This window comes from Arthrobacter sp. Leaf234 (assembly GCF_001422665.1).
Lineage (GTDB): Bacteria > Actinomycetota > Actinomycetes > Actinomycetales > Micrococcaceae > Arthrobacter_D.
The window spans coordinates 171,202-227,367 of sequence record NZ_LMLU01000001.1; the positions used below are offsets into that span (position 1 = coordinate 171,202).

General features: G+C 70.2%; 59 protein-coding genes and 3 tRNA genes (2 of these 62 cut by a window edge). 23 read left to right on the top strand and 39 right to left on the bottom strand.

From position 1 onward, the window contains the following. Nucleotides 1-550, bottom strand: the 5' portion of a protein-coding gene (locus tag ASF21_RS00725; protein ID WP_055765455.1) for a carbon-nitrogen hydrolase family protein. It extends 257 nt beyond the left edge of the window; the window shows 550 of its 807 coding nt (coding positions 1-550); its start codon is at nt 548-550; its stop codon lies off the left edge, out of view. A gap of 77 nt (nt 551-627) precedes the next feature. Between ASF21_RS00725 and ASF21_RS00730 the strand changes: the two genes are divergently transcribed. Both ASF21_RS00730 and ASF21_RS00735 read left to right on the top strand, forming a co-directional pair. After that, nucleotides 628-1,134, top strand: coding sequence for a DUF427 domain-containing protein (locus ASF21_RS00730; protein ID WP_235498556.1), 507 nt, complete (start codon nt 628-630; stop codon nt 1,132-1,134). A gap of 139 nt (nt 1,135-1,273) precedes the next feature. Further along, entirely contained in the window at nt 1,274-2,059 is a 786-nt protein-coding gene (locus ASF21_RS00735) for a SurA N-terminal domain-containing protein (RefSeq protein ID WP_055765459.1), read from the top strand. 82 nt (nt 2,060-2,141) lie between these two features. On the opposite strand, the gene ASF21_RS00740 is transcribed toward ASF21_RS00735, so the two are convergent. Continuing rightward, complete coding sequence (locus ASF21_RS00740; protein WP_055768844.1) at nt 2,142-3,431, bottom strand: adenylosuccinate synthase; 1,290 nt, start codon at nt 3,429-3,431, stop codon at nt 2,142-2,144. 226 nt (nt 3,432-3,657) lie between these two features. Here ASF21_RS00740 and ASF21_RS00745 point away from each other — a divergent pair, with 226 nt between their 5' ends. After that, the gene (locus tag ASF21_RS00745) at nt 3,658-4,260 is read left to right on the top strand and encodes a hypothetical protein (protein WP_055765462.1); all 603 of its coding nucleotides are present in this window, start codon (nt 3,658-3,660) and stop codon (nt 4,258-4,260) included. Between the two features lie 67 nt (nt 4,261-4,327). Here ASF21_RS00745 and ASF21_RS00750 read toward each other — a convergent pair whose 3' ends face one another. The 7 genes from ASF21_RS00750 to ASF21_RS00780 all read right to left on the bottom strand — a co-directional run bounded on the left by ASF21_RS00750 (nt 4,328) and on the right by ASF21_RS00780 (nt 8,735). Next, a complete protein-coding gene (locus tag ASF21_RS00750; RefSeq protein WP_055765464.1) occupies nt 4,328-5,191 on the bottom strand; it encodes an oxygenase MpaB family protein in 864 nt (287 codons plus the stop codon). Then, nucleotides 5,188-5,439, bottom strand: a complete 252-nt coding sequence (locus tag ASF21_RS00755; protein WP_055765468.1) for a helix-turn-helix domain-containing protein — start codon at nt 5,437-5,439, stop codon at nt 5,188-5,190. Before ASF21_RS00755 ends, ASF21_RS00750 begins: the two co-directional genes overlap by 4 nt. Beyond that, on the bottom strand, nt 5,439-5,936 hold the full coding sequence (locus ASF21_RS00760; protein WP_055765472.1) for a DUF2975 domain-containing protein: 498 nt from the start codon (nt 5,934-5,936) through the stop codon (nt 5,439-5,441). Before ASF21_RS00760 ends, ASF21_RS00755 begins: the two co-directional genes overlap by 1 nt. A 150-nt stretch (nt 5,937-6,086) precedes the next feature. Beyond that, the gene (locus ASF21_RS00765) at nt 6,087-6,290 is read right to left on the bottom strand and encodes a helix-turn-helix domain-containing protein (protein ID WP_055768847.1); all 204 of its coding nucleotides are present in this window, start codon (nt 6,288-6,290) and stop codon (nt 6,087-6,089) included. 241 nt (nt 6,291-6,531) lie between these two features. Further along, nucleotides 6,532-6,951, bottom strand: coding sequence for a DUF3151 domain-containing protein (locus tag ASF21_RS00770; RefSeq protein ID WP_055765474.1), 420 nt, complete (start codon nt 6,949-6,951; stop codon nt 6,532-6,534). Between the two features lie 3 nt (nt 6,952-6,954). Continuing rightward, nucleotides 6,955-7,974, bottom strand: a complete 1,020-nt coding sequence (fbaA, locus tag ASF21_RS00775; RefSeq protein ID WP_055765477.1) for a class II fructose-bisphosphate aldolase — start codon at nt 7,972-7,974, stop codon at nt 6,955-6,957. An 89-nt stretch (nt 7,975-8,063) separates the two neighbouring features. Further along, entirely contained in the window at nt 8,064-8,735 is a 672-nt protein-coding gene (locus ASF21_RS00780; RefSeq protein ID WP_055768849.1) for a TrmH family RNA methyltransferase, read from the bottom strand. A 79-nt stretch (nt 8,736-8,814) separates the two neighbouring features. Here ASF21_RS00780 and ASF21_RS00785 point away from each other — a divergent pair, with 79 nt between their 5' ends. Next, entirely contained in the window at nt 8,815-9,594 is a 780-nt protein-coding gene (locus tag ASF21_RS00785; RefSeq protein WP_055765482.1) for an HAD-IIA family hydrolase, read from the top strand. 26 nt (nt 9,595-9,620) lie between these two features. Here the strand turns inward: ASF21_RS00785 and ASF21_RS00790 are convergent, their stop codons facing one another. The 5 genes from ASF21_RS00790 to ASF21_RS00810 form a co-directional block, all read right to left on the bottom strand. Beyond that, complete coding sequence (locus ASF21_RS00790) at nt 9,621-10,616, bottom strand: alpha/beta fold hydrolase (protein WP_055765484.1); 996 nt, start codon at nt 10,614-10,616, stop codon at nt 9,621-9,623. Between the two features lie 38 nt (nt 10,617-10,654). Beyond that, nucleotides 10,655-11,230 (bottom strand): orotate phosphoribosyltransferase, encoded by a 576-nt coding sequence (pyrE, locus tag ASF21_RS00795; RefSeq protein WP_055765488.1) that lies wholly within the window; start codon nt 11,228-11,230, stop codon nt 10,655-10,657. A gap of 60 nt (nt 11,231-11,290) precedes the next feature. After that, nucleotides 11,291-12,499, bottom strand: a complete 1,209-nt coding sequence (locus ASF21_RS00800; protein ID WP_055765490.1) for an ROK family transcriptional regulator — start codon at nt 12,497-12,499, stop codon at nt 11,291-11,293. Nucleotides 12,500-12,584: 85 nt separating this feature from the next. Next, complete coding sequence (locus tag ASF21_RS00805; protein WP_055765493.1) at nt 12,585-13,670, bottom strand: ABC transporter permease; 1,086 nt, start codon at nt 13,668-13,670, stop codon at nt 12,585-12,587. Next, on the bottom strand, nt 13,667-15,187 hold the full coding sequence (locus tag ASF21_RS00810; RefSeq protein WP_157365691.1) for a sugar ABC transporter ATP-binding protein: 1,521 nt from the start codon (nt 15,185-15,187) through the stop codon (nt 13,667-13,669). Before ASF21_RS00810 ends, ASF21_RS00805 begins: the two co-directional genes overlap by 4 nt. 149 nt (nt 15,188-15,336) lie before the next feature. On the opposite strand from ASF21_RS00810, the gene ASF21_RS00815 reads away from it, so the two are divergent. The 6 genes from ASF21_RS00815 (at nt 15,337) to ASF21_RS00840 (ending at nt 21,344) form a co-directional block, all read left to right on the top strand. Beyond that, on the top strand, nt 15,337-16,380 hold the full coding sequence (locus ASF21_RS00815; protein ID WP_055765497.1) for a substrate-binding domain-containing protein: 1,044 nt from the start codon (nt 15,337-15,339) through the stop codon (nt 16,378-16,380). Between the two features lie 93 nt (nt 16,381-16,473). Continuing rightward, nucleotides 16,474-17,646 carry a Gfo/Idh/MocA family protein gene (locus ASF21_RS00820; RefSeq protein WP_200914761.1) on the top strand — a complete coding sequence of 391 codons (1,173 nt, stop codon included), beginning with the start codon at nt 16,474-16,476 and terminating at the stop codon, nt 17,644-17,646. Between the two features lie 38 nt (nt 17,647-17,684). Beyond that, nucleotides 17,685-18,683: a sugar phosphate isomerase/epimerase family protein gene (locus tag ASF21_RS00825; protein ID WP_055765501.1), complete on the top strand. Its 999-nt coding sequence runs from the start codon at nt 17,685-17,687 to the stop codon at nt 18,681-18,683. A gap of 155 nt (nt 18,684-18,838) precedes the next feature. Further along, nucleotides 18,839-19,663: an ammonia-dependent NAD(+) synthetase gene (gene nadE / locus ASF21_RS00830; protein WP_055765504.1), complete on the top strand. Its 825-nt coding sequence runs from the start codon at nt 18,839-18,841 to the stop codon at nt 19,661-19,663. 26 nt (nt 19,664-19,689) lie between these two features. After that, a complete protein-coding gene (locus tag ASF21_RS00835) occupies nt 19,690-20,499 on the top strand; it encodes an exodeoxyribonuclease III (protein WP_055765507.1) in 810 nt (269 codons plus the stop codon). Next, nucleotides 20,496-21,344: a hypothetical protein gene (locus tag ASF21_RS00840; RefSeq protein WP_055765510.1), complete on the top strand. Its 849-nt coding sequence runs from the start codon at nt 20,496-20,498 to the stop codon at nt 21,342-21,344. Before ASF21_RS00835 ends, ASF21_RS00840 begins: the two co-directional genes overlap by 4 nt. Before the next feature lie 109 nt (nt 21,345-21,453). Here ASF21_RS00840 and ASF21_RS00845 read toward each other — a convergent pair whose 3' ends face one another. From ASF21_RS00845 to ASF21_RS00910, 14 genes are all read right to left on the bottom strand, one after another. Next, nucleotides 21,454-22,464 (bottom strand): LacI family DNA-binding transcriptional regulator, encoded by a 1,011-nt coding sequence (locus tag ASF21_RS00845; RefSeq protein ID WP_055765513.1) that lies wholly within the window; start codon nt 22,462-22,464, stop codon nt 21,454-21,456. Nucleotides 22,465-22,466: 2 nt separating this feature from the next. After that, nucleotides 22,467-23,354 carry a carbohydrate ABC transporter permease gene (locus ASF21_RS00850; protein WP_055768859.1) on the bottom strand — a complete coding sequence of 296 codons (888 nt, stop codon included), beginning with the start codon at nt 23,352-23,354 and terminating at the stop codon, nt 22,467-22,469. 74 nt (nt 23,355-23,428) lie between these two features. Beyond that, entirely contained in the window at nt 23,429-24,394 is a 966-nt protein-coding gene (locus ASF21_RS00855) for a carbohydrate ABC transporter permease (RefSeq protein ID WP_055765516.1), read from the bottom strand. 137 nt (nt 24,395-24,531) lie between these two features. Beyond that, entirely contained in the window at nt 24,532-25,878 is a 1,347-nt protein-coding gene (locus ASF21_RS00860; RefSeq protein WP_055765520.1) for an ABC transporter substrate-binding protein, read from the bottom strand. Between the two features lie 246 nt (nt 25,879-26,124). Beyond that, entirely contained in the window at nt 26,125-26,775 is a 651-nt protein-coding gene (locus ASF21_RS00865; protein WP_055765523.1) for a hypothetical protein, read from the bottom strand. After that, on the bottom strand, nt 26,772-27,374 hold the full coding sequence (locus ASF21_RS00870; RefSeq protein WP_235498566.1) for a DUF6286 domain-containing protein: 603 nt from the start codon (nt 27,372-27,374) through the stop codon (nt 26,772-26,774). Before ASF21_RS00870 ends, ASF21_RS00865 begins: the two co-directional genes overlap by 4 nt. Beyond that, a complete protein-coding gene (locus ASF21_RS00875) occupies nt 27,371-27,763 on the bottom strand; it encodes a hypothetical protein (protein ID WP_055768868.1) in 393 nt (130 codons plus the stop codon). Before ASF21_RS00875 ends, ASF21_RS00870 begins: the two co-directional genes overlap by 4 nt. A gap of 59 nt (nt 27,764-27,822) precedes the next feature. Beyond that, nucleotides 27,823-28,014: a DUF2273 domain-containing protein gene (locus ASF21_RS00880; RefSeq protein WP_055768871.1), complete on the bottom strand. Its 192-nt coding sequence runs from the start codon at nt 28,012-28,014 to the stop codon at nt 27,823-27,825. 7 nt (nt 28,015-28,021) lie between these two features. Next, nucleotides 28,022-28,573, bottom strand: a complete 552-nt coding sequence (locus ASF21_RS00885; protein ID WP_082471141.1) for an Asp23/Gls24 family envelope stress response protein — start codon at nt 28,571-28,573, stop codon at nt 28,022-28,024. Between the two features lie 127 nt (nt 28,574-28,700). Continuing rightward, nucleotides 28,701-29,183: a hypothetical protein gene (locus ASF21_RS00890; RefSeq protein WP_055765526.1), complete on the bottom strand. Its 483-nt coding sequence runs from the start codon at nt 29,181-29,183 to the stop codon at nt 28,701-28,703. A 249-nt stretch (nt 29,184-29,432) separates the two neighbouring features. Next, nucleotides 29,433-31,442, bottom strand: a complete 2,010-nt coding sequence (locus ASF21_RS00895; RefSeq protein WP_055765529.1) for an alpha/beta hydrolase-fold protein — start codon at nt 31,440-31,442, stop codon at nt 29,433-29,435. A gap of 223 nt (nt 31,443-31,665) precedes the next feature. Further along, a tRNA-Phe gene (locus ASF21_RS00900) sits at nt 31,666-31,738 on the bottom strand. Between the two features lie 71 nt (nt 31,739-31,809). Beyond that, a tRNA-Asp gene (locus tag ASF21_RS00905) sits at nt 31,810-31,883 on the bottom strand. 87 nt (nt 31,884-31,970) lie between these two features. Next, a tRNA-Glu gene (locus ASF21_RS00910) sits at nt 31,971-32,043 on the bottom strand. 177 nt (nt 32,044-32,220) lie between these two features. On the opposite strand from ASF21_RS00910, the gene ASF21_RS00915 reads away from it, so the two are divergent. Both ASF21_RS00915 and ASF21_RS17430 read left to right on the top strand, forming a co-directional pair. Then, nucleotides 32,221-32,592 carry a metallopeptidase family protein gene (locus ASF21_RS00915; RefSeq protein ID WP_055765532.1) on the top strand — a complete coding sequence of 124 codons (372 nt, stop codon included), beginning with the start codon at nt 32,221-32,223 and terminating at the stop codon, nt 32,590-32,592. Between the two features lie 128 nt (nt 32,593-32,720). After that, nucleotides 32,721-34,346 carry an NlpC/P60 family protein gene (locus ASF21_RS17430; protein WP_268753666.1) on the top strand — a complete coding sequence of 542 codons (1,626 nt, stop codon included), beginning with the start codon at nt 32,721-32,723 and terminating at the stop codon, nt 34,344-34,346. Nucleotides 34,347-34,539: 193 nt separating this feature from the next. Here ASF21_RS17430 and ASF21_RS00925 read toward each other — a convergent pair whose 3' ends face one another. Then, the gene (locus tag ASF21_RS00925) at nt 34,540-35,559 is read right to left on the bottom strand and encodes a universal stress protein (protein WP_235498574.1); all 1,020 of its coding nucleotides are present in this window, start codon (nt 35,557-35,559) and stop codon (nt 34,540-34,542) included. Nucleotides 35,560-35,814: 255 nt separating this feature from the next. Between ASF21_RS00925 and ASF21_RS00930 the strand changes: the two genes are divergently transcribed. Continuing rightward, entirely contained in the window at nt 35,815-36,468 is a 654-nt protein-coding gene (locus tag ASF21_RS00930; RefSeq protein ID WP_235498580.1) for an FAD-dependent monooxygenase, read from the top strand. A 30-nt stretch (nt 36,469-36,498) separates the two neighbouring features. Here the strand turns inward: ASF21_RS00930 and ASF21_RS00935 are convergent, their stop codons facing one another. Further along, a complete protein-coding gene (locus ASF21_RS00935) occupies nt 36,499-37,125 on the bottom strand; it encodes a copper resistance protein CopC (protein ID WP_082471143.1) in 627 nt (208 codons plus the stop codon). Between the two features lie 141 nt (nt 37,126-37,266). Here ASF21_RS00935 and ASF21_RS00940 point away from each other — a divergent pair, with 141 nt between their 5' ends. Continuing rightward, entirely contained in the window at nt 37,267-38,718 is a 1,452-nt protein-coding gene (locus ASF21_RS00940) for an NCS2 family permease (protein ID WP_055765540.1), read from the top strand. 72 nt (nt 38,719-38,790) lie between these two features. On the opposite strand, the gene ASF21_RS00945 is transcribed toward ASF21_RS00940, so the two are convergent. Continuing rightward, nucleotides 38,791-39,582 (bottom strand): 3-hydroxybutyrate dehydrogenase, encoded by a 792-nt coding sequence (locus ASF21_RS00945; protein ID WP_055765542.1) that lies wholly within the window; start codon nt 39,580-39,582, stop codon nt 38,791-38,793. Nucleotides 39,583-39,693: 111 nt separating this feature from the next. On the opposite strand from ASF21_RS00945, the gene ASF21_RS00950 reads away from it, so the two are divergent. Further along, nucleotides 39,694-40,608 (top strand): LysR family transcriptional regulator, encoded by a 915-nt coding sequence (locus ASF21_RS00950; RefSeq protein WP_157365692.1) that lies wholly within the window; start codon nt 39,694-39,696, stop codon nt 40,606-40,608. 16 nt (nt 40,609-40,624) lie between these two features. On the opposite strand, the gene ASF21_RS00955 is transcribed toward ASF21_RS00950, so the two are convergent. The 5 genes from ASF21_RS00955 to ASF21_RS00975 form a co-directional block, all read right to left on the bottom strand. Next, the gene (locus tag ASF21_RS00955; RefSeq protein ID WP_055765548.1) at nt 40,625-42,358 is read right to left on the bottom strand and encodes a cation:proton antiporter; all 1,734 of its coding nucleotides are present in this window, start codon (nt 42,356-42,358) and stop codon (nt 40,625-40,627) included. A gap of 99 nt (nt 42,359-42,457) precedes the next feature. Continuing rightward, nucleotides 42,458-43,270, bottom strand: a complete 813-nt coding sequence (locus ASF21_RS00960; protein WP_055765550.1) for a spermidine synthase — start codon at nt 43,268-43,270, stop codon at nt 42,458-42,460. 84 nt (nt 43,271-43,354) lie between these two features. Next, on the bottom strand, nt 43,355-43,915 hold the full coding sequence (locus ASF21_RS00965; protein WP_235498591.1) for a GNAT family N-acetyltransferase: 561 nt from the start codon (nt 43,913-43,915) through the stop codon (nt 43,355-43,357). A gap of 52 nt (nt 43,916-43,967) precedes the next feature. After that, on the bottom strand, nt 43,968-44,309 hold the full coding sequence (locus ASF21_RS00970) for an MTH1187 family thiamine-binding protein (RefSeq protein ID WP_055765553.1): 342 nt from the start codon (nt 44,307-44,309) through the stop codon (nt 43,968-43,970). 33 nt (nt 44,310-44,342) lie between these two features. After that, nucleotides 44,343-45,617, bottom strand: a complete 1,275-nt coding sequence (locus ASF21_RS00975) for an Nramp family divalent metal transporter (RefSeq protein ID WP_321166875.1) — start codon at nt 45,615-45,617, stop codon at nt 44,343-44,345. A gap of 183 nt (nt 45,618-45,800) precedes the next feature. Here ASF21_RS00975 and ASF21_RS00980 point away from each other — a divergent pair, with 183 nt between their 5' ends. The 7 genes from ASF21_RS00980 to ASF21_RS01010 all read left to right on the top strand — a co-directional run bounded on the left by ASF21_RS00980 (nt 45,801) and on the right by ASF21_RS01010 (nt 53,280). Continuing rightward, the gene (locus ASF21_RS00980) at nt 45,801-46,721 is read left to right on the top strand and encodes an AEC family transporter (protein ID WP_055765556.1); all 921 of its coding nucleotides are present in this window, start codon (nt 45,801-45,803) and stop codon (nt 46,719-46,721) included. Between the two features lie 162 nt (nt 46,722-46,883). Beyond that, on the top strand, nt 46,884-47,240 hold the full coding sequence (locus ASF21_RS00985) for a hypothetical protein (protein ID WP_055765558.1): 357 nt from the start codon (nt 46,884-46,886) through the stop codon (nt 47,238-47,240). Nucleotides 47,241-47,539: 299 nt separating this feature from the next. Continuing rightward, nucleotides 47,540-48,742 (top strand): MFS transporter, encoded by a 1,203-nt coding sequence (locus ASF21_RS00990; RefSeq protein WP_162237499.1) that lies wholly within the window; start codon nt 47,540-47,542, stop codon nt 48,740-48,742. 329 nt (nt 48,743-49,071) lie between these two features. Continuing rightward, the gene (locus ASF21_RS00995) at nt 49,072-50,697 is read left to right on the top strand and encodes a BCCT family transporter (protein ID WP_055765566.1); all 1,626 of its coding nucleotides are present in this window, start codon (nt 49,072-49,074) and stop codon (nt 50,695-50,697) included. A gap of 70 nt (nt 50,698-50,767) precedes the next feature. Beyond that, on the top strand, nt 50,768-51,811 hold the full coding sequence (locus tag ASF21_RS01000; protein ID WP_055765569.1) for an alcohol dehydrogenase catalytic domain-containing protein: 1,044 nt from the start codon (nt 50,768-50,770) through the stop codon (nt 51,809-51,811). 46 nt (nt 51,812-51,857) lie between these two features. Beyond that, complete coding sequence (locus ASF21_RS01005) at nt 51,858-52,241, top strand: DUF1801 domain-containing protein (RefSeq protein ID WP_055765571.1); 384 nt, start codon at nt 51,858-51,860, stop codon at nt 52,239-52,241. A gap of 10 nt (nt 52,242-52,251) precedes the next feature. Beyond that, nucleotides 52,252-53,280, top strand: coding sequence for an acyl-CoA thioesterase (locus ASF21_RS01010; RefSeq protein WP_235498593.1), 1,029 nt, complete (start codon nt 52,252-52,254; stop codon nt 53,278-53,280). A gap of 13 nt (nt 53,281-53,293) precedes the next feature. Here ASF21_RS01010 and ASF21_RS01015 read toward each other — a convergent pair whose 3' ends face one another. From ASF21_RS01015 to ASF21_RS01025, 3 genes are read right to left on the bottom strand one after another with little or no spacing between them, the layout of a single operon-like run. After that, nucleotides 53,294-53,602: an MmcQ/YjbR family DNA-binding protein gene (locus ASF21_RS01015; protein WP_055765573.1), complete on the bottom strand. Its 309-nt coding sequence runs from the start codon at nt 53,600-53,602 to the stop codon at nt 53,294-53,296. A gap of 47 nt (nt 53,603-53,649) precedes the next feature. After that, nucleotides 53,650-54,903, bottom strand: coding sequence for an amidohydrolase (locus ASF21_RS01020; RefSeq protein WP_055765576.1), 1,254 nt, complete (start codon nt 54,901-54,903; stop codon nt 53,650-53,652). 33 nt (nt 54,904-54,936) lie between these two features. Then, complete coding sequence (locus ASF21_RS01025) at nt 54,937-55,686, bottom strand: SDR family oxidoreductase (protein WP_055765579.1); 750 nt, start codon at nt 55,684-55,686, stop codon at nt 54,937-54,939. A 131-nt stretch (nt 55,687-55,817) separates the two neighbouring features. Here ASF21_RS01025 and ASF21_RS01030 point away from each other — a divergent pair, with 131 nt between their 5' ends. After that, a protein-coding gene (locus ASF21_RS01030) for a helix-turn-helix transcriptional regulator (protein WP_055765582.1) crosses the window boundary here: on the top strand, nt 55,818-56,166 show its beginning. It continues 488 nt past the right edge of the window; only the first 349 of its 837 coding nucleotides appear in the window; it begins with the start codon at nt 55,818-55,820; its stop codon lies off the right edge, out of view.

Genomic DNA, 56,166 nt, shown 5'->3' on the forward strand with positions numbered 1-56,166 from the left:
AGTGGTCGATCTTGTGCTCGCCCTTGAACCAGGCCGCCGGCACGCAGATGAGGTCCGCGCCGGCGTCGGCCAGGGCTCTCGCCTGCTCCGGGAAGCGGACGTCGTAGCAGGTCATCAGTCCCACCCGCACGCCCCCGAGCTCCGCGACCTTGATGCCGCCGTCGCCCGGCTTGATGCGCGTGGACTCCTGGTAGCTGAAGGCGTCGTAGAGGTGCAGCTTGCGGTAGGTGTCCACGATCCGCCCCGTGGCGTCGATGAGGACGAGCGTGTTGAACGGCCGCTCCTCGCCGCTGGACTCGTACCCGCCCGCGACCACCGCGATGGACTGCTCCGCCGCGAGGAAGGACAGCTGCTGGACGAAGGACGTCCAGTTCTCCTCCACCGCCTGCTGGAGCGAACCCTCGACCCTGCCGATCGAGAACATCGACTCCTCGGGGAAGACGATCAGTTCCGCGCCCTCGGATGTGGCCTCGGCGGCCAGCTCCCGCATGACCGCGAGGTTCGCCGTCGCCTCCCCGCCGGGTCTGAACTGGCCAACGCTGACTTTCATGCTGAACCTCACGTGTAGGCGGTATGGTGCGTCCAGCGTACAGACTCACGCCCAGCCTCCCGGAGTAGCCTCGTGGCATGAGGAACCCGATGAAGAACAAGCGCGTCACGCCCGGACCCGGCCAGGAGTCCGTCTGGGACTACCCGCGGCCCCCGCGCGTCGAGGCCTCGCCCGCCACCATCGAGGTCCGCTTCGGCGGGCAGGTGATCGTCCGGACCACCCGGGCGGTTCGGGTCCTCGAGACCAGCCACCCGCCCGTGTATTACCTGCCCCTGGACGACTTCGCACCCGGTGTGCTGGTCCCGGTCGAGGGCACCACGCACTGCGAGTTCAAGGGCGCGGCGAGCTACTTCGACGTGGTCGCCGGCAGTGCCCGGAACACCCGCGGCGCGTGGACCTACCCCGCCCCCGTTCCCGGGTACGGGGAGCTGTCCACCCGCGCCGCCATCTATCCGTCGCAGATGGACTCCTGCACGGTCGACGGAGAGACGGTGCAGGCGCAGGAGGGCGACTTCTACGGTGGCTGGATCACGGGGTCGATCGTCGGGCCGTTCAAGGGTGGCGCCGGCACCTGGGGCTGGTGATGCGGGAGCAGCGGCCCCAGGGACCCCCGCTCCGCCGCAGCCCTGCAACCAGCGGACCGCCGGCGCTCACGCCGCCGCCTGTCACCCGCGGTTGCTACAGTGGCACGCTGACCCGGACCACGAGGTGAGGACAAGGACCATGGCCTTCGGAGCCACAGCACGGAAGAGGCAGCTGCTCGCTGCCGTGTTCATCGGGGCGGCGGCAGTACTGACCGCCTGCAGCGGCGATGGCGGGACCGCGGACAGCGCCCCCGCGTCGAGCGCCGCGAGCGACCCGGCGACGGGCACCGCGGAATCGGCCCCTGCCCTGCCGGAGCCGGACCTCGAGGGCCTGCCCGACGTCGTCGCCGTGGTCAACGGGACCGAGATCAGCCGCGACACCTTCACCACCACGTACACGAGCCAGTTCCAGCAGGCCGCCGCCTCGGCCCAGGCCGGCGGGCAGGAACTCGATCAGGACCTGCTGAAGACCACCGTTGCGGACAACCTCGTGAGCACCGAGCTGCTCCGGCAGGAGGCGGACGCCCGGGGCATCGAGGCCACCGACGAGGCCCGCGCCGCGGCGATCAGCGACCTCCTGGAGACCAGCGGTCTGGGGTCCGAGGAGGAACTGCGCGCAGCCTTCGCGGAGCAGGGCCTCGACGAGGGCGCCTTCGACCAGCAGCTCTCGGACCAGGTGAAGCTGGACGCGCTGCTCGCCGAGGAGGCCGGCGACACCGCCCCCAGCGACCAGGAGATCCAGGACACCTACGATTCCGCCGTTGCGCAGCAGGAGGCCAGCGGCGAGACGAGCACGCCGATCCCCCCGCTGGAGGACGTGCGTGAGCAGATCGAGGAGCAGCTCTCCGGCGAGAAGCTGTCCACGGCGACGCAGACCCTGATCGCGCAGCTGCGCGAGGATGCGGACATCACCGTCAACCTGTGATCCATGCGCGATCGGAACGGCGACGGCACCCCGCAGCGCGGGGTGCCGTCCGTGTCTGCGGCCGGGTTCGGGCCGGCCGGGCTCAGTCGCCGATGAGGTCGTTGATCACGATGGTCTGGTCCCGGTCCGGCCCCACGCCGATCGCGGAGAACCGCGTGCCGGACAGCTTCTCGAGGGCCCGCACGTAGGTCTGCGCGTTGTCCGGCAGGTCCTCGATGGTCCGCGCTCCCGTGATGTCCTCGGTCCAGCCGTCGAAGTACTCGAAGATCGGCTTCGCGTGGTGGAAGTCGGTCTGCGTCATGGGCATCTCGTCGTGGCGCACACCGTCGACGTCGTACGCCACGCACACGGGGATGGTCTCGATGCCCGTGAGGACGTCGAGCTTCGTGACGAAGTAGTCGGTGAAGCCGTTGACCCGCGAGGCGTGGCGCGCCAGCACGGCGTCGTACCAGCCGCAACGGCGTGGACGCCCGGTGTTGACGCCGAACTCACCGCCGGTCTTCTGCAGGTACAGGCCCATCTCGTCGAAGAGTTCGGTCGGGAAGGGACCGGCGCCCACGCGCGTGGTGTACGCCTTGATGATGCCGATCGAGCGGGAGATGCGCGTGGGACCGATCCCGGATCCGACGGACGCGCCGCCCGCGGTGGGGTTCGACGACGTCACGAACGGGTAGGTGCCGTGGTCGACGTCGAGGAAGGTGGCCTGGCCGCCCTCCATGAGGACCACCTTGCCGGCGTCGAGCGCCTCGTTGAGCACGAAGGTGGAGTCGATGACGAGGGGCTTGAGCCGCTCGGCGAAGGACAGGAAGTACTCGACGACCTCCTCGACCTCGACGTCGCGGCGGTTGTAGACCTTCACCAGCAGCTCGTTCTTCTGCTTGAGGGAGCCCTCGACCTTCTGGCGGAGGATCGACTCGTCGAAGACGTCCTGCACCCGCAGGCCGAGCCGGGCCACCTTGTCCATGTAGGCCGGACCGATCCCGCGGCCCGTGGTGCCGATGGCGCGCTTGCCGAGGAAACGCTCGGTGACCTTGTCGAGCACCTGGTGGTACGGCGCCACGAGGTGGGCGTTGGCGGAGATGCGCAGCTTCGACGTGTCCGCCCCGCGGGCCTGGAGTCCGTCGATCTCGTCGAAGAGTGCCTCGAGGTTGATGACGCAGCCGTTGCCGATGATCGGGACGGCATTGGGGCTGAGGATGCCCGCGGGAAGGAGCTTCAGCTCGTACTTCTCGCCATTGACGACGACGGTGTGCCCGGCGTTGTTGCCGCCGTTCGGCTTCACGACGTAGTCGACCCGGCCGCCCAGCAGGTCAGTGGCCTTGCCCTTACCCTCGTCGCCCCACTGGGCGCCGACGATGACGATTGCTGGCATGGGATCCTCCCCCATTCGGTACGGGTCCTCCCCGCGCGACCGCGGTGGAGTTCGCCGTGCATCAGAACGCCCCAACCGGCCGCACGGAGCGCGGCCACTGGGGCTCTTACCGTCCGAGTTTAGCCGAGGCGCTCACGGGCCGTCGAAAGGCGTCGGGGATGACGGGGGCGGGACCGGCCGGTGTGACACCGGCGTCCACCCGCGCCGGGGCGTGGAGAATGGGCCCATGGACCGCTTCGAAGGACACATCGCCGGGATCGGCACCGCCTCGGGTACGCGACTGGTGATCGGGAGGTGGGACGCGTCTCCGTTCGGCGCCTTCACCGACGTCATGATGGAGGACTCGGCCGGCGTGCGCACCCTGCTCGCGCCGAGCCGGGAGATCGCTGACTACGTGGGGGCGACCTACACCTTCGACGACGTCGTCCTCCTCGAGATCGTCTCGTCGCTGGATTCGTCCCGCCTCCTCGTCGATGCCGGGGACCTGCAGGTCCAGGCCGAGGTCGGTCCGGTGACGCTGCTCGGGCGGCTGCTCGGCGTCCTCCCCTCGCGCCTGGCCACCCATCCCCGCTGGCTGGCACTGATCAACCCCGTGGCATCGCTCCTGGTCAAGGGGGTCGCGACGGCGGGCTCCGCGGGCAACGGCCGGACCGAGTACTACGGCGTGACATCCGCCCGCTCCCTCACGGGGGCGACGGCGTCCTGGCGCGGTTCGGACCTCGGCACGCTGGCCCCCGTCAGCCCGCCCGTCCGCTTCGGGTTCAGTTCGGCGCCACCGCGCCCCCAGCTGGTCACCGTGACGACGACGATCAGGCGCCCCGGGGCGTGACCTGCCAGGCCCGGCCCATCCGTCCGCGCCGCGCCGGGTCGCGGGGCGCCGCCACGGCCTCCCCCTGCTACCGGCCCATCCGATCGCGCGCCACCCGGTAGTGCGGCCAGTGGCGGAGCCGGTCCGGGAGCAGGGGCACGACGACGCGCGCGGCGCGCCGGATGACGGCGAACGCCAGCCGTTCCCGGCGTCGCCAGGGCAACCCGTAGGCCTGCCGCAGGGTCTCGGGGAGGACTCCCGCAGCCAGGACGGACGGGACGGGGCGCAGCGGCCGGGCGACGATCGGCGGTTCCGGCGCGAGGATCTGCCCGGCGATCAGCCGGGCGGTGGGGCCGACGTCGAGCACGTCGCGTACCTGCTCGTCGACGTAACGCTCGAGGCCCGGGTAGTCCTCGGGCAGGAGCGCCTCGGGAACCCCGAAGACCCGGCCCAGTTGCTTCATGTCGCGGTAGTAGTCCGTCCGCTCCCCGGGCCCGAGCGGGCGCAGGAACCCGTCCGTCACCTCGATCGCCGTCCAGACGAGAGTCGAGAAGACCCAGAGGGCCAGACCCGGATCGAAGGCACTGTAGGCGGTACCGGCGGGCATGGACGCGGCGTCGTCGGGCAGTGTGCCATGGACGGGACGGTGCTTCCCCGCGACCTCCCGTGCCGCGTCCCTGACCTGGCCGTGGTCCCCGAACGTGACGGTCAGGACGGCGTCGAGCGTCCCGCGCAGTCGTTGCAGCGGATCGGAGGCGAAGCCGCTGTGGGCGCGCACGCCCTCGGCGACGAGCGGGTGGGCCACCTGCAGCAGGAGGGCTGCCGGGCCGCCCGCCACGATCAGCCGCTCGCGGGCCACCCGCCAGGCCGTGGAGTCGGGACCGAAGAGGCCCGCATCGCCGGGCAGGCCGGGCGCCGGGGCCCCGGGGAAGAACCGGGCCAGGCCCTTCATGCAGGATCCTCGTCCGAGGGGACGCCGCCGGACGGGGAGTCGTCCTCGTCGGTCCACTCCAGCAGGTCGCCGGGCTGGCAGTCGAGCACCCTGCACATCGCTTCGAGCGTGCTGAAGCGGACGGCCTTCGCGCGGCCGTTCTTCAGCACGGCGACATTGGCGGGCGTGAGGCCGATGCGCTCGGCGAACTCCCCGACGCTCATCTTCCGGCGCGCGAGTTCGACGTCGATCCGCACGATGATCGCCATCAGATGACCTCGTCGAGTTCGGTGCGCAGCTGGCGTGCCTCGAGGTCGGTGCGGACGGCCTGCACGAGCAGCGCCCGCAGCACGAGGACGATCAGCGCCACCGCACCGATCATCACCGCCACGCCGCCGATGAGCAGGACGACGCCGGGGGCCACCGCCTCCCCGGGGGCGAGGGCCACGCCGAGTCCGAAGGCCAGCAGGCTCGCGGCGGTGAAGGCCCCGATCACGATGTCCACCAGGCGGAAGGCATCCGTCGAGAAGACCGTGCCGCGCCGCACCATGGTCAGCAGCCCCCACACGCAGACGACGGCGACCTGCAGGGCGAGGATGCCGAGCACCGTGAGGACGACCAGCGGTGTCCTGATGAGGGCCACGTCGGGGTCGGCGGTCGAGACGTCGAGGGTCAGCAACGAGAGCATCACGACCTGGATGACGACCGAACCGGCGAAGATGAGGCCCAGCACGATGCGCAGGGCCATGACGGTGATGTGGTGCATGACAGCTCCTTCTGCTGATGGTCAGCACAAAGCTATCGTTCATCGATCGATATCACAAGCCTAACGACAGACGGATCGTGCCCGGCACCCTTCGTGCCACCGCAGTCCATCAGGTCCTCTCCGGGGACGGGCCGGAGTGGGCCTCCACCCTCAGATCGAGTAGTCGGACCCGCGGTTCGTGGAGTCGATGTAGTCGCGCACCGCGCTCTGCGGCACCCGGTAGGACCTGCCGAACCTGATGCTCTGGATGGTCCCCGATTGCACCAGCCGGTAGACGGTCATCTTCGAGACCCGCATCATCGCCGCTACTTCCGCGACCGTGTACAACTGTCCCGTGGTCACACCTGTCGACATATCCAGCACCGCTCCCGATTCGCCTCACCACGCTCTGTGGAGCCTTTAACTCTGGCCGCACGCGTAACAGCTGCACAAGGAAATGCACTACTCGTTAATGGTTCCGGGCATCACGATTCGGAGTGTGTTAGGACCTGCTTGGCCCAGGACGCCGAGGACGCCGAGGACGCCCAGGGCGCCCGGACAGCAGGACGGGCGGGGGCTCGCGCCGCTCCGCCCGTCCTGAGATCCGTGGTCGCCGTCAGTTCGCGAGCTGGGCGCTCGCTTCCGGATCCGATTCCCTGAGGAACACCGCGATCCGCTCGGCCTCCTCGATCTCGCCGATCGACGCCGCGGCACGTCCCAGCGCGTACAGGGCCCGCAGGAAGCCACGGTTCGGTTCGTGCGAGTACGGGACGGGACCAGTACCCCGCCAGCCGTTGCGCCGCAGCGCGTCCAGCCCGCGGTGGTAGCCGGTGCGGGCGTAGGCGTAGGACTCGATGGTGCGCCCCTCGCCGTAGGCCTCGTCGGCGAGGATCGCCCAGACCAGCGACGACGTCGGGTGCCTGGCCGCGAGATCCACGGCCTCGTCACCTGCGGCGAGGCGCTCGACGACGTCGGTCTCCTCGGGCAGCAGCGTCGGCTCCGGACCCAGCAGGTTCCTGCGGAACTCGTCCGACACGGGTCAGAGCTTCTTTCCGGCGGACCCGAGCGACGTCGCGGCGGCCACGACGCGGGCCGCGAGGCCGGCCTCGGCCGAGGCGCCCCAGACGCGGGGGTCGTACGTCTTCTTGTTGCCGACCTCGCCGTCGACCTTGAGGACGCCGTCGTAGTTGCGCAGCATGTGGTCCGCGACAGGACGCGTGAAGGCGTACTGGGTGTCCGTGTCGATGTTCATCTTGATGACACCGTAGGAGACGGCGTCCGCGATCTCCTGGTCGGAGGAACCGGATCCGCCGTGGAAGACGAGGTCGAACGGCTTGTCCTTGCCGAGCTTCTGCCCCACCTGGTCCTGGATCTCCTTGAGGATCTCCGGCCGCAGCTTCACGCCGCCCGGCTTGTACACGCCGTGCACGTTGCCGAAGGTCAGCGCCGTGATGTAGCGGCCGTGCTCGCCTGCGCCGAGGGCATCGATGGTCGCGAGGGCGTCCTCGACCGTGGTGTAAAGCTTGTCGTTGATGGCGTGCTCGACGCCGTCCTCCTCGCCTCCCACGGTGCCGATCTCGACCTCGAGGATGATCTTCGCGGCGGCGGCACGGGGCAGGATCTCCCGGGCGATGCGCAGGTTCTCCTCGAGCGTCTCCGCGGAGCCGTCCCACATGTGCGAGTTGAAGATGGGGTCACGGCCGTTCTTCACGGCCTCCTCGGACGCGGCGAGCAGCGGCAGCACGAAGTCGTCCAGCTTGTCCTTGGGGCAGTGGTCGGTGTGCAGGGCGATGTTGACGTCGTACTTCCTGGCCACCTCCTTCGCGAAGGCGGCGAAGCCCAGCGAACCGGCGACCATGTCCTTGACGCTCGCGCCGGACCAGTAGGCGGCGCCGCCCGTCGAGACCTGCACGATGCCGTCCGAGCCGGCCTCGGCGAACCCGCGCATCGCGGCGTTCAGGGTCTGCGAGGAGGTCACGTTCACTGCCGGGAATGCGAACCCGCCCGCCTTCGCGCGGTCGATCATCTCGGCGTAAACATCAGGGGTTGCTATAGGCATGCTGAGGACTCCTTCGTGGTGGTGAGTGCTTGCCTCATCCTAGCGAGCGGGTCTTCCGGGCGCAGAAGAAGTCGGCCCGGACGGCCCGTTCAGGCGTGCTGGCCGAAGACATGGCGCCGCACCCAGCCGTGCATCGCGATGGCGGCCGCGGCGGAGGCGTTGATGGAGCGGGTCGAGCCGAACTGGGCGATCGACAGCGTCGCCTCCGCCGCCTCGTGCACCTCGGGCGTCAGGCCCGGGCCCTCCTGGCCGAAGACGAGGACGCAGCGCTCGGGCAGGTCGTACGTCTCGAGCGGCACCGAGTCGGGGAAGTTGTCGATCCCGATCACCGCGAGGCCCTCCCCTGCCGCCCAGGCGGTGAAGTCCGCGACCGTCGGGTGGTGCCGTACGTGCTGGTAGCGGTCCGTCACCATCGCCCCACGCCGGTTCCACCGTCGTCGTCCGATGATGTGCACCTCCTGCGCGAGGAAGGCATTGGCCGTGCGCACCACCGAGCCGATGTTGAGATCGTGCTGCCAGTTCTCGATGGCGACGTGGAAGCCGTGCCTGCGTCCGTCGAGGTCCGCGACGATGGCCTCGTGGGTCCAGTAGCGGTACCTGTCCACGACGTTCCGGGTGTCCCCCGCCGCCAGCAGCTCGCGGTCCCAGTGGTCGCCGTCGGGCCACGCGCCCGCCCAGGGACCGACCCCGACCGGAGGCGCACCGGGCGCGCCGTCCCGAGCCGCCGCCGGGTCGTCGTCGGTGCATCCGGGCTCAGGCAGGGTTTCTTCCACCGTCCCAGCGTAGACGGCGGCAAAGGTGGAAGACTGGCAGCGGACGGCCCACCCCGGAAGGACGAACATGCGCGAGAACGAACACATCGAGTGCTGGCTCACCGACATGGACGGGGTCCTGGTGCACGAGAACCACGCCATTCCCGGCGCGGCCGAACTGATCGACCGATGGGTCGCCACGTCCAAGCGGTTCCTGGTGCTGACGAACAACTCGATCTACACGCCTCGCGACCTCGCGGCCCGCCTGAAGGCATCGGGCCTCGAGATCCCCGAGGAGAACCTCTGGACGTCCGCGCTCGCCACCGCGCAGTTCCTGCGGGACCAGCTGCCGGGCGGCCGCGCCTACGTGATCGGTGAGGCCGGACTGACGACGGCGCTGCACGAGGCAGGCTTCGTCCTCACAGACACGAACCCGGACTACGTGGTGCTCGGCGAGACGCGCACGTACTCGTTCGAGGCGATCACCAAGGCCGTGCGCCTCATCCTCGACGGTGCACGGTTCATCGCGACCAATCCGGACGTCACCGGTCCGTCCAAGGAGGGCCCGCTCCCCGCGACGGGCGCGATCGCCGCGATGATCACGGCGGCGACGAGCCGCGACCCCTACATCGTCGGCAAGCCGAACCCCATGATGTTCCGCTCGGCGATGAACCAGATCGACGCGCACTCCGAGACCACGGCGATGATCGGCGACCGGATGGACACCGACATCATCGCGGGCATGGAGGCCGGGCTGCACACCGTCCTCGTCCTGAGCGGGATCACGCAACCGGCCGACATCGAGGCCTACCCCTTCCGCCCGGCGCAGATCGTCGACTCCGTCGCGGACCTCATCGACCAGGTCTGACCCGAGCGGACACGGTCGGACACGCCTCAGAAGTAGCGCTTCCACCCGCCGCCGCCGGGAGCCGGGACGTACGCGTCCTGCACCGCGGTGACGATCGACTGGTAGATACCGGGGTTCCACTGGGGGCTGGCGTGGGCCGGAAGCGCACCCCCGGTGACATAGTCCGTCGCCACCACGTTGTCGGGCAGTGCCCGCGCCCAGCCCGCCCGTGCCGTCGCGTAGTCGACGACGCCGTCGTCCGGGTTGCCGGCGAACACCACCTTCGTGTCCCCGAGGGACAGGCTGAAGCGCGAGACGTCGAAGTGGTAGATGTACGAGGACTCGGACTGGATGAGTTCGCTGCTGGGAGCCAGGGGCGAGACCTGCTCGAGGGTCTGGTCGACGATCTGGCTCCAGGTCCGCTCGTTCTTGTGGACGATCCGCTCGCCGAGCTCGTACGTGCCGCGCAGGCTGATCGGCACGCGGACACCGGCTTCGTACAGCAGCACCACGCCGTCGAACATGCGCTGGTCCCGCACGTCGAACCGGCTGGACGGGGAGGAATCGAGGAGGACCAGTTCCACGGGGATGCCGCGGTCCCGCAGGCGGGCGGCCACCTCGACCGCCACCATCCCGCCGAAGCTGTGGCCGTAGAAGTACAGCTTCTCGAGCCGGAAGTTGTCGACGTAGCGGTTCATGGTGGCGACCACGTTGTTGATGTCCAGGCCCCTGTTCGAGTACCCCATGACGGCCATCTGTGCACGCCGTGCCAGGGCCGGCCGGAGGGAGTTGAGGATCCAGAGCCCCTCCTCCCAGCTGGTCTTGTACCCGGGGAACAGCACCCAGCGGTCGTTCGGGAAGCGGGCGCGCGCCGCGTCGTCGTCGAGCGGCAGGATCCGCGTCTGCTCACGCTGGGACTGGATGACCCGCGTGAACGCGAGGTCGGTGCCGACCACAGCGGCGAGCGCCGAGCCGATGAGGAAGGACCGGCGGGAGGACTGGCGGAAGTCGCGGGCACGCTGCAGCGAGAGCGCGTCGTCCACCCGCCGCTCGACTCCGTCCGCGCTGCCGGAGGTGCCCGTCAGGCGAGGCCCAGCTCTTCCTTGCCGAAGGCGAAGAGGTAGGGCACCCCGGCCTCGGACTCGATCCGCTCCTTGGACCCCGTGGTCCTGTCCACGATCACGGCGACCGCCCGGACGTCACCGCCGGCACGGCGCACGCCCTCGACCGCGGTCAGGGCGGAACCGCCCGTGGTGGAGGTGTCCTCGAGGACGACGACGGGACGGCCGGACACGTCCGGCCCCTCGACCTGGCGGCCCATCCCGTGCGTCTTCTGGGTCTTGCGGACCACGAAGGCGTCGATGGGCCGGCCGGCCTGCGCGGCGGCGTGCATGACGGCGTTACCCACCGGATCGGCGCCCATGGTCAGACCGCCGGCAGCCTCGAACGCGATGCCGGCGTCGTCGAGCAGCGCGAGCATGACCCGGCCCACGAGCACCGACGCCTCGTGGTGGAGGGTGATCCGCCGGAGGTCGATGTAGTAGTCCGCCTCGACGCCGCTGGAGAGCGTCACGCGCTCGTGCACCACGGCGAGGTCCTTGATCAGCTCCAGGAGCCGGGAGCGGTCGGAGGTCTGCACGGAGGTCTCGGCGGTCATGCGGCCAGTCTATCGAGAGCGCGTGTCACGCTGCGCACGGGCCAGCGGCGATCGCTGGTCTCAGCCCGGGATCGTCTCCCCGAGGCCGAGGACCATGTCGTCGATCCGCTGGGGGGACATCGCGTCATGGATGGCCAGCATGCTCGCGCCCAGGACGCCCGCATCGATCCCGGAGGACGACTGCACGATCTGCAGGTGCTGCGTGGCGAGGGGGACCGTGCGCGAGTAGACGACCTCACGGATACCGGCGATGAAATGCTCGCCCGTGAGCGCCATCGACCCGCCGATGACGATGACCGACGGATTCATCAGGCTCACGCACGCCGAGAGGACCTCTCCCACATCACGACCGGCCTGGCGCACTGCATGGACCGCGTCCTTGTTCCCGCTTCCCACGAGACGGACGACATCCTCGGCAGTACGGGCGTCCAGCCCGAGCGCACGGAGCTTCGCGGCGACGGCCGGGCCGGAGGCGACGGCCTCGAGGCAGTCCAGGTTTCCGCAGTGGCAGGGGACGCCCGTGCCGTCGTGCACGCGGATGTGCCCGATATCGCCGGCGACACCGTCCGCCCCACGCTGCAGCATGCCGTTGGAGACGATGCCCGAGCCGATGCCCGTGGCGACCTTCACGTAGATCAGCTCACCGGTGTCCGGCCACGCCGCGTTCCGCTCCCCGACGGCCATGACGTTGACATCGTTGTCCACGAGGACCGGGACGTGGAAGTGGTCCTGCAGGTAGCCCGGGACGTCGAAGCGGTTCCAGCCGGGCATGATCGGCGGGTTGATGGGCATGCCCGTCCTGTGCTCCACGGGCCCCGGCACACCGACCCCGATCGCCAGCAGATCCGCGAGGTCGCGGTCCGAGTCCGCCAGCAGTTCGGAGGCCATCTCCACCACCGCATCGAGGACCGCGGTCGGGCCGATGGCCACCTCAATCGAACGAGCGGCTTCACGCAGCTGGTGACCCGTGAGGTCGGTCAGTGCCACGCGCAGGTGCGACGCCCCGATGTCCACACCCAGGACCACCTTGCTCCCCGCCTTGAGGGCGATCCGCGAGGACGGCCGCCCGCCCGTGGAGACGGCATCGTCGACGAAACCGACCAGGCCCAGCTCCATCAGGGATTCGATGCGCAGCGTCACCGTGGAGCGCGCGAGTCCCATCTGGGCGGCGAGCTCGGATCGGGTGCGGGGCCGTCCGTCGCGCAGGATCTGGAAGAGCTCGCTGGCTCCGGAGGAGCCGAGGCCGTTGAAGCTACTTACGTCACGCATCGACTCATTACAGCATGGAAACCGACGGAACAAGGGTCGCCTGGGACGGTGCGTGATCCACCCCTGGTACGCCGCTCCACGGTGATCAGTTCGCCGCCGCCGCGTCCGTGCGGACCGCGTTCTTCAGGCGTCTGCGCGGCCCCTGCGCGGCGAATCGCTGCTGCAGGAGGACGGCCCCCACGAGGATGAGGGCCCGGGCCAGCGCCTGGATGGAGGTGTCGAGGTTGTTCTGGGTGAAGACGTTGATGAGGGTACTGAAGATCAGCACCCCGAGCACGGTGCCCATGATCGTGCCCCGGCCCCCGACGAGCAGGGTCCCGCCGACGACGACGGCGGCGATGACGTCGAGTTCGACGAGCAGCCCGTGCGTGGAGGTACCGGCCGTGGTGCGGCCGAGGTACATGATGCCGCCGATACCCGCCGTGAACCCCGCGAGGACGTAGAGGTACACCAGGTGGCGCCTCACCTTGATGCCGGCCAGCCGAGATGCCTCGAGGTTCCCGCCGATGGCGATGGTGCGCCGACCGAAGGTGGTGCGGTTCAGGAGGAACCAGCCGCCCGCGGCGACCACGGCGAAGATCCAGACCAGGATGGGGACGCCGAGCAGGTCGGCGCGCAGGACCTCGAGGAAGTCACGGTTGCTGACCACCTGCGTCCTTCGGCCCGAGATGAGCTCCGCGAGGCCACGTGCACCGATGAGCATCGCCAGGGTGGCGATGAAGGCCACCACTTTGCCGTACGCGATCAGGACGCCGTTGACGAGCCCGGCAGCGGCACCGACGGCGAGGGCGACGATCACCATGAGGAGCCATGAGGACTGCGCGGCCGCCATCTGCACGCTGGTGAGGCTCGCCACGACCGTCGTCAGGCCGATCACCGACCCGACGGACAGGTCGATCCCGCCGGCGGTGATGACGAAGGTCACGCCGATGCTCACCACACCGATGATCGATGCGTACCGGAGGATCGTGAGCATGTTCTCGAGGTTCAGGAAGCGGTCCCCACTGGTGATCGCTCCCACGACGAGGAGCAGGGCGAGCGCGATGACCAGTCCGAGGTTGCGCCCTGCCGAACCCCGCAGGAAGGCGTGCAGCGGATTGGCCCGGCCGGGCCGTCCGTGCTCCGTCGCATCGGGGTTCGGCTCGGCCACCTTCGTGTTCTGCTCGCTCACGCGGCACTTCCCTTCATGATGAGGTCGAGCACGCCGTGCTCGTCCAGGTCGCTGGCATTCGTCTGGGTGAGGACCCTGCCGTCGTCGATGACGAGCACCGTGTCCGCGAGCCCCAGGACTTCTTCGATCTCACTCGAGATGACGATGATGGCGGTGCCGGCGACGGCGAGCGCACGGATGAGCTCGTAGATCTCGGCCCTCGCTCCGACGTCGACGCCGCGCGTCGGTTCGTCGAGCAGGAGCACCGAGGTGCCGTGCACGAGCCACCGGCCCAGCAGGATCTTCTGCTGATTGCCGCCGGAGAGAGTCCGGGCCGGGCGGTCGGGATCGGCGGGTCGCAGTTCCAGCGCCGCGATCTGCTCGCGTGCCGCCTGCCGCTCGGCCGCCTCGTCCAGATACCCGGCTCGGGCGAACCGCCCGAAGGTGGACAGCGTGACGTTCTTGAAGACGGGTTCGTCCAGGATGAGTCCCTGGCTCTTGCGCTCCTCCGGGGACAGACCGATACCGGCATCGACGGCCGCGGTGACGGAGCCCGGGCGAAGGACCTTCCCGTGGACGGTGACCGTCCCCGAGGACGCCTTGCGCGCTCCGTAGATGGTCTCGATGATCTCCGAGCGCTTCGAGCCCACCAGTCCGGCGAGCCCCAGGACCTCACCGGCGCTCAGGGTGAAGCTCAGCCTGTCGAAGTGGCCGTCGAGCTCGAGGTCCTCCACCGTCAGCACGACCGGCGCGTCAGCAGCCGGGGGCCGCCGCTCGGGGAACACGTTCTCGATGTCCCGGCCGGTCATGAGGCGGATCAGCTCGGCTCGCGGGGTGTCCCGGACGTCGAGGCCCGTCGCGGTGCTCCGACCGTCCTTGATGACGGAGATGCGATCACCGATCTGCCTGATCTCCTCCAGCCTGTGGGAGATGTAGACCACGGCGATCCCCTGCGTGGTGAGCTCACGCACCACCCGGAACAGATTGGCGACCTCGCCCGAGTCGAGGATGGCGCTCGGCTCGTCCATGATGATGAGCTTCGTGTCCCGCGACAGCGCGCGAGCCAGGCTGACGATCTGCTTGTTGGCCGCCGACAGCGCCCCGACTTCCGTCGACGGCGACAGCCGACCATGACCGAGACGGTCGAGCAGTGCCCGCGTCAGCGCGTGGGCCTTCCGGACGCGGAGCACTCCCCCGCTGGACACCTCGTGCCCGAGGAAGATGTTCTCGGCGATCGACAGTCCGTCGACCACATCGAGCTCCTGGTACATCGTGGCGATCCCGAGGGCGAGCGCCGCGGTCGGACCGGGCAGGGAGATCGCCTCGCCCTCCCAGTAGATCTGCCCGCCGTCGGGCTGATGGACACCGGACAGCGTCTTGATGAGCGTCGACTTGCCGGCACCGTTCTGGCCCATGACGCAGTGCACCTCCCCCCGGCGCACCTGCAGGTCCACCCCCTTGAGGGCCTGGACCCCGGCGAAGTGCTTGGTGATCCCGCGGACTTCCAGCAGGGGCAGGGACTGATCGTCATCGAACATGTGACGAAGATAACACGTTATGTCGATTATCGGTGGAAAGCCGTCGATTCCTTCCATGCTTCTGTTACTGTGAGGCAAGTCACGCTGAGTTGCCCCACTCGGGCGAGGATCGCGGCTCTGCCAAGTTCATTACTCAAAGAGGAGAAACCATGCTTGCAGTTCCTGTGAACCGGAGAGTGCTCGTCACGACCGGGGCCTTCATCTCCATCGGCGCCCTCCTGACCGGATGCACACCGGGTGACGACGCGACGAACACCCAGCCGACCAACGCCTCCGCCGAAGGGAACCAGGCCGAGGGGGACACCGTGGTGATCGGCTTCTCGGGGCCGGCGGCGGACCACGGATGGCTCGGTGCCATCAACGCGGCGGCGCTCGCCACGGCCGAGGAGTTCCCCGACATCGACCTGCGCGTGGCGGAGGGGACCAACGACGCCAATCTGCAGATCAGCCAGGTGGAACAGTTCATCAACGACGGCGTCGACGCCATCGTGCTGCTTCCGACCGACGGCGCGGCGCTGACACCCGTCGCCACCCAGGCCATGGAGGCGGGCATCCCCGTCATCAACGTCGACCGCGAGTTCTCCAGCTCCTTCGCAGCACGTGCCACGGTCCTGGGCGACAACTACGGGATGGGCGTCAGCGCCGGGACCTACATCTGCGAGAAGCTCGGCGGGAACGAGGACGCGGTCGTCGCGGAGATCGCGGGCATCGACTCCCTGCCGCTGACGCAGGACCGTAGTCAGGGTTTCGCCGATGCGCTCGAGTCCTGCGGACTCGACGTGGACAACCGGGTCGCCGCCGACTTCACGGTCCAGGGCGGCGAGGCAACGACGTCGCAGCTCCTCTCCGCGGCACCGAAGATCGACGCCATCTGGAACCACGACGACGATCAGGGGATCGGCGTCCTCGCCGCCATCGACAACGCCGGGCGGGACGACTTCTTCATGGTCGGCGGAGCCGGCTCAGCCAACGCCATGCGCGAGATCCAGTCCGGCGAGAGCGTGCTCGAAGCAACGGTGATCTACCCGTCCACCCAGGCAGCCGACGGCATCCGCATGGCACGCCTGATCGCCCAGGACAAGGCCATGAGCGACCTCGTGGAAGTCGAGGTGCCCAAGCGCGTCGTCCTGAACGCCCCGGTGGTGACGAGCGACAACGTCGACCGCTACCTGCCCACCGCCTTCGAATCCTAGGCCCCGGGGATCGAGGGGGCATCCCGGTCTTCACGGACCGGGGTGCCCCGACCCCGCGCCGACCCACTGCGTCCGCCATGAGATAGAGGAACTATGCCCCACGACGTCGCGCCCCTGAAGATCGCCCTGATCGGGCACGGTTTCATGGGAGCCGCACACTCCCAGGGATGGCGGGTCGCACCGCGGTTCCACGACCTGCCCGTCCGGCCCGAGATGACGCTGCTCGTGGGGCGGAACGCCGGGGCGGTGGATGCAGCAGCCGGGAAATGGGGCTGGCAGGAGACCGCCACGGATTGGCGGGAGGCCGTCGACCGTGACGACATCGACGTCATCGACATCGTCACGCCGGGTGGCTCCCACGCCGAGATCGCCATCGCGGCGCTCGCGGCAGGGAAACATGTCCTGTGCGAGAAGCCCCTGGCCAACACCCTGGCGGAAGCCGAGGCGATGGCGGATGCGGCCGACCGCGCCGGCACCGACGTCTTCGCGATGGTCGGCTTCACCTACCGGCGGGTCCCCGCAGCGGCCTTCGCACGGGATCTCGTCCTCTCCGGCGCCATCGGCGACGTGCGTCAGGTCCGGGCCAGTTACCTGCAGGACTGGCTGGTCGATCCGGAGGCACCGCTCACCTGGCGCCTCACGAAGGATCAGGCAGGATCAGGCGCACTCGGAGACCTGGGAGCGCACGCGGTCGACCTGGCACAGTTCATCACCGGCCAGAAGGTGACCGGGGTGAGCGGCCTGCTCACCACGTTCGTGCACGAGCGTCCGATCCCCCTCGACGCAGTCGGGCTCGGAGGCACGCCCGGCCTGGACCGCGGGCAGGTCACCGTCGACGACCTCGCGCTGTTCACCGGCCGGTTCGACGGCGGAGCGGTCGGTTCGTTCGAGGCGACGCGGATGTCCACCGGGCGGAAGAACGCGCTGCGCCTGGAGGTGGCAGGCACCACGGGAGCGATCTCCTTCGACCTGGAGAGCATGAATTCGCTGGGATTCTACGACGCGACGGCGCCGCAGACGCGGCAGGGATTCACCGAGATCATGGTGACGGAACCGGATCATCCCTACCTCTCCGCGTGGTGGCCTGCGGGCCACGCCCTCGGATACGAGCACGGCTTCGTCCACCAGGCGAAGGACTTCATCGAGGCCGTCGCGGAGAAGCGCCAGCCGGCCCCCTCCTTCGCCGACGGACTCCAGGTCCAGAGGGTCCTCGCCGGCGTGGAGCGCAGCGCGGTCAGCGACAGCATCTGGACCAGCATCATCTAGCGGCACCGCCCCCGACCACACTCTTCCAAGGAGCCCGAATGTCCCGCAAATTCACCCTGTTCACCGGCCAGTGGGCCGATCTCCCCTTCGAGAAGGTCGCCCAACTGGCCGGCCAGTGGGGCTACGACGGACTCGAGATCGCCGTCTCGGGCGACCACCTCGACGCCTGGCGCTGGGACGACGACGCCTACATCCAGGACCGCCTCGACATCCTCGAGCGCAACGGCCTCAAGGTGTGGACCATCTCGAACCACCTGAAGGGCCAGTCCGTCTGCGACGACCCGATCGACTTCCGCCACCAGGCGATCGTCGGCCCGAGGGTGTGGGGCGACGGCGACCCGGAGGGCGTCCGGCAGCGCGCCGCCGAGGAGATGAAGCTGACCGCGAGGCTCGCGAAGAAGCTCGGCGTGGACACCGTGGTGGGCTTCACCGGCTCCTCCATCTGGCAGTACGTCGCGATGTTCCCACCGGTTCCGGCGTCCACGATCGAGGCCGGATACCAGGACTTCGCCGACCGCTGGAACCCCATCCTCGACGTCTTCGACGAGTGCGGTGTCCGCTTCGCCCACGAGGTCCACCCCTCGGAGATCGCCTACGACTACTGGTCCACCCAGCGCACCCTCGAGGCCATCGGCCACCGCCCCGCGTTCGGCCTCAACTGGGACCCGAGCCACTTCATGTGGCAGCAGATCGACCCGGTGGCGTTCATCTCCGACTTCAAGGACCGGATCTACCACGTGGACTGTAAGGACACGAAGATGCGCATGGGCGGTGGGCGCAACGGCATCATGTCCTCGCACCTGCCCTGGGGGGACCCGCGTCGCGGGTGGGACTTCGTCTCGACGGGCCGCGGCGACGTGCCCTGGGAGGACAGCTTCAGGGCGCTCACCGCGATCGGCTACACCGGCCCCATCTCGGTGGAGTGGGAGGACGCCGGCATGGACCGGCTGCAGGGCGCTCCCGAGGCGCTCGCCTTCCTGAAGCGCTTCGACTTCTCGCCGTCGGACACCTCCTTCGACGCGGCGTTCAGCCAGTAGCCCGGGGCGGAGCACGCCGGGTGCACACCCGACCGGCGTGCTGGACCCGCAGGAGTGCCCGCGGGTCCGGCAGCCCGGCGCGGTCCGCCGACCCCGCTCCGACATTCCCCCGATTTCGTAACCTTGTAGAAATGGAACGGGAGTAGCCTTGGGGCATGCGTGAAATCCAGGCTCAGATCATCGCGGAGATGGGCGTCGAGCCCACCATCGACCCGGCGGCGGAGGTGCGCCGCCGGGTCGGATTCCTGAAGGAGTACGTCCGGTCCACGGGCACCCGGGGCTTCGTCCTCGGTATCAGCGGTGGGCTCGACTCGACGCTCGCCGGCAGGCTCGCCCAGCTCGCCGTGGACGAACTGCGCTCCGAGGGAGCGGACGCCGACTTCATCGCCCTGCGCCTGCCCTACAACGTGCAGAAGGACGAGGAGGACGCGCAGGCCGCGCTCGCCTTCATCGAACCCCGCACCGCGAAGGTCTTCAACGTGGCCCCCGCCGTGGACGGCATCCAGCAGGAGTACGCGGACGCCCTCGGCGAGCGGGTCACCGACTTCACCAAGGGCAACACCAAGGCCCGTGCCCGGATGGTGGCCCAGTACGCGATCGCGGGCCAGCACAACCTGCTGGTGATCGGCACGGACCACGGTGCGGAATCCGTGACGGGCTTCTTCACCAAGTTCGGTGACGGCGGGGCGGACATCCTGCCGCTGTTCGGCCTGAACAAGCGCCAGAACCGGGCACTGCTGCAGGAGCTCGGCGCACCCGCCGCCCTGTACAACAAGATCCCGACGGCGGACCTGCTCGACGACCTGCCGGGCCAGGCCGACGAGCACGAGCTCGGCCTGACGTACGAGCAGATCGACGACTACCTCGAGGGTCGCGACGTGGACCCCGACGCAGCGAAGGCCATCGAGCACCGCTACTCCATCACGCGGCACAAGCGCACCGTACCCGTGACCATCTTCGACTCCTGGTGGCGGGAGTAAACAGCGCCGTTGGTAACGTAGGGACCGTGAAGATCGCCACCTGGAACGTCAACTCCCTCCGTGCCCGCGCCGACCGCGTCGAAGCCTGGCTCAACCGGTCCGACGTCGACGTCGTCGCGCTGCAGGAGACGAAGTGCAAGGACGACAACTTCCCCTGGGACCTGTTCGAGAACAGCGGATTCGAGGTGGCGCACTTCGGCCTGAGCCAGTGGAACGGCGTCGCGATCGCCTCCCGCGTGGGCCTCGACGACGTCGAGCGCACCTTCCCCGACCAGCCCACCTTCGGCAAGCCGGGCACCGAAGCCGTGCAGGAGGCCCGCGCCATCGCGGCGACCTGTGGCGGGGTCCGCGTGTGGAGCCTGTACGTCCCGAACGGGCGTGCCCTCGATGATCCGCACATGCCCTACAAGATCGACTGGCTGGATACCCTCCGCGGCCACGCCGCCCAGTGGATCACCGAGGACCCGGAGGCGCAGATCGCGCTCATGGGTGACTGGAACATCGCCCCGCAGGACGAGGACGTATGGGACATCGATCTCTTCGTCGACGGCGGCTACACCCACGTGAGCCCTGCCGAGCGCGCCGCCTTCCAGGCCTTCCTGGACACGGGCTTCGCCGATCTCGCCCGGCCGTTCACCCCCGGCCCGGGCCTCTACACCTACTGGGACTACAAGCAGCTGCGGTTCCCCAAGAAGGAGGGCATGCGCATCGACTTCGTGCTCGGCTCCCCCGCCCTGGCGGAACGCGCCACCCATGCCTTCGTGGACCGTGAGGAACGCAAGGGCAAGGGCGCCTCGGACCACGCCCCCGTCATCGTGGAACTCAGCGGCCCGTGAGCCGCGGGGGCGCTCACGCCCGGCCCTTCCCGTACGTCTCCTACCTCCGCGTCTACGAGCCCCTCGACGCCTTCTCCGACGCGCAGCAGCTCGTGATCCTGGAGCAGCGCTCCCGTGGGCGCGGACTGACGGAGTCGATGGAGCAGGAGCAGTCGCTGCGCCGGGTGATGCGCCCGGTCTCCGATCCGTTCCCCCACCACGAGCCCGAGCTCGTCAGGGTGACGCACTTCCCCGGCCTGAACGGCGCGACGGCGCCCTACTACTGCCCCAACCAGCTGGCCGTCCGCACCACCCTGGCCGCCGAATCGCTCGACCAGAGCCTGCGCGGTCCCTTGATCGACGTCCTCGTCCCCGAGGTGGCACGCGAGGCCCATCAGGCCCGGCTCGATCCCGACACGTTCGCGGACTCCGTGGCCAAGCTGCACACGCGGTCGGCGACGTGGGGAGTGCCGTTCGCCTGGTTCGCCCTGATCCACGAGGACGACCTCACGGAGGTCGTCGAGGACGACGGCCGCGTCACCACCGTCCGCGTCACGGCGAGGATCGGCGACTGCATCGACCGCGGACGCCGTTCGGTCGCCCAGCTCGCCATCGGCGCCCCGGAGATGGACCTCCTCGACGAACTCACGGAGATCGTCGAGTGGCTCGAGGTGTTCCGCCGTGATGCGGTGGTCGAGGTGGACTACGGTCCCGTCGCCGATCGCGTCTTCCCCGACGACTCGCCGATGGACGTGCGCCTCGGCATCGAGAGCCTCGCCGAGGCGGACATGATGGGCGCCGCGGCGTCCTACCGACGGCTCGCCTCACGCTGGATCCCCATCCGGCAGCTCGCCCGCTCCTCCTGAGCACGCGGCCGCCGGCCCGCACCGCCGGAAGCCGCCGGAAGCCGCCCGAGGTCCGCACCGCGGGAACGGGCGCGCGGTGCCGCTCCCCGCCCGGCACGACGACGGCGGATCAGGGCCTGACCGGCCCCGTCGTCCAGCGCTCGACGAGGGTGTGCGGTCGCGACGGCGGGTAGTCTGCCGGCTGGTTGCGCAGCAGCTCGCCGAGCAGGAGGTCCGCGGCGAAGGCGCCCTGGTCCTCGGGGTCCTGGCGGATGGTGGTCAGGCCCATCGGCTCCGCGAACTCGTGGTCGTCGATGCCGATGACGGACAGCTCCCCCGGTACGTCGATGCCCAGTTCCGCCGCGGCCTTCAGCACACCGAACGCCATCTCGTCGGACGAGCAGAACACCGCCGTCGGCCGGTCCTCCGGGTCCTCGAGGAGCGTGAGGGCCGAAGCCCGCGACGTCGCGAACCGGAAGTCGCCGAAGGCGGACCAGTCCTCCCGCACACCCAGACCGTGCGCGGCCATCGTGTCCTGGAACGCCTGCTCGCGGATGCGCGGCACCTCGAAGTCGATGTCGAAGGACCCCCCGCCGCGCATGTGGGCGATCCTCGTGTGGCCGAGGCCGATGAGGTGCTCGACGGCGTCGCGTGCCGCCGCGGCGTCGTCGATGCCCACGTGCCGCACCCCCTCCACGGCCCCGCCGACCACGATGCTGGGGTACTCCAGCTGCTGCACGGCCTTCCGCTCCTCCTCCGTCAGGTGCATGCACATGACCAGTAGGGCATCGATGCGCTTGCGGAGGATGGAGCGGTGGAACACCCGGTCACGGTTCACGCCGGCCCCGCCGAGGCTGAAGACGATCAGGTCGTAGCCGGCGGCGCGCAGCTGCCGGTCCACGCCCTCGAGGACGGCGGAGAAGTACCAGCGATCGATCACCGGGACCAGGACGCCCAGGGCCATGGTGCGCCCGGAGGCGAGCCCGGAGGCGGCCGACGACGGCACGTACCCGAGCTCCTTCGCCGTCGCGGTGACCCGCGCGCGGGTCTCCTCCGCCACCCCGGGGAGACCCCGCAGTGCCCGGGAGACGGTGGCCGTGGACACCCCGAGGGACGCCGCGACGTCGTCGATGCTCGTCACGATCAGCCCTTCAGGCCGCCTGCCAGCAGCCCTCGGACGAAGTACCGCTGCAGTCCGAAGAAGACGGCGAGGGGCACGATGATCGAGACGAAGGCACCGGCGGTGAGGCGCTGCCACTCGCCGCCGCGCGAGCCCTGGAGTTCCGCGAGCCGCTGGGTGATCGGGGCGACGTCGGCCCCGCCGCCCGAGAAGACGAGGGCCACCAGGAGGTCGTTCCACAGCCACAGGAACTGGAAGATGCCGAACGAGGCGAGCGCCGGCGTCGCCAGCGGGACGATGATGCGCCAGAAGATGGTGCTGTGTCCGGCGCCGTCCACCCGCGCCGCCTCGATGACCTCACCGGGGATCTCGGCGATGAAGTTGTGCAGCAGGAAGATCGCCAAGGGCAGCCCGAAGATGGTGTGGGCCACCCAGAGCTGGGCGTAGGTGCCGCTCGGCAGAAGCTGGAAGTCACCGAACTTGAGAACCTGCGTGAACAGCTGCAGCAGCGGGATCAGGGCCATCTGGAGGGGGACGATCTGCAGGGCGAAGACGAAGATGAACAGGCTGTCCTTTCCCTTGAAGCGCCCCCACGCGAACATGTAGGCCGCCATGGCCCCGAGGACCAGCGTGAAGATGGTCCCGGGGACCACGATCGCGAGCGAGTTCACGAAGTAGGACAGCAGGTTCGGGGACTGGCTGCCGCCGGGGCTGAGGACGTCCGCGTAGTTCTCGAGGGTGAACTGGCGGTCGGTAATGACGTTCCACCAGCCGTTGCCCTTGATGTTGTCCTCCGGGCGGAAGGACGAGATCAGCAGGCCGAAGGTCGGGATGGTCCAGATGACGGCGATGATCACCGCAGCAGCCGTGGCGGTCCGCGAGGTGAGTCGCTGCTTCACCCGGCGCTGCATGGTGGGGCGGCCCTGCGTGGCGTCGTCGGCGACGTCCGGCAGGAGGTTCTTCTTGTTCTCCAGGGGAACGGTGCTCATCGGATTTCCTTCTGCTTGCGGAGCAGCCGGGCGTTGTAGACGACCACGGGCAGCACCATCAGGAACAGGACCAGGGCGAGTGCGGCACCCCGTCCGGGTTCACCCGCCCTGAACGCCTGGGTGTACATCTCATTGGCCACGACGGAGGTCTCGTACTGGCCGGCGGTCATCGTCCTGACGATGTCGAAGACCTTCAGCGTGCCGATCGTGATGGTGGTGACCACGACGATGAGCGAGCCGCGGATCGTCGGGATGGTGACGTTCCGGAACTGCTGCCATGCACTGGCGCCGTCGAGTCTCGCCGCCTCGACGATCTCGGTCGGGATGCCCTTGATGGCCGCGGAGAGCACCACCATGGCGAATCCCGTCTGGATCCAGATCATGACGGCGATGAGGAAGAGGGTGTTCTCGGGGGCGTCGAGCAGGAACTGTTTCGGTTCCTGGCCGAACCACACGAGGATCTGGTTGAACAGCCCGATCTGGTCCTGCTCCGGGCCCTTGTAGGCGTAGACGAAGCGCCAGATGACGCCGGCGCCGACGAAGGAGATGGCCATCGGCATGAACACCAGTGCCTTCAGGGCCTTCTCTCCGCGGGCCCGGTCGATGAACACCGCGTAGGCCAGACCGATCGACGATGCCAGCAGCGGCACGAGGACCACCCAGATGACGGTGTTCCTGAGGGTGACGAGCGCCTCCGGCTGGGTGAACATCCAGACGAAGTTGTCCAGTCCCACGAACTCACCGTTGCGGTCCGTCAGGGAGAGGTACGAGGTCTGGAGGGCCGGGTACACGAGGCCCACCGCCAGCAGGACGAGTGCCGGCGCCAGGAATCCGGCGATCTGCACCTTCTCGCGGCCCGACTTGGGGGCGCGATCCACGAGCAGCATGATCAATCCGATGATGGCTGCGAAGACGGCGAGCCCCACCACCACCTGTAGCCCTTTTTCTGCAATATCTTCCACAGCACAGCCTCCTTGGTGCGCATGACGTGATGGGGGGAGGGTCGGCAGCACCGGGTACACCGCGGCGAGCGTGGTGTACCCGGTGCCGTCGACGACGCCCGGTGCCGACCTGCGGGCCGGCACCGGGCGTCAGCGCATCAGGAGCTGGGCCAGCTGTCCTCGACGGACTGCGTGACTTCCTCGGTGGAGGAGCCGTTGATCCAGTTGACGATGCCGCTCCAGAAGGAGTTGGCGCCCACGGCGCCGGGCATCAGGTCGGAACCGTCGAAGCGGAAGACCGTCTCGGGGTCCTGCAGCAGCTCGATCGACTGGCGGTCGAGGTCCGACTGCGCGACCTCCGGGTCGAGTCCCTTGTTCGCGCTGATCGCACCGCCCTGGGAGACGCGGGCGTTGGCGAACTCGGCGCTCGCGAGGTACGTCTGCAGCGCCTGCACCTCGGGCCGGTCGGCGTAGGCGCCGATGAGCTCGCCTCCACCGGTGATCGCAGTGCCCTGGGAGGCGTCGATCGGCGGCGTCATGAAGGCCCAGACGTCGCCGTCCTCCGCCACGGTGGTGCCCTCCGGCCAGTTGGCGGCCTGGAAGGACGCCTGGTGGTGCATGGCGCACTGGCCGTCGAGCACCGGCTGCCCGGCTTCGGCGAACGGCGTGGAGAGGATGGACCGGACGTCGCCGAAGCCACCGTTGACGTTGCTGTCGTCCTTCAGGATCTCGCCGACCCGGTCGAAGGACGCGACGATCTGGGGATCGTTGAAGGGGATCTCGTGCGTGACCCACTGGTCGTAGACCTCAGGGCCGTGCTCGCGGAGTACCGCGTCCTCGACCCAGTCCGTGCCCGGCCAGCCGGTGGCCTCACCGGACTCGAAACCTGCGCACCAGGGCTTGACGTCGCCGCCCTCGTCCGCGATCTGCTCCGTCAGCTCGGTCATCTCGTCCCATGTGGTGGGGACCTCCCAGCCGTTCTCCTCGAAAGTGGCCGGGACGTACCAGACGTAGCCCTTGACGTTCGCGAGCATGGGAGCGGCGTAGAACGTGCCGTCCACCGTGCCGTACTTCTTCCAGTCCTCGGACCAGTTCTCATCCACGAGGTCCGAGACGGCCTGGGGGGCGGCCACGAGGTTCGAGGCCTGGTCGGCCAGCAGGCCGGGCTGCGGGAAGATCGCCAGGTCCGGAGCGGTACCGCCCTGGGCGCGGACGCCGATCTGCGTCTCGAACTCCTTGGACCCCTCGTAGGCCACCTCGATGCCGGTGCACTCGGCGAAATCCGCCCAGGAGTTCTCGAGCAGCTCGGCCTCGAGGTCGACGATGGTCGAGTAGACGCTGACCTCGGCGCCGTCGAAGGTGCCGTAGGTCTCGTAGTCGGCGCAGTCCGCGTCACCGGAACCGGCGCTGTCGTTGCCTCCTGATCCGCATCCTGCGAGCGCGAGGAGGGAAACACTGAGTGCCGCGACGGGCACCATCAACCTGCGTGAGCGAAGTATCGCCATGGAAAAGACTCCTTTGTCCTGCGGACCGCGAGGGTGCCTCGGCAACCTGGTTGCCCGCCTCGACTGCGCCGCCTCACTGATGTGTACCTGAACAGTAAGCGCTTACATGACCACTCACAAGTGGGTCGGCCGGGTCCGGGATTTCGATACCGAAACGTGACGCGCGTCGCACCCCTGCGCATCGGCGGCGGTTCCAGGACATCACCAGGACATCGCCAGGACATCGCCGGGATGAGCGGAGAAGAACTAGTCGACGCGCTCGGTGCGCATGAAGCGTGCGCGGGCACCCGAGGTGATGCTGATGAGCACCGGCGTGCGGTACCCCGTGACGGCGTCCAGCGCCTCGACCAGGCGGGAGACCTCCTCGGCGACCGCATAGGGAGGGACGCCCTTCCGCGGGAACACCCTGACCTTCAGGCCCGGGACGCCGCGGATCTCCCAGGTGCTCACGGACGCACCGGCGAGGTCCGACCGCTCCAGCAGCGCGGCCTTCAGCGCCTGCTCCGCGGCGGCGGCGGTGATGGTCACCGTCCCGCGGACGCTCCCGTCGTCGTCGCCCGACGAGGCGGTCGCCCTCCGCCCGCGACGTCCGTCCACGGAGGCGAACAGGCCCGTGCGCCCCCGCCCCTGCGCGGCGATCCACAGGAGGAGCAGGACGATCACGACCACGAGCACGGCGGCCAGGGCGATCCACAGCCAGGTGTCGGCCTGGCCTTCGAGCGTCGTCCCGGTCCGGACGTCGGCGATACGGTCCCCGATCCGCGGTGCCGTCCGGTTCCACCACGGCGCGACGCCTGGCAGCACCAGGAGCGCGAGCCCGAAGGCGCTGGCCGCGAGGGCGATGAGCCCGACGACGGCGAGGAGGAGTCGGTTGAGCAGGCGCGGCGTGGTGTTCACTGGCCGATCACCCCCGTCTCGGCCACGACGACGGAGATCCGCGGTGCGGGTTCCACGCTGGAGCGGCGCAGGTCGTCGGCCACCGCGGCGCGGACCGCGTCGGCGTCGACGGGCATCCCGGACGTGGGACGGATCTGCACGGTCACGGATGACCGCCCCACCGTCACGAGGACCTGCTCGGGAGCCACGCCGGCTGCCGTCCTAGCTCGGCGGGCGAGTGAGGACGCCACGACCTCGGCGTCGACCACGACGGCGGCGCGACCGTTCGGGATGGTGTAGCGGGCGCGGCGGCCCGGCACCAGGGCGAGCAGGAGGAGCAGGAGCCCGAGCACGAGCAGCAGGAAGGAGCCCGCACCGAGGAGCGACGCCGGGACCCCGGCCGGGACAGCGCCGATCCACGCGGCCGCGGCGTCGAGGTCCACGAGGAACGGGCGGTCCCCCACCGCCTGCAGCACCGCCTCGAACAGCAGCACGAGACACACCAGCACCAGGACCACCGCGGTCACCACGGAGGACACGGCACGGGAGGAGTGCATCTCGCGCCGGACGAGGCGCGCCGTCCCGGCGGCCGTGGAGCGGTCGAGCGGATCGTCGGTCACAGGACCCTCGCCCCACGGGTGACGGTGCTGCCGATGATGCGGATGTCGACCCGGCTGAGCCGCGCACCGGTCAGGTGCTGGACGCGGTCGAGGATCTGCCCGCGCGCGGCATCGGCCCGGGACCACAGGGGTCCGCCGAAGGAGTCGACGACGGACGGATCCTCGGCCACCCGCGTGAGCGCCGGTACCGGCAGGGGCAGGGCGAGCTGGAGGGCCAGGAGACCGGCGTCATCCGTGAAGGACGCCTTCACCTGGGCGGGTGCGACGCCGAGCACCTCGGCGGTCGCGGCGCGCGCGGTGCTGGTGAGGGCCTGCGTGGTGATGCGGTTGTGGCCCTCGCGGGGGCGGGCATCGGGACGTGCACCCTCGGCGTCCCGCGGACCTGCGATGGGTACCGGGCCGATGCGCGGGGGCCGGACGGGCGCATCGGCTGGAGGTACCTCTCCGGTCACGAGGACGAGCGACGGCCGGCCAGGGCGTCCAGGACGCCGCGGAGATCGAGCTTCCCCTCGGCGATCCGCCCCAGGACGGCGCCGCCCAGCATGAGGACGAGGGTGAGGAGGAAGCCCCAGAACCCGAAGATGAGCGCCGCGAAGGCGAGGACGGCGCCGGCGGCCATGCCGATGGTGGTGGGTGTCAGCATCGCGTCACTCGCCCGCCTGCTCGAGCTGGGTGGCGCCGGTCGGGCGGAGGCGTCCGGCCGACCCGGACCCGACCCGCCTGGTCTCGGTGGTCGCCGACACCGTGGCCCTCGGTTCGGCCCTCGGTTCGGCCCTCGGTTCGGCCCTCGACTCGGTCCTCGACTCCGCGGGCGGGGGCAGGTGCACGTCGAGGACCTCGATGTTGACCTCGATGACCTCGAGCCCCACCAGGTCCGTGAGGGCGTCGTACACCGCGGCGCGCACCGCGTCGGCGAGCGCGTTGAGGGCGAACCCGTAGTCGGCGACGAGGCTGATGTCCACGGCGAGCTGCGTCTGCCCGATCTCCACCTTCACGCCGTGCGAGAGGTCGTTCGCGCCGACGGCGTCGCGGAGGGCACCGAGCGCCCGTCCCGTCCCCGGGCCCAGGGCGTGCACGCCGGGAACCGCCCGGGCGGCGATCGCCGCGATCTTCATGGCGGCCGGATCCCCGATCACGGTCCTGCCGGCTGGTGCGTCCTGCAGGACGGGCAGAGGCCGCCCCATGGATTGCTCGGTCATCGACGTCCCTTTCGCTCGTGCCCCAGCCTAAGCCACGGGGCGCGCAGCCCGCGGGACGCGAGCGCGTCGTCGTCGCACGTCAGCGGCTTGCGCTGCCGCGCTCCGTCGGGACGGACCCGGGTCGGTGTCAGGAACGGTCGCAGTGCCGGCCGAGCCAGTCCTGCACGGGCGTCATCGCCCGGCGGAACGCCTCTTCGTCGAAGGTGCCGGAGCCCTCGGGCGGCGCCTCGACCGAGGTGGCGAGCCGCGTGAAGTCGTCGTGGAGTTCGGCGGGCACCTTGTCGCGGAGCACGAGGAGCTGGTCCTCGAGGGTCGCGAGGTCCTCCGCATCGGCCGAGGACCGCAGGCTCAGGGGTGCGAGCATCGCCGTCGTCATCCCGCCGGCCACGATCACGCAGTGGGGCGACGGATCGGTGGCCGCGGAACCGGTGGCCCCGCCGTCCTCGGGAGGGAGGGCATCCGACGCCGGCGTCCCGCCCGGAACCGGCTCGGCATACGGGCTGGCGGGCATGGTGAGCAGGGTGCCGGTCGGCGACGGATCACCCTGACTGCACCCGGCCAGGCCCAGCGCGAGGGCACAGAGTCCGACGACGGACGGCGGGATTCTCACAGGTGCCCTTTCGTCTCGGTACGGTGCCGGAGGTTCAACGCGTGAAGCCTCGACAATGATCCCAGGTGGTTCCCCCGGGCAATCGATGGGCCGCGCCGTTCGGACGGAGACCCAACGGAGACCCACCGGACGGGCAGCCGTCCCGGTGATGGTACGGTGCCAAACCCCGGTTTGGCTGGGAGGACGGAGGGCTCCGCCGCGTCGCGACGGAGCCCTCCTGCGGTGGCCGAGCCTGCGGTCGGCCTCCGGTCAGCGCTTCCCGCCCTGCGCGCGGGAGGGCAGCACCTTCACCTTCACGACGGCGCTGACGTTGCCCGCGGCGTCGACGGCCCGGACGTACACGGTGGCCGCCCGGTCACCGACCGCGATCGGGCCACCGTACTCCGTGAAGGAGCCGTTGTTGCGGTTGACCGAGTACTCGATCCGGGAGATACCGATCCCGTCCTCGGCCTCGACCACCACGGTGCGGGTCGCGGCATCGAGGGCTGCGGACACGGTCGGTGCCGTGGTGTCGGCGCCGAACGCGTCGCGGACCTGGTCGGAGTGGAGGCCGAAGGAGTCCGCGATCCGGGGCACCCAGCAGTCGTCGTTGTGCCGGCCCTCGGGGTAGACGGCGGAGGTGTGGTCGATCGCCTTCGCGTCCAGCAGCGTGTCGAGTGACCGCACCGCGTTGTCGAACCGGTAGTCGTCCTCCTCGCATGCGTCGTAGAAGAAGGCGTAGCGCGAGAGCTGCTCGGTGCTGCGGGCGGCGACGTCGGCCAGCGGCGAGGCGGACTGCCCCGCCGGCCCGCTGGGCGAGGTGACGCCGACGAGGGCGGGCGCCAGGCTCAGCGCGCCCATGTGGGAGGCGAGGGACGAGAACAGCTCGGGGTGCGCCAGCCCGATCGAGTAGGCGCCGAAGCCACCCATCGAGACGCCGGACAGACCGCGGAACTCACGGTCCGCGAGCGTGCGGTACTCGGCGTCCACCTGCGGGATCAACTCGTCGACGAACATGCTGCGCCAGGGCGTTCCGCCCTCGTTGTCCACGTACCACAGCGATTCGCCGTCGGGCATGATGACGATCGACTCCTCGAGGCCGCCGGTGGTGTACAGCTCGTCGAGCCGCGCCCCGAAGTCGCGGGGCTCCCACTCGCGGCTGCCGCCGTTGACGCCGTGCAGGAGGTACACCACCGGGTACTCGCGGTTCGGGTTCTCCAGGTACGACGGCGGCAGGTAGGTCACGTACTCGCGGCGCGCGTCCTCGAGCCCCGACTCGACGAAGTCACGGAAGAAGCGGGACTGGTTGCCGCTCTCGGTCCGCGTCGTGGCGTCGAGGGTGAGGAACTCCTGGGTCCGCGGCTGGAACGCGAAGGGCGCCCCGTCCCGCGTGCCGGAGATGGTGCGGTTCGTGTCGACGAGCAGGCGGCCGTCGTCGGACCGGATGATCTCCACGCCGCCGTCGTCGACCGTCAGGGTGCCGGACTCCGCGAGCCAGCCGCGGATCTCTCGCTCGCGCCGCTCACGGTCGCGCCCGTCGTGGAAGTAGCCGTCGGAGAGGGTGGCGAGGTAGGCGTCGGCATCGCCCGCCGCGAGGGCCGCGGCCTGGCGTCCGAGGAGGTCCGTGACCCATGCCGTGGTGGCCGCATCGGCCGGCGAGCCGCTGATCCCGTAGACCTGCTCACGGAGCGCGTCCTTCGAGAAGAGGCCCACGGGACCCTGGTACCAGCCGCCGCCACCTGACATGTCGTAGAGCCGGACGGCCAGCGTGTTGGTCCCACCGAAGACGGGCGCCTCGGCCGGGACCGGATACAGGCGCTGCTCGAACCACTGGCTCTGGGCGTTCGGCGGCATGGAGCCGGAGCCGCCGATCTTCACCCCGTTGAGGAACGCCTCGTCGACGTCGTCGAGGAACCCGAGGGACGCCACGAGGTTCTGGCCCTCGGCGCCGGCCGGGAGCTCGAAGGTGAGGCGGTACCAGCCGTAGCCGTCGTAGTCCGCGAACTGCGGCGCCCCGTCCGCCTGGGGGACCTGCAGATCGGTCCACGCGGCATCGTCGAAACCGGGCGCGGCGTACGCCGGATCGTCGCCCGTGGCGAACTTCCAGGTACCCGAGAGGTCGAGGTCCACAGCGGCGGCGGCTGGCGGAGCCTCGGCGGAGGTGCCGGCGGCCGGGCCGGGTGCGGCGGAACCCGGCAGGGCCGGCGAGAGGGCGACGGCGGCGATCGCGAGGGAGGCGACCAGCCGTCGGGTGAACGTGGGGAGGTACTGCTGCGCCATGCGCGTGCTCCAACTTCGTCGTTGAACAGGGACATCCCGAACTTACTGGGAACGTTCACAGAATGCGAGCAGTCAATCTCCCGCCGCCGTCGGGGCGCAGCCCGGCGACGTCGATGCCGGGTGGGGGACGCCGTGGTGTCGGATGCGCGACGAGGTGGGGTCGGGCCTGCTCCGGTCATCCGGACAAAAGAAAAACCCCCGGGTATCCGGGGGTTTTCAGCGGTGGCTCCAACCGGCGTCGATCCGGTGACCTTTCGATTTTCAGTCGAACGCTCTACCAACTGAGCTACAGAGCCTTGCGACCATCTTCGCGATGATCACCGTATCCAGCCGGGCGGGACTCCCCGAGGGGATCCAGCCGCCTGAGCGACCCTGACGGGACTTGAACCCGCGACCTCCGCCGTGACAGGGCGGCGCGCTAACCAACTGCGCTACAGGGCCTTGCTAACTTCACTTGCCGATTTGCAAGAGTTCCAGCCTACCAGCACTTTTCGCTCCGGTTGACCGCCCGCGAGGGCTGCTCATGCGTACCCCCAACGGGATTCGAACCCGTGTCGCCGCCGTGAAAGGGCGGTGTCCTAGGCCACTAGACGATGGGGGCCAGAACCACAGTTCGGGTTCCTGCGACCTTCCGGAACGCGGTGCATTTCCGGCGGATCATTCCCTGTCGTGGACCTATAAAACTATAGGGGCACCGTCCCGAATCCACAAAATCACCACCCGGCACGCAGGACCGGGCCGGTCACCGACGCAGGCCCCGTGTCGGTACGATCGGGGCGTGCCGTTCGAGATCACCCGCCAGGAGTTCGAGGAAGCCGTCGACGACGCGATCGATCGTATCCCCGACGACCTCGCCCAAGCCATGGACAACGTGGCGATCTTCGTCGTGGAGGAGTACGAGCCCGGCCCCGGTGAAGCGCCGGACACCGAACTGCTCGGCTTGTACGAGGGCACGCCGCTCACCGAGCGCGACGGCTGGTGGGAGGCCGGCTCCCTGCCGGACCGGATCAGCATCTTCCGTCAGCCACTCATGCGCCTGTGCGCGTCGCGCGAGGAACTGGTCGAGGAGATCCTCGTGACCGTCGTGCACGAGGTAGCGCACCACTTCGGCATCGATGACGCCCGATTGCACGAACTCGGATGGGGCTGACGCGACACGCGGCCGAGTTCCACCCAAATGACACGGATGTTGTTTACGATTTGCAAGGGACGCCTGTTGTCAAAGTGACTCAGGGCGCCCTATCGTCGTGACTGTTGTGTGACCTATCACCACCAGGCGTGACGAGAGAGCGGCAGAACGTGCAGTCATCGAGCAGTACGAGCCACTCTTTCCGCCGCAGCATCGCAGCCCTCACGGCCGCCGTCCTGCTCGGCGGAGCGGTCATCTCCCCCGCACTCGCCGCTCCCCCGGTCGCGACATTGCGGTCCACGGACATCCCCTCGCTCGAGGAGATCGACCGCGCCCAGGACGACGCCGCAGCGACCGCGGGCCTGGTGGAGGACATCGAGGACGTCATCGCGGCGGCCGGCACCCAGCTCCAGGAGGCGCAGCTCTCGGCGTTCCAGATGCAGAACGCCTACACCACGGCCCTCGCCGTCCTCGAGGAACGGCGCACAGCAGCGGATCTGGCGGAACAGCGCGCGGAAGAGGCCGCCCGTCGGCATGCTGCCGCCACCGACCAGGTGGGCAGGCTGGCCGGTGACCTGTACCGCTCGGGCGGGATGAACCCGGGGATCGAGAGTGTGCTCGACGGCAGCGATCCGGACGAGGTCATGTACCGGGCGTCCACCCTCTACGGGCTCTCGAGCAACAGCACGCGGACCCTCGACGATGCGGCGGCGGCCTCCGAGGCATGGACCTCCCTGACCGAGGACGCGGCGGCAGCGCGCCAGGCCGCACAGGACGCCGCCGACGACGCGGAGGCCGCAGGGAAGGAAGCCCGGACCGCGGCCGACGACGCCCAGCGCCTCGTCGTCGAGAAGGCGACGGAGCGGGCGACCCTCGTCGGACAGCTCGCCACCCTGCGCAACACGACGGCGGAGCTGGAGGACAGACGGATCACGGGTCTCGAGCAGGCCCGGCGCGAGCGGGATCTCGCCCGCACGATCGCCGCATCGGCGGCAGCAGCGGCAGCAGCTGTCGCCGGACCTGCGCCCGCACCGGTCCCGTCGCCACCCCTGCGCGACCCGGCACCGATCGATTCCGCTGGACCGCCGCTCACCACCGCCTCCGCTGCACCCGCTCCCGCCCTCTCCGAGACTCCTGCACCGGCGCCCGTGCGCCCCGCGCCTGCCACCCCTGCTCCAGCGTCTCCCGTCCGCCCTGCACCGGCTCCCGTCCGCCCTGCACCGGCTCCCCCTGCCACTCCTGTCCCCGTACCTCCGACTCCCGTGCAGCCCGCACCCGCACCGCCTGCTCCGGTGCAGCCCGCACCCCCGGCTCCTGTGCCGCCCGTGCCCGCACCGCCGGCTCCGGTGCCGGCTCCGGCACCGCCGTCGCCGCCGTCGCCGCCGTCGCCACCCTCGAGCAGCGGTGCCGGCGCCGTCGCCATGAGCTACGCCCTGTCGAAGACAGGCGCGCCGTACTTCTACTCCTGGGGAGGCAACGGGCCGCTGGGGTACGACTGCTCGGGACTCACGCAGCAGGCCTTCGCCTCCGCCGGCGTATCGCTGCCGAGGACCGCCGCCCAGCAGTACTTCGCCGTGCAGCACGTCCCGCTGTCGCAGCTGCGGCCGGGTGACCTCGTGTTCTGGGGTGAGGGTGCCGCCATCTGGCACGTCGCGATCTACATCGGTGACGGCACGGTGGTCAACGCACTGAACCCGGACCAGGGCATCCTCACCACGCGACTGGCGGACATGGCCGGCATGGGTGCCCTAAACCCCTCGGCCGGGCGCGTCTGATCACCGGCCTCCACGCGACAGCGGTCGGACGCCCAGCCGGAGCGGTCCCCCGGAGCATCCAGCCGTAGCGGTCCGTCGAGGCGCTCGGCACCCGCGGTCCACCGGCGTACCAGGCCGCCGGGTCCCGGCCGGAACGCCCAGCGACAGCCCCTGCTGCAGCGTTCCGGCGACAGGGCGCGCAGCGCCGTCCGCGCTAGCGCGCGGGCGCGACCATCGGGCCGAAGGAGCTGCGGTTCTCGAGCCGCGGATCGGCCTTGTCGGGCACCACGAGGACGGGACCGCGGGCATGGTGCAGGACTCCCTGGCTGGTCGAACCCATGAGCATGCCGGCGAAGCCACCGCGGCCCCGCGTGCCCACCACGAGGAGCTCCGCCGTCGCCGATGCCGCGATCAGGACCTCTGCGGGCGGTCCGTCCACCAGGTCCACCGTGATGTCGACGTCCGGGTAGTGGCTCTGCAGCCAGTCACGACCGGCGGCGAGCTGGAGGGCGAGGTCCGCGTGCAGGGCCTCGCGGTCCACAGGTGCCGGCACCCAGGCCAGGGACCCGTTGAACGGCGCGACGGAACAGATCACGCGCAGGGCGAGTCCCCGTGAGCGGGCCTCCTCCCCTGCGGCGAGGGATGCCATCCGGGCCTGCTCCGACCCGTCGACGCCGACCACCACGACCGGTTCGACGGCGAAGGCGGGCTTGTCCCGGTCGCGCCCCTGTTTCCGTCCGAGCTCCGGGTGCCCCAGGCGCGCACCGGTGCAGACGGGGATGACCGCCGTCGGGCACTTGGCATGAGCGGGGAGGGCGCTGCTGACGGAGCCGAGCAGGCGGCCGACGAACCCGCCGCGACCCCGCGAGCCCACCACCATGAGTTCGGCCTGCTCCGAGAGGTCCAGGAGCACCCCGGCGGCGTCACCCGTCTCGATGCGGGGATGGACATCGACCTGCAGACCGGCCAGGTGCGTCAGCGACTCCTGCAGGACGGACTGTGCGCTCTCCCGGATGACCTCGTCGTCCACGGTGGCGTAGCCGGCGTCCATGCTGGACGCCGCGAAGACCGGCACCGTGTAGGCGGTCACCACGTAGAGCGGCGCCTTCCGTCGCTCGGCCTCCTGGGCGGCCCAGAGCAGGGCGCACGTGCTCTGGTCCGAGCCGTCGACACCGACGACGATCCCGTGCTGCGCCAGCTCTTCCGATGAACCCTCTGTGTGCTCGCTGCCCACGGCAGGCCTCCCTCGGTCGCGTGTCCCGGCCACCGTCGGCGGCCGGTCAACCATTTGTAGCGCACCTCCCGGGGGACGGTCTATCCACGGTCTGAAAAGTTATATAGGCTTCGAGCACCCGTTGCGGGGCTGCCCCCTGGGCAACTCATCCCTGCACGCAGTGCTCTTGGATGACCCGTTCGCAGCCAAGAGTCCGTACGGCCCGGAAGAGGCGCCGGGCCGTACGGGACCAATGCTTCGTGTGGAGGTAACCCGGTGAATTCCTTGCCGCTCGACCCGGTCCGCTCAGCGTCCGCGACGCCCGCATCCGCGGAGCATACGAGCACCGTGGTGATCGGCTCAGGACTGTCCGGCCTCGCCGTCGCGAGCGAACTGAGCCGCCGCGGCATCGATTCGATCGTCGTCGAGAGCATCGAGTGCTTCGACTCCGGTGCCATGCGCACCGTGATGACCGACTCCGTCTCGCTGTCCGAGCGGACCGAACTGATGCGCCTCCTGCGCGGGTACGCAGCCGCCCACCAGCTGGACGTGAGGCAGAGCACCGTGGCGGAACAACTGAGCATCATCGGCCACCCCACACTCCTCAAGGCATCCGTGGGGCGGAAGAAGTGGGCCGTACAGACAGCCGACGGCGTCCTCCTCGCCGACCACGTGGTCCTCACCAAGTACCCGCAGAACGAACTCCGGAGATTCCTCCGCTCGATGGGCATCGCGATCGGACGGGACTTCAAGGCGGCGCTGCGGGCGATCGGCCTGCACCTCGTGGGCGTCGGCGAACTGCTCACGCCCACGACGAGGGAGATCGTCCGCCAGGCCAAGCTCGTGAGCGACGCCATCCAGGCCCAGGGTCCCGCCGCGCTGAACCGCATCTCGCCGCCGCGCGCCGCCATCTCCCCACTGGGCGCGTAGCCGGCGGGACGCCGGCGGCGGTTCCGCGTCCTACCTGTTCGCGCCGAGCCTCCTGCGGGCCGTGAGGGCCAGGGCCACGGCGATGGCCACGAGGGCGGCGATCATCAGGATGATGCTCCACGGGAAGTCACTGACGCCTGCCGCCTGCGTCTCGTTGGTGACGTCATCCTGCGTGTCCATCGGCCCTGCCGTCGTCGCCGCGTCCGGCACCGTCGTCCCGCCCTGCTGCGTGGTGAAGGCGAACGTCCCCTCGATGGGGTGTGAATCCGAGCTGACGACGCGCCAGTTGACGGTGTACTCGCCGGCCGGCGCCCCGGCGCGCAGCGCCTGCGTCGCCGTGCGGTCCACGATCTCCACGGGGCCCTCGGCCCAGTCCTCGCCTGCCTCGTCGAGCACCTGCACCTGCGATCCGATCCCCGACGGAACGCTCGAGAAGGCGAGTTCGAGCGTGGGGGGAAGGACGTCGATGGTGGTGCCCTCGGCCGGGGTGGTGCCGACCAGCTCGTCATGGGCGCTGGCCGCACCGCCGGCGCCGACGAGCGCGGCAAGAGCCAGGAGGACCGCGAGAAGCCCGGCGGCGGCGGCCCGGAACGGGTGCTTCCGCCGTCCGGATGAGGTCACCGGGCGAAGGGAGGGAGTCTGGAGGAGGGCAGCCATGCTGCAACCCTACGCGGAGACCCTGACCGGGTGCTGGGACGCGTGCCGCCCGCCGGCCGGCGTCATGAACCACCGGGACCGACGGGGCGCCGGGATAGAATCTTCGCGACCGCTCCCGCCCCTTCCGCCCTAGGATCCCCCATGCTCAAAACTGGTTCCGTGCTGGACCGCTATTTCGACATCACGCAGCGGGGGTCGACGTTCTCCCGGGAGATCCGTGGAGGCCTCGCCACCTTCTTCGCCATGAGCTACATCGTGGTGCTCAACCCGCTCATCCTGGCCGGCGCGGATTCCGCCGGCACCGAGCTGGGGTTCGAGCGCGTCGCGGCCGTCACCGCGCTCGTCGCGGGCATCCTGACCATCGCCATGGGTGCGTGGGCCAAGTATCCGTTCGCCCTGGCCACCGGCCTCGGCGTCAACGCGTTCGTGGCGATCACCGTCGCCACCAACCCCGGCCTCACCTGGCCGGACATCATGGGGCTCGTGATGCTGGCGGGCCTCACCATGCTCGTCCTGGTCCTGACGGGATTCAGGACGGCGGTGTTCAACGCGGTGCCGGAGAGCCTGAAGACGGCCATCGTCGTCGGCATCGGCCTGTTCATCGCCCTGATCGGGCTCGTCAACGCGGGCTTCGTGCGCCGAGTGCCCGACGTCGCCGGCACCACCGTGCCCGTGGGCCTCGGCTTCGGCGGCGTCCTGATCGGCTGGCCCACGCTGGTCTTCGTCTTCGGCCTCATCCTGACCATCGCCCTCGTGGTCCGCCGGGTGCGCGGCGCCATCCTCATCGGCGTCCTCGCCGCGACGGTGCTCGCCGTGGTCCTCGAAGCCGTGTTCGACGTCGGCCCGAGCTTCATCCCCGGGCAGGACGCCAATCCGGCCGGATGGTCGCTCGTGGTGCCGGAACTGCCGGCGGGCTCATGGGTGGGACTGCCCGACCTCGGACTGATCGGCAACGTGAGCCTGTTCGGTGCGTTCGGACACCTCGGCGGCACCGCTGCGCTCCTGCTGACCTTCACCATCCTGCTGAGCATCTTCTTCGATGCCATGGGCACCATGGTGGGCCTCGCGAACGAGGCGAAGCTCGTGGACTCCAAGGGGAACATCCCGGGCGTCAACCGCGTGCTGGTCGTCGACGCGCTCGGCGCTGTGGCGGGCGGCGCCGGTTCGGTCTCCTCCAACCAGATCTACGTCGAGTCCGGCGCCGGCATCGGCGAGGGCGCCCGGACCGGCCTCGCCAACGTGGTGACCGGACTGCTGTTCCTGCTCGCGATGTTCTTCACCCCGCTCATCAGCCTCGTACCGTTCGAGGCCGTGGCGCCCGCGCTCGTGGTGGTCGGCTTCATGATGGTGGCGCAGGTGGGCCGCATCGACTTCGACGACTGGGGTATCGCCATCCCGGCGTTCCTGACCTTCATCCTCATGCCGTTCACCTACTCGATCGCGAACGGCCTGGGCGCCGGGTTCATCGCCTTCGTGCTGATCCGCGCCATCCAGGGCCGCGGCCGTGAAGTGCATCCCCTCATGTGGGCCGTCGCCGCCGCCTTCGTGGTGTTCTTCGGCATCGGCCCGATCGAGGAGATCCTGGGCATCTGACCACCGGGAGAAGGAGCGACGACGGCGGATGGGGGACCGCCGTCGTCGCCGGTTCGTGGACCGGACGCCGCGTCAGCGGGCGGACCAGCCGCCGTCCATGACGTAGGACGAGCCCGTCACCATCCCTGCGTCGTCGCCCGCGAGCCAGGCGACGAGCGAGGCGACCTCCGCGGGCTCCACGAGGCGCTTGATGGCGGATTCCGTGAGCATGATCTGCGAGAGCACCTGCTCCTCCGTGATGCCGTGGACGCGGGCCTGGTCCGCGAGCTGGTTCTCGACCAGCGGCGTGCGCACGTAGCCGGGGTTGACGCAGTTGCTCGTCACGCCGTGCGCGCCGCCCTCGAGCGCCGTGACCTTGGAGAGGCCCTCGAGCCCGTGCTTCGCGGTCACGTACGCGGACTTGTAGGGCGAGGCCCGCAGTCCGTGGACCGAGGAGATGTTGATGATCCTGCCGAAGCCGCGCTCGTACATGCCCGGCAGCGCGGCCCTGATGAGGAGGAACGGCGCCTCGACCATCAGCTTCTGGATGCGGCGGAAGTCCGCCGGCCCGAAGTCCTCGATCGGGCTGACCACCTGGATGCCGGCGTTGTTGACGAGGATGTCCGCCTCCAGGGCGGGCTCCTCCAGCGCGGTGGTATCGAGGAGGTCCACGGCCCACGCCTCACCGCCCAGTTCGTCGGCGAGCGCCGCCGCACCGTCCCCGTCCCGATCGGCGACCACGACGTACGCGCCGAGGCCGGCGAGCGCCCGCGCACACGCCGCTCCGATGCCGCTCGCACCGCCGGTGATCACCGCGCGTCGTCCCTCGAGCGGACCCGCGGAACCACCCGTACCTGGTCGAGCTGCCACTCCGTCGGGGCCCATCGTGTTCCTTCCGCGCCGGGCGGGATGACCCCGCATTGCCCCTGAGTATTCCTGCAGGGTGCAGGAGGACCAATGACCAGTTCGGCAGGCTCCCTCTGCGATACTGCACACATGGTCGCCCCGAACGCACAGGATCTCCTCGTCCTGAGGGCCGTCGCGCAGACGGGACGCTTCACCACGGCGGCGGAGACGCTCGGCCTGAACCACACCACGGTCTCCCGGCGCATCGCGGCGCTCGAGAAGGCCCTCGGCGGCCACGTCCTCTCCCGTGGTGCGGGGGGATGGGAACTCACGGATCTCGGCCGACGTGCCGCCGACGCGGCCGAGACCGTCGCCGCCGCTGTCGACCTGCTGGGCGACGACGACCTCGGGGCACTCTCCGGCGTCGTCCGGATGAGTGCCACCGACGGCTTCAGCGCGTTCATCGCGGCACCGGCCTTCGCCCGGCTGCGGAACGGCAATCCGCGGCTGAGGATCGAGATCGTCGCGGCGACCCGGCGGGCCTCCCAGACCCGCACCGGGCTCGACTTCGAAGTGGTGGTCGGTGAGCCGCAGGTCCACCGCGCCGAGGCGACGCGGCTCGGCACCTACGTGCTGGGGCTGTACGCCTCCCGGCGCTATCTCGCGGAGCACGGCACGCCGTCGGACCTCGCGGGCGTGGTGGCTCACCCCCTCGTCTACTTCATCGACTCGATGCTGCAGGTGGACAGCCTCGACGCGCCGCGGCGCCTCCTGCCCGCCATGCGGGATGCCCTGAGCTCCACGAACGTCTTCGTGCACGTCGAGGCGACGCGGGCCGGTGCGGGCCTCGGACTCCTGCCCTGCTTCATGGCGGACCGCCACCCGGATCTCGTCCGGATCCTCCCGGAGCTCGTCGCCGAGCGGCTGGACTACTGGCTCGTCGTGCGGCCCGACGCCCTGCGGCAGCCCGCCGTCGCCGCCGTCGTCGAGGCCCTCCGCGAGGCGACACGCGCGCTCGAACCGGATCTCCTCGGCCGGCGCGGGACCGCTCCGCCCGGTAGCTGAGGCGGTCGCCGCACCGTCAGTGCGCCGCACCGCCGTGGGGCCGCAGCCGCGTCTCCTCGACGTCGAGGATCCGCTGCGCCCTCGCGAGGGCGCGGGACGAGTAGGTCCCGCTCGCACGGGCGGCCAGCAGTGCCGCCCGCTCAGCCTCGAGGACGGCGAGCCGGAGGTCGCGGTATTGCCGGTGCGGTGAACGCACGAGCTTCTGCTCCGGCAGGCGTGCCTTCTCCCACTCGAATTCCGACCGCATGCCGGTGTCCGCCCGGACGCGGTCCAGGACGTCCTGGTCCACCATGACGCCCTCGCCGATGATCGATCCCGGATCGGCGAGGACCCGCAGCCCCTCGGTCCGCAGTTCGTCGAAGAGGGTGGCCGACTCCTCGCGGTCCGATCCGACGTCGACCCCCTCGATGCGCAGCACCCGGATGAGCCAGGGCAGCGTGCTGCCCTGCACCAGGAGCGTGGTGACCGCCACGGTGAAGGCGATGAGGACCAGCTGCTCGCGGTACGCGAACGACGACGGCAGCGACTGCGCCGCGGCGAGGGTCACGACGCCCCGCATCCCGGACCAGCCGAGCACCGTGGCGCCCTTCCACCCGAAGCCCTCACGCCGCTCCAGCTCGAGGTCGGCCTGCCTCCGTGCGTACATCCGGGTCAGCGCCCGCTTGCGCCGTTCCTGCCGGGCGTCGAGCGCGGGCAGGCGCTTCAGCCGGTTCAGCCCGCGGCGCAGCTGCAGCGAGCGGCGGGCGGCCCGGCTCGGCAGCCACCGCATGAGCAGGACCAGGGGGAACACCCACAGGAAGCGCAGTGCGATCAGTGCGAGGGTCGCGAGGAGGCCGATCGTGACGGTCTGGCCGACGGTCAGTAACGACTCGTCGATGTTCTGCAGGAGGCTGCGGACCTCGAGGCCGATCAGCAGGAAGACGCCGTTCTCGAGGAGGAACTGCACCGTCCGCCAGTTGACGTTGTCGCTGATGCGGGCGCGGGCGTCGAGGTGGCTCGCGCTCCGGTGCCCGGTGTAGATCCCGGCCACGACGACCGCCAGCACGCCCGAGGCGCCCAGCTCCTCGGCCGGGATGAACGCGATGAACGGCACGGCGAAGGAGATCGCCGTGTCCAGCACCGGGTCGTCGAGCTTCGACCGCACGAACACCGTGACCACGCCCACCGCGTAGCCGACCACCACCGCGACGACGACGGCGAAGGCGAAGTCCGCAGCCGCCGCGCCGAACCCGGCGAGCGCCCCGGCCGAGGCCGCGATGGCACTGCGGAGCAGTACGAGGGCCGTCGCGTCGTTCACCAGGCCCTCCCCCTCGAGGACCGTGAGCAGGCGGGGCGGAAGGCCGAGCCGGCGTCCGATCGAGGTGGCGGCGACGGCGTCGGGCGGACTGATGACCGCGCCCAGGGCGATCGCCGCGGCGAGTCCGAGACCCGGCAGCAGCAGGTGCAGCACGAATCCCACGGCGAACGCGGAGACGACCACGAGTGCCACCGACAGGCTCGCGATGGGCGTGACGTTGCGGCGGAAGTCCATCACCGGGGTCTTGATCGCGGCCGCGTACAGCAGGGGCGGCAGGATCCCGGTGAGGATCCACTCGTCCGGGATCCTGAAGGACGGCACACCGGGGACGAACGAGAGTCCGATGCCGACGACGACCAGCAGCAGCGGGGCGGCGACGCGCACGCGCTGCGAGAGCACGGCGACGGCCACGAGGACGGCGATTCCGATGATGCCCAGCAAGCCCAGTTCCACCGTGCAAGCCTAGTGGGGCGCGAGCCCCGCCGTCCGCTCCGGTCACGCCCGGGTGAGCACGCGGCGTCCCACCCGGCGGTGCCGTGGAGCGCGCCGCGGTCAGTCCGCGATGACCTGCGCCCCGGCGGCGAAGGTGCGAACCCGTTCGTCCTGCCAGAGCTGCGCCGGAACACCGCCGCCCAGCAGCTCGCGCGCCAGTCCCGGAGCGGCCCCGAGCGGGGCGTCGCTGCCCGCGATGATCACGTTGCCGTAGCGCCGCCCCTTGAGCATCGCGGGGTCGGCGATGATTGCGGTGTGGCCGAACTCGCCCCCGATGGTCGCCGCCTCACGCCGGGCCATGGCGAGGTTCGGGCTGTCGCCGCAGTTGACCACGTAGACGCCGCCCGGCCCGAGCACGCGTTTGACGGCGCGCGTGAACTCCTGCGTGGTCAGGGGCGCGGGCGTCACGGCGCCGGCGAAGACGTCACGGATCACGAGATCCCGGCTGCCCTCGCTCAGCGACTCCGTCACCGCCCGGGCCTCGCCGACGCGCAGGCGCATGAGCGGCGCGCGTGGGAGGTCGAACCATGCACGGACCAGTTCCGCCAGGCGGCCGTCGAGTTCGACGACGACCTGCCGCGCCTGCGGGTGCGACGCGGCGAAGCGCCGCGCGAGCGAGCAGGCCCCGCCGCCGAGGTGCAGTGCACGGAGCCGCTCCGTCGCAGGGAAGCGTGCGTCGACGAGGGAGGCGATCCAGCGCATGTACTCGAAGTCGAGCCGCAGCGGGTCGTCGAGGTCGATGTGCGAGCTGGGTACGCCGTTGATGCGCAGCACCCATCCGTTGGTGCTGTAGGGGTCGGGTTCGAGTTCGCAGGTGCCCGTGTCGATCGGGAACTCGCCGATCTGCGGCTGCGGGCCGGAGGGCTTCGCCATCAGGCGCGGTCCGGACGCCCGGCGACGGACGCGAGGGCGCCGTCGGACACGGTCGGACGCTCGGAGGAGGGCATGGTTCCCATGCTAGCCGCGGGCCGGACCCGCTTCAGCGGCCTGGTCGGGGCGGTGCATGCGGAACATCGGCCGATGGTGCCAGGTGGGCCCGCAGAGCATCGACGTGCCGTCCGGCCCGAATCCGTTCCGCACATAGAAGCGCTCGGCGCGCGGGTTGTCGTTCAGGATCCACAGGTAGGCGGCACGTCCGCCGATGGCCGTGTCCAGCAGGCGCTGCCCGAGGCCGGTGCCGTGCGTGGAGCGCAGCGTGTAGATGTGGTGCAGCTCGAAGTCGGGTCGGTCGTCGTCGCGCCCCGGACCGGACGTCGCGATGCCGACCGGCTCGCCCTCGTCGTCGAATGCCAGCCAGCTGCGCGCGCCGCCGGGCGTCCGTCCGGCCTCCGCGAAGGCCGCACTGCGGCGCTCGATGAGGGCGGGCAGCTCGGCGTCGTAGTACTCGTGGTATTCGCGCGGCATGATGTGCTCGTACGTCTCGTGCAGGCCGGCGACATGGGTGCGTGCGTAGGCCTCGGCGTCGTCGACCGTCGCGGGCCGGATGACGTAGGGCAACGTGAGCGGGGGGTGGGTCACGGGACCAGTTTAGTGGCCCGGGGCTACCGAGTGGCGCCCGGATCCGGCCGGATCAGGAATGGCCCTCGAACTGCTCCTGCTCGGCGAGCGCGGCCTCGAGGCGGTCGAGCTTGCCGGTGAGCTCACCCGTCCGTCCCGGCCTGATGTCGGCCTTCAGCACGAGCGACACGCGGCTGCCGTACCGGCCCACCGCCTCGGTGGCGTGCTTCACGACCGCCATCACCTCGTCCCATTCACCCTCGATGGTGGTGAACATCGAGTCGGTGTGGTTCGGCAGCCCTGACTCGCGGACCACGGCGACCGCCGCGGCGACGGCGTCGTGCACCGACCCTTCGGGATTCTCGCGGGAGAGGTCGGAGGAACCGGACGGGGCGACGCTGAAGGCTACGAGCATGGACCCCAGTCTGGCACGCGCCGGGCCCGCCGGTCAGGCCCCGGTGACCGCCTTGACGAGCTCGTTCACGCCGAGCACCAGGAAGACGACGGTCGTGATGACCAGGAACACGTTCGAGAGCCAGCGGTTCCGCCACTCCTTCGCCAGCCGCGTGCTGTTCAGCAGGACCAGGAGGGTGATGGCCAGGAACGGCATGAAGAGCGAGCCGAGAACGCCGTAGAGCAGGATCAGGAAGAACGGTCGGCCGAGCAGGAGGAGCAGCATCGGCGGGATGGTCAGCCAGAGCATGTAGGCACGGGCGGGGACGCTGTGCGAGCCGGGGGCGTCGTCGTCCGAGAGGTCGTCCGCCTTCTTGCGGAAGTTCGCCCAGAAGTCCGCGAACATGAGGCTCACACCGTGCCAGACCCCGAGGAGCGAGGAGAACGACGACGCCCAGAAGCCGACGAGGAAGACCTTCGCCCACACCACGCCGTACCGGTCCTCGAGGACGACGCCCATGTCCAGGAGCCCGCGATCGCCGCTCTGCAGCGAGATGTTCGCGCTGTAGAGGAGCTCGGCGCCGAGGATGAGCATGCAGACCACGAAGATGCCGGTCATGGTGTAGGCCACGGTGTTGTCCACCCGCATGACCTTCATCCACTTGGGCTTGTTCCAGCCCTTCTCCCGCAGCCAGTAGCCGTACGCCGCCAGGGTGATGGTGCCGCCCACACCGCCGGCGAGGCCGAGCACGTAGAACACCGACCCGCCGGGCAGGGTGGGGACGAGGCCGCCCAGCATGGCGGGGATGTTCGGCAGTGCGAGGACCGCGGATCCGACGACGGAGATGAACATGATGCCGACCATCACGGTCATGATCTTCTCGAACAGGCCGTACCGCCCGAACCAGACGAGGGCCAGTCCGATCAGTCCCGAGGCGACCGCGAAGACGTTGAGCGGTATCGCGGGGAACAGGGCCTGCAGCGGGAGCGCCGTCGAACTCATCGCCGTCGCGCCGTACACGAAGCCCCAGATGATGATGTACGGGCCGAAGTACCAGCTGGTCCACGCACCGAGGGTGCGCCAGCCCTGGAAGATGGTCTTGCCGGTCGCGAGATACCAGCGACCCACACCTTCCACGAGGACGATCTTCAGGACACAGCCGATCACCGCCGCCCACAGGAGCGCGTAGCCGTAGCGGCTACCGGCGATCAGGGTGGCCACGAGGTCGCCGGCGCCGACACCGGTGGCAGCCGCCAGCAGGCCCGGCCCGACGAGCCGCCACTTCGGTTTCTCGAGTCCGTCGACGTCCGTGCGTGCGGTATCGGCCACAGCCTGCTCCTTTGAAGTCGTGATTCCTGCTGCGAGCCTAGCAAGGGGCCTGATCATCCCTGCCCCGCCGCCCGGACCCGCGTCAGCGTGTCAGACCGATGTGGGCCCCGCGGACCCGACACCCCGGCCCGCGTGTCCACCCGATAGGTTCGGGGGGAGGGATTGCCACGGGACGGAGGACGCATGCTGGGACTGCTGGGCGGGTTCGCCGTCGTCGGAGCCGTGATCCTCGTCGGCTACATTGCAGGTCGGCTCGTGATCGGGGGACCGCAGGCGGGGTTCGCGCTCAACCAGGTGGCGTTCTTCGTGACCAACCCGGCCCTCCTGTTCACCGTCCTCGCCGACGCCGATCTCGCGGCGGTGTTCTCCGAGTACGTGCCGATCGCCCTCATCTCGTCCGTGGCCATCGCCGGGCTCTACGTCCTTGTCAGCCGGTTCCTGTTCCGCCGCCCGGCCGCGGAGACGGCGATCGGCGCGATGGCCAGCTCCTACGTCAACGCCAACAACATCGGGATCCCCATCACGGTCTACGCACTCGGCGACGCGACGCTGATCGCCCCCGTGCTGCTCGTCCAGCTCCTGGTCCTCGCGCCGCTCTATCTGACGATCCTCGACCTGACCTCCAGCCGGAAGCCCTCCGTCCGAGCCATCCTCACGCAGCCGTTCCGGAATCCGATGATCATCGCGTCGCTGCTCGGCGTCGCCGTCGCGGCAACGGGGGTGCGGCCCCCGGGGCCCGCGTGGGATTCGATCGCGCTCATCGGCGGAGCCGCGGTGCCGATGGTCCTGATCTCCTTCGGCATGTCACTACCCGGCAGCAGGCCGCTGAAACCCAGCCCCGACCGGCTGCAGGTCCTCACCGCGACGCTGTTCAAGACGGCGCTCATGCCCGTGGCCGCCTACCTCGTCGCGCACCATGTCTTCGGGCTGACGGGCGATCGCCTGCTCGGTGCCGTCGTCGTCTCGGCGCTCCCGACCGCACAGAACGTGTTCATGTTCGCCAGCCGCTACGCGCGCGGGATCCCGCTGGCACGCGACACCGTGCTGCTCTCCTCGATCCTCGCCATCCCCGCACTGATCGGTGTCGCCGCCCTGCTCGCCTGAGCAGCACCCCGAGCGTGCCACCCGGAGGAGCTCAGGGACGGCACACTCCAGCCCTCGTGCGTCGACTCGCCGGTGCTCAGCAGACTGCTTGCTCCGGTACCCGGACGGGGTCTAGCCTTCACCCGATCACCGCGCGAGGCGCGGACGGCAGATGGAGCGGACATGAAGAGCAGGATCTCCCCCGACGAGCCCTTCCCGGCGAGACTCGAGCGTCTCCGGGACGAGGACGTCGAGGTCCTCAACAGCAAGGTGCACCGGGAGATCGAGCACGAGTTCTCGACCGACGGTGAGGTCGACGCCGAGACGGCCGCCCGGAAGGACGAGCTCGCCGACGAACTCGACGAGCGCGATGCAGGCCCCCGCCTCAGCCTCGTGCCGCCGCGGGAGGACGACGACGCGGAGCGCGGCTCCACCTCCGCCGGGCACGACAGCGCGACCCAGGCAGGCGACCCGGGTGCATCCGCGGGCCTCTCGGCACGCGCACGCGGCGGGTCGTGGGCGGACGCGCAACGCGGCTGACGCACGGGGGCTGCCGCGGTCCGCAACCCGCCGGACCGTGACGCGGACGACCACGGCGAGGGTGACGCGCGTGGCGACCGGGACGACGGCGGGCGACGGCGGGCGACGGCGGGCGACGGCGGGCGACGGCGACACGAAGGACGATGCGGAATGTCACGGGGGCGAGCGGTGTTAGCGCAGGGGTCGGGGCCTCGCTAGCCTTGACCGCAGCACGCCCTCCGGAATCCAACGGCGCACCCGGGGCGCTCCCCCCGACCGGAACCCATGATTGGTGCCCCTTGTCCGTCTCCTCACCGCCCGTGAACGGCACCGCACCGTTCCCGTACCTGGGGCTCCTGTCCCTCGCCGGCGCCATCTTCGTCTCCGTGACCAGTGAGTTCCTCCCCACGGGCCTGCTGCCCGCGATGGCGCGCGATCTCGATGTCGGCATCTCGACCGCCGGGTACCTCGTGACGATCTTCGCAGGGACCGTCGTCGTGGCCACGACGCCCCTCGCCGCGATCACGCAGCGCTTCTCCCGCAAGTCGCTGATCGTCGTCGTCCTCTCGGTGATCGCCGTCGCCAACGTGCTCGCGGCCATCGCCCCCACCTACGCCGTGCTGGTCGCTGCGCGAATCCTCGGCGGGCTCGCGCACGGGCTGTTCTGGGCCGTGGTCGCCGCGTACTCCGCGCACCTGGTCCCGGCACACCAGCTCGGCAAGGCCGTGGCGATCACGGCCGGCGGCGGTACGGCGGCCTTCGTCCTCGGTGTCCCCGTGGGCACGGCGATCGGCAACGCGTTCGGCTGGCGCACCGCATTCACCATCATCGGGGTGGTCGTGGCGCTCCTGGCGCTCGTGATCGTGAAGTTCCTGCCGCCCGTGAACCACCACGTGGAGCGGAAGGCGGGCGAGGAACGCGTTCCCCTGACCCGGGATCCGAGCTTCAGGGGCGTCCTCCTGCTCTGCACGGTCATCCTCATCCTCCTGACCGGTCAGAACACCTTCTACACGTACATCGCCCCCTGGCTGACCGACGTCTCGTCCTTCGAACCGGGATCGATCGCCCTCGTCCTGTTCCTCTACGGCGGCGCCGGGATCATCGGCCTGTTCGGTGCCGGCTACGCCGCCGACCGGTTCCCGCGGAAGGCGTTCATCGGCGTCGTCCTCGTGGTCATGGCGGCCGTCCTCACCCTGGCCCTCGCCACCACGAACACCGTGGTGGTGCTGATCGCGGTCATCGTCTGGGGCGCAGCCTTCGGTGGCATCCCGGCCATGCTGCAGACGCGCATGCTGCGCACGGCGTCCTTCCGCACCCGCGACCTCTCGGCCGCCCTGCAGACGACGGCGTTCAACATCGGCATCGGCGGTGGTGCGCTGCTCGGCGGGCTCCTCCTCGACGGGGTGGGGCTCGGGATCCTCCCGTTCGTGATGATCGTCCTCGTGGCCGCGGGGCTCGGGCTGAGCCTCACCACCGACGTCCGCGGGGACCGCAGGGAGCGCCACCGACTCCGCGAGGACTGAGCTCGTCCGCCGGGATCTTCCCCTGCGATCCGGTGCCTCAGGTGGGTGCTTGGTCACAATCCAGCGGTCGATCCGGGCCACGCGCGTCGGTCCCGCCGCGGTATCGCAGCGGGGGCCGGGCGCCCCGTGCGCAGCCGGGCTCGGCGTCGCGGTGGGAGGGACCGATCCCCGCGCCCGCGCGGATGCAGGGGTGTTGTCCGCCGTGCTCCCCGCCCGGCGACAGCGCGCAGCGAAGCGGTCGGAGCGTGCCACGAGGGCGCCACCCCAGGGGGCGTGCGGACACCGCCGGACCCTGACCGGACTGGCGCGCCGCGCGTAGCCTGAGGCGTATGTCTAATTCCACCGAGCCCATTCAAGGATCACCGCCCAGCGAGGACACGCCGTTCGAGGCGCCTCCAGGAGAGGCTTCCGCGAAGGCCCCGCTGGACAGGCCCGTCCTCTTCGTCTCCCTCTCGATCGTCATCCTGCTCATGCTCGTGGCGGTCGTCTTCCCGGCCGGATTCTCGGCGATCACCACGTCCGTACTCAACGGACTCGTCGCGAACTTCGGGTGGGCGTTCGTCCTCACGGCCACGGGTTTCGTGGTGTTCGCCCTGTTCCTCGCCTTCAGCAAGTACGGGCGGATCCCGCTCGGCCAGGACGGTGAGAAGCCCGAGTACAGCAGGGCCTCCTGGATCGCCATGATGTTCAGCGCCGGCATGGGGATCGGGCTGATGTTCTACGGCGTCACCGAGCCCATCTCCCACTACCTCACGCCGCCCGTCGACGGCATCACGCCCGGCACGCCCGAGGCCGCGCGCCAGGCGATGAACTACACCCTGTTCCACTGGGCCATCCACCCGTGGGCCATCTACGCGGTGGTCGGCCTGGCCCTCGCCTACTCGGCCTTCCGCAAGGGCCGTGGCGCGGGCTTCAGCGGCGCCTTCACCGCTCTCTTCCGCGGCCGTCCGACCCCCCGGGGCCTGCGGGCCATCGACGTCTTCGCCATCTTCGCCACCCTGTTCGGTTCCGCGACGTCCCTCGGGCTCGGCGTGCTGCAGATCAACGGTGGACTCACGGAGGTGTTCGGCGTGGGCAGCAGCCTGCCCCTGCAGATCACCCTGATCGCCGTGCTCACCGTCTGCTTCATCATCTCCGCCGTGAGCGGTGTCAGCCGCGGCATCAAGTGGCTGTCCAACGGCAACATGATCCTGGCCCTGGCCCTGCTGTTCTTCCTCTTCGTGGTCGGGCCGACGGTCTTCATCCTGGAGCTCATCCCGGCCTCCGCGGGCAACTACCTCATCGGCCTGCCGCAGATGGCGTCCCGGACGGGCGCCTTCGGGGGCCACGAGTGGCTCGCCGCGTGGACCATCTTCTACTGGGCCTGGTGGGTCTCCTGGACCCCCTTCGTGGGCTCCTTCCTCGCGAAGATCTCGCGGGGCCGCACCATCCGCGAGTTCATCATCGGCGTCGTCGCCGTCCCCAGCGTCATCAGCGTCATCTGGTTCGGCGTCTGGGGCGGCTCGGCCCTCAATCTGCAGGACAACGGCGTGGACATCGCGGCGGCCAACGCGGAGAGCCAGGAGTCCGCGATGTTCGCCCTCCTCGCCGAGTACCCGCTGGCATCCGTGACCTCGATCCTCGTCGTCATCCTCGTGGCCGTGTTCTTCATCTCCGGGGCCGATGCGTCATCGATCGTCCTCGGTTCGCTGTCCTCCTTCGGCGCGGCCGTGCCGAGGAAGTGGCTGACCATCCTCTGGGGCGCGCTGACCGGTGGCGTGGCCGCCGTCCTGCTGTCGGTCGGGAGTCTGGAAGCCCTGCAGACGCTCACCATCATCGCGGCCGCACCGTTCCTCCTGGTGATGATCGGCCTGTGCGTGGCGCTGATGATGGACCTGGCGAAGGATCCGATGATCACGGGAGCACGCAGGACCGGCGCCCGCGTCGGACGCAAGGCTGTTCGTCCCGAAAGCTGATGCGGTCCTGACCGCCACCTCCCGGGTGGCCGGCTCTCCGGGCGGAGCGCCCGCGGGGCAGAATGGTGCAATGCGCGCTGTCTGCTTCGACGGGTTCTCCGCCCGCCCTGTCCTCCGGGACGTCCCCGAGCCCACGGCCTCCCCCGCGGGCGTCGTCGTCCGGGTGGAGGCGACCGGTCTGTGCCGCAGCGACGTGCACGGCTGGCTGGGGCACGACGACGGCATCACGCTCCCGCACGTGCCCGGCCACGAGCTCGTGGGAACCATCGAGGCGGTGGGGGACGAGGTCCGGCGCTTCGCCGTCGGCGACCGCGTGACCACGCCCTTCGTCTGCGCGTGCGGAACCTGCCCCGAGTGCCTCTCCGGCAACGGCCAGGTGTGCCGGAACCAGACGCAGCCCGGCTTCACGCACTGGGGCTCGTTCGCGGACCTCGTGGCACTGCACCACGCGGACACCAACCTGATCCCGGTCCCGGCGACCCTCGACGCCGGTGCCGCCGCGCTGCTCGGCTGCCGCTTCGCGACCTCGTACCGCGGCCTCGTTCACCAGGCGCGGCTCGCCGCCGGGGAGACCCTCGTGGTGGTCGGCTGCGGCGGAGTGGGGCTGAGCGCAGTGATGATCGGCGCAGCGCTCGGTGCGCGGGTCCTCGCCGTGGACATCGACGGCGACGCCCTGGCGCGTGCCGCCCGGTGCGGCGCCGAGACCACCGTCGATTCCTCGGGCCGGTCCCGCGAGGAGGTGCTGGCAGCGCTCCGGGACGCCGCTCCGGACGGTGTGGATGTCTCCGTCGACGCCCTCGGCCGGGAGGAGACCGCTGCGGTCGGCATCCTTTCGCTCCGGCCGCGCGGCCGGCACGTGCAGATCGGGCTCTTCCCCGCCGACCCGGTCCTGCCCCTGGGCGCGGTGATCGGCAGGGAGCTCTCGATCCTCGGCAGCCACGGCATGCCCGCGCAGGACTACCCCGGGCTCATGGCGCTGGTCGCGGAGGGACGGCTGCGCCCGCAGGACCTCATCGAACGCCGCATCACCCTCGCTGACGTTCCGGACGCCCTCGTCGCCATGGCGGGCGATCGCTCGGCGGGCGGGGTGACCGTCATCGACGTCGGCCGCTGACGGCGACGGCCTACCGCTCGATCACGTCCCGTGGTGATACTGGTGAATGAACGAACCCTCGCCCGCCGTCGACACGCTCCTCGAACGGTCGGACCACCCGCTCCGGACCACGATCATGTTCCTGCGGACCTCGATCCTCGCCCTGCCCCTGCCGCTCGGCGAACACGTGAAGTGGAACGCCCCCAGCTACACCCACGAGGGCGAGGACCGCGTCACGTTCAACCTCCGTCCGGTGGACCGGGTGCAGCTCGTCCTGCATCGGGGTGCGGCGGTGCGCGACGACGTCGGCACATTCGTCTTCGCCGACCCGTCGGGCCTGTTGGCCCCGATCACCGCCGACCGCGGGACCGTGGGTTTCACCGACCTCGACGACGCCCGCGCCAAGCAGGAGCGGTTCGATGCCCTGCTGCTCGCCTGGCTGCAGGCGTGAAGGCTGGATCATGGACACCATGAGCACCCCGCCGAACGCCGTCACCCTCCGCTTCCTCGCCTCTCCCACGGACCTCGGGCACAGCGGCTCCGTGGACGCCGGGACCGTCCTCGAGTGGGTGGACAAGGCGGCGTACGCGGCGGCCGTCGGGTGGGCCAAGACCTACTGCGTCACGGCGTACGTGGGCAACATCCACTTCGCCGATCCCGTGGTGGTCGGCGACCTCGTGGAGGTCGAGGCGACGATCGTGCACACCGGCACGTCCTCCATGCACATCCGCACGGTCGTGTCCTCCGGCCCGGTCTCCGGAGAGGGCGGCGGCAGGCGCAGCGAGTGCCTCGTCGTCTTCGTGGCGGTCGGTCCGGACGGCGCGCCCGTCCCCGTGCCGGCCTTCGAGCCCCGCACGGCGGCGGAGCGGAGGGAGAGCGAGCACGCGGAGGCGCGGATCGGCGTCCGCAGGGAGATCGTCGAGGAGATGCGGCGGCAGGAGTACACGGCGGCGGGCACCGCCGAGCGGACGGTCCTGCGGTTCCTGGCCGCGCCCACCGACGTCAACTGGGGCGGCAAGGTGCACGGCGGCACGGTGATGGACTGGATCGACGAGGCGGCCTACGTGTGCTCCGCCCGGCACTGCGGGCTGGACACGGTGGCCGTGTTCTCGGGCGGCGTCCGGTTCCTGAAGCCACTGCACATCGGCGATGTCGTCGAGGTGGAGGCGCGCCTCGTCTACACGGGGAACAAGGGCATGCACGTCGCCGTGCACGTGCGCTCCGGCAGCCCGCGCTCCCGCGAGATGGACCTGACCACCACGTGCCTGACTGTCATGGTGGCGCGCGACGCCGAGGGTTCCGCAGTACCGGTGCCGCCCTGGGTGCCGCGCTCGGAGGAGGACCGCCGGCTGCACCAGCACGCCCTGGACCTCCTCCACATCCGCAGCCGTGCGCCGGGCAGCGTGCTGCCCACCCACCTGCGCGCGCATCCGTCCGGCGTGGCGGAGGGCCTCGGGGACGGCGTCGGGCTCGCGGCACCGCTGCCGTAGCGGGAGCCCGGCGTCAGGGTGTCCTGGTCCCGGCGATCCGGTAGGACTCCTCGATCAGTTCGGTCAGCTCGTCGCCGCCGATGCGGCCGAGGCGCACCAGGACGAGCGAGGGATACCGCTCGTGGTGCTGGTGGACGAAGAACGCACCGGGCTGCCCGGCGAGCAACGCGTCCCGCTCACCGGTCTTGACGGTCAGCACGGTGTCGTCCCACATGCGGGCGAACAGCGTGCGCGCGAACCAGGCGGGCCTGCTCCAGCTCAGCCGCTCGGTGGTGCCCGGCAGTGCGAGGCACGTGGACCGGACGTCGTGTTCGCTGACCATGGACCCACCATCGCACCGCACGTGCCACCGGTCCAGGGAATGTCGCGTCAGGCGCGGAAGAGACGCTCCAGGAGGTCCACGGCGATCACCAGGGCGTCCTCGTCGAGGTCGAACCGCCGATGGTGGTGGGGCGCGGGGTTGGCGGCCCCGACGAAGACGTACGTGCCCAGTCCGCCCGCGCGCTGGACGTCGTCGATGAGCAGGTGGGCGTCGTCGCTCCCTCCTCCGGAGGCGCCGGCCGGCGTGAAGGTGGTGATCGCCGGAACCCCCTCCGCAGCGCGGCCCACATCCTCCACCAGCACAGTGTCGGGCTGGGACACCGCGGCGCGGCCGTAGGCCTTCGTGCCCGCCTCGACCCCGTACATCCGCGCGGCACCCTGCACGGCGGCCTCGGCACGGCGGTTCAGCTCCTCCAGCACGGTATTCGACGTGGACCGTGTCTCGTAGGTGATGGTGGCGAGGGCAGGGATGATGTTCGCGCTCCCGGCCGCGTGGAAGGTCCCGACATTGACGCGTGTATCCGCCTCGGCGAACCGGGTGAGCCCGAGGATCGCGAGGGTGGCCTGCGCGGCTGCCGCGAGTGCGTGCCTGCCCTTCTCGGGAGCTGCGGCGGCGTGAGCGGCCTCGCCCTCGAAGCGGGCGGTCCACTTGGTGGTGGCCATCGCGTCGGTGACCCCGCCGAGCACGGTGCCGGTGGGCAGGTCACCGCCGAGGTGCACGGCGAGCATACGGTCCACACCGCGGGTCACCCCGGCGTCGATCATGGGCTGCGCCCCCCGCACTCCCTCCTCGGCGGGCTGGAACATGATGCGTACTCGGCCTGGGAAATCGCCGTCGCGGAGGCGGTCGGCGAGGGCGAGGCCGATCGCGGCGTGCCCGTCGTGCCCGCAGGCGTGCATGTACGGCGTCGTGGACCGGAACCCGCCCGCCACCGGCGCATGGTCCGCCGCCGTCTCCTCGTCCACGGGCAGGGCGTCGATGTCCACCCGGAGGCCCCAGGTGGGACCGGGGCGGTTGCCCTCGAGCTCGGCGATGACCGCGGTGCCGTGCTGCCGGAGCCAGGCGACGTCGTCGGCCGGCGCCCCGGCTTCCACGGCGCGTCGCGCCCACTCCTCCTGCTCCGCCTCGGTGGGCGGCAGCGCGATGCTCCCCAAGGCGATGGCGTCCGTGCCCGTCGTGGTGCGGACACCCATCGCGCGAAGCTCACCGAGGATGACGGACGCCGTCCGGTACTCGAGGAAGCCCGGCTCGGCGTGGGCGTGGAACTGGCGGCGGAGGGCGATGATCGCATCGGGCTGCATCCTCCGACCCTATGCACTGCGGCGCGGCCCGGGCTACCCGGGCAGCATGCTCTGGCGGTCGAGCACGGCGTCGTACTGCCCCGTGGCCTCCGCGAACCGCAGGTGCTTCACGCGCTCGACGAGGATCTGCCGGGCCTCCGGTCCGGCTGCCAGCAGCGCCAATGTCTCGTCGAGGAACTCCTCCAGCGGCATGCCGTGCTCATTGTCCTGGTTGCCCATGAGCGTGGTGCGCACGAGCGGCGGGGCCAGCTCGATGACCTGGACGGAGGTGTCCCCGAGGTGCACGCGCAGGCTGTCGGTCCAGGAGTGCAGCGCCGCCTTCGTGGCGCTGTAGGTCGGTGCGACCGGCAGGGGTACGTAGGCGAGGCCCGAGGTGACCGTGATGATCGCCGCATCCTCCCGGCTCTCGAGGTGCTGCACGAAGGCGCTGACCAGGCGGAGGGGGCCGAGCAGGTTCGTGGTCACGGTGCGTTCGGCCGTGGCGAGCGACGACGGGTCCCGGAGGTCCTCGGGCTCCATGATCCCGGCCATCGCGACCACGACGTCCAGGTCCGGGTGGGAGACGAGCAGGGCATCCCGCAGCGAGGAGATCGAGTCCGGATCCGCGATGTCCAGGACGGCGGTGTCGATCCCGGGATGGTCCGTGGCGATCCGCTGCAGGATCTCCTCGCGGCGGCCTGCCACGATCACGCGGTTGCCTGCGGCATGCAGGCGGAGGGCGAGCCCCCGTCCGATGCCCGAGGTTCCGCCGGCCATGAGGATGGTCTTTCCGGTGAGCTGCATGATGGTCCTTCCGAGGGGCTGAGTGCTGATGCCTCGACAGTGCCCCGTTCCGCCGACGGGCGGGAGAGGAGGGCTCATCCACGGATCGGTGGTCCCTGTCTCCACCCCCGGCGGGGGGCCATGATGGAGCCATGAAGCGCGATGACCTGGCCGAGTTCCTCCGCAAGCGCCGTGAGTCCCTCCAGCCCGGCGACGTCGGGCTGGCGCCGGGAGTGCGACGCCGGACGGCCGGCCTGCGCCGCGAGGAGGTGGCGGTGCTGTGCGGCATGTCGACCGACTACTACACGCGCCTGGAGCAGCGCCGCGGCCCGCAGCCCTCGGACCAGATGCTGCTGGCGATCACGCGTGGCCTCCGGCTGAGCCTCGACGAACGCGACCACCTCTTCCTCCTCGCCGGTCAGCGTCCGCCCGCGCGCTCGCAGCCCTCCGAGCATGTGGGCCCGGCCCTCATGCGGGTGTTCGACCGGCTCGAGGACACTC

Coding starts and splice junctions, on each gene's coding strand:
- ASF21_RS00730 (WP_235498556.1), top strand. CDS start 628: ATGAGGAACCCGATGAAGAACAAGCGCGTCACGCCCGGACCCGGCCAG.
- ASF21_RS00735 (WP_055765459.1), top strand. CDS start 1,274: ATGGCCTTCGGAGCCACAGCACGGAAGAGGCAGCTGCTCGCTGCCGTG.
- ASF21_RS00740 (WP_055768844.1), bottom strand. CDS start 3,431: ATGCCAGCAATCGTCATCGTCGGCGCCCAGTGGGGCGACGAGGGTAAG.
- ASF21_RS00745 (WP_055765462.1), top strand. CDS start 3,658: ATGGACCGCTTCGAAGGACACATCGCCGGGATCGGCACCGCCTCGGGT.
- ASF21_RS00750 (WP_055765464.1), bottom strand. CDS start 5,191: ATGAAGGGCCTGGCCCGGTTCTTCCCCGGGGCCCCGGCGCCCGGCCTG.
- ASF21_RS00755 (WP_055765468.1), bottom strand. CDS start 5,439: ATGGCGATCATCGTGCGGATCGACGTCGAACTCGCGCGCCGGAAGATG.
- ASF21_RS00760 (WP_055765472.1), bottom strand. CDS start 5,936: ATGCACCACATCACCGTCATGGCCCTGCGCATCGTGCTGGGCCTCATC.
- ASF21_RS00765 (WP_055768847.1), bottom strand. CDS start 6,290: ATGTCGACAGGTGTGACCACGGGACAGTTGTACACGGTCGCGGAAGTA.
- fbaA (WP_055765477.1), bottom strand. CDS start 7,974: ATGCCTATAGCAACCCCTGATGTTTACGCCGAGATGATCGACCGCGCG.
- ASF21_RS00785 (WP_055765482.1), top strand. CDS start 8,815: ATGCGCGAGAACGAACACATCGAGTGCTGGCTCACCGACATGGACGGG.
- pyrE (WP_055765488.1), bottom strand. CDS start 11,230: ATGACCGCCGAGACCTCCGTGCAGACCTCCGACCGCTCCCGGCTCCTG.
- ASF21_RS00800 (WP_055765490.1), bottom strand. CDS start 12,499: ATGCGTGACGTAAGTAGCTTCAACGGCCTCGGCTCCTCCGGAGCCAGC.
- ASF21_RS00810 (WP_157365691.1), bottom strand. CDS start 15,187: ATGTTCGATGACGATCAGTCCCTGCCCCTGCTGGAAGTCCGCGGGATC.
- ASF21_RS00815 (WP_055765497.1), top strand. CDS start 15,337: ATGCTTGCAGTTCCTGTGAACCGGAGAGTGCTCGTCACGACCGGGGCC.
- ASF21_RS00820 (WP_200914761.1), top strand. CDS start 16,474: ATGCCCCACGACGTCGCGCCCCTGAAGATCGCCCTGATCGGGCACGGT.
- ASF21_RS00825 (WP_055765501.1), top strand. CDS start 17,685: ATGTCCCGCAAATTCACCCTGTTCACCGGCCAGTGGGCCGATCTCCCC.
- nadE (WP_055765504.1), top strand. CDS start 18,839: ATGCGTGAAATCCAGGCTCAGATCATCGCGGAGATGGGCGTCGAGCCC.
- ASF21_RS00850 (WP_055768859.1), bottom strand. CDS start 23,354: ATGCAGCGCCGGGTGAAGCAGCGACTCACCTCGCGGACCGCCACGGCT.
- ASF21_RS00860 (WP_055765520.1), bottom strand. CDS start 25,878: ATGGCGATACTTCGCTCACGCAGGTTGATGGTGCCCGTCGCGGCACTC.
- ASF21_RS00885 (WP_082471141.1), bottom strand. CDS start 28,573: ATGACCGAGCAATCCATGGGGCGGCCTCTGCCCGTCCTGCAGGACGCA.
- ASF21_RS00895 (WP_055765529.1), bottom strand. CDS start 31,442: ATGGCGCAGCAGTACCTCCCCACGTTCACCCGACGGCTGGTCGCCTCC.
- ASF21_RS00935 (WP_082471143.1), bottom strand. CDS start 37,125: ATGGCTGCCCTCCTCCAGACTCCCTCCCTTCGCCCGGTGACCTCATCC.
- ASF21_RS00940 (WP_055765540.1), top strand. CDS start 37,267: ATGCTCAAAACTGGTTCCGTGCTGGACCGCTATTTCGACATCACGCAG.
- ASF21_RS00945 (WP_055765542.1), bottom strand. CDS start 39,582: ATGGGCCCCGACGGAGTGGCAGCTCGACCAGGTACGGGTGGTTCCGCG.
- ASF21_RS00950 (WP_157365692.1), top strand. CDS start 39,694: ATGGTCGCCCCGAACGCACAGGATCTCCTCGTCCTGAGGGCCGTCGCG.
- ASF21_RS00960 (WP_055765550.1), bottom strand. CDS start 43,270: ATGGCGAAGCCCTCCGGCCCGCAGCCGCAGATCGGCGAGTTCCCGATC.
- ASF21_RS00970 (WP_055765553.1), bottom strand. CDS start 44,309: ATGCTCGTAGCCTTCAGCGTCGCCCCGTCCGGTTCCTCCGACCTCTCC.
- ASF21_RS00980 (WP_055765556.1), top strand. CDS start 45,801: ATGCTGGGACTGCTGGGCGGGTTCGCCGTCGTCGGAGCCGTGATCCTC.
- ASF21_RS00985 (WP_055765558.1), top strand. CDS start 46,884: ATGAAGAGCAGGATCTCCCCCGACGAGCCCTTCCCGGCGAGACTCGAG.
- ASF21_RS00995 (WP_055765566.1), top strand. CDS start 49,072: ATGTCTAATTCCACCGAGCCCATTCAAGGATCACCGCCCAGCGAGGAC.
- ASF21_RS01000 (WP_055765569.1), top strand. CDS start 50,768: ATGCGCGCTGTCTGCTTCGACGGGTTCTCCGCCCGCCCTGTCCTCCGG.
- ASF21_RS01005 (WP_055765571.1), top strand. CDS start 51,858: ATGAACGAACCCTCGCCCGCCGTCGACACGCTCCTCGAACGGTCGGAC.
- ASF21_RS01010 (WP_235498593.1), top strand. CDS start 52,252: ATGGACACCATGAGCACCCCGCCGAACGCCGTCACCCTCCGCTTCCTC.
- ASF21_RS01015 (WP_055765573.1), bottom strand. CDS start 53,602: ATGGTCAGCGAACACGACGTCCGGTCCACGTGCCTCGCACTGCCGGGC.
- ASF21_RS01020 (WP_055765576.1), bottom strand. CDS start 54,903: ATGCAGCCCGATGCGATCATCGCCCTCCGCCGCCAGTTCCACGCCCAC.
- ASF21_RS01025 (WP_055765579.1), bottom strand. CDS start 55,686: ATGCAGCTCACCGGAAAGACCATCCTCATGGCCGGCGGAACCTCGGGC.